Origin of the sequence: Heyndrickxia acidiproducens DSM 23148 (genome assembly GCF_000374345.1) — a bacterium.
GTDB classification, from domain to species: Bacteria; Bacillota; Bacilli; order Bacillales; family Bacillaceae_C; genus Weizmannia; species Weizmannia acidiproducens.
The window spans coordinates 113,280-161,196 of record NZ_KB893977.1 but is presented as its reverse complement, the minus strand read 5'-3'; the positions used below and the strand labels follow the sequence as shown (position 1 = coordinate 161,196).

48 protein-coding genes and 1 pseudogene (1 of these 49 running past the window's edge) are annotated in these 47,917 nt (G+C 46.7%); 42 read left to right on the top strand and 7 right to left on the bottom strand.

Going from position 1 to position 47,917, the window contains the following annotated elements:
* The 3 genes and pseudogenes from C232_RS19175 to C232_RS0101850 all read left to right on the top strand — a co-directional run.
* Nucleotides 1-190: pseudogene (locus C232_RS19175) on the top strand (group II intron reverse transcriptase/maturase); the annotation flags it as partial.
* A 386-nt stretch (nt 191-576) separates the two neighbouring features.
* Nucleotides 577-3,144: a vitamin B12-dependent ribonucleotide reductase gene (locus C232_RS0101855; protein WP_018660663.1), complete on the top strand. Its 2,568-nt coding sequence runs from the start codon at nt 577-579 to the stop codon at nt 3,142-3,144.
* 210 nt (nt 3,145-3,354) lie between these two features.
* Complete coding sequence (locus C232_RS0101850) at nt 3,355-4,239, top strand: patatin-like phospholipase family protein (RefSeq protein ID WP_018660661.1); 885 nt, start codon at nt 3,355-3,357, stop codon at nt 4,237-4,239.
* A gap of 306 nt (nt 4,240-4,545) precedes the next feature.
* Here the strand turns inward: C232_RS0101850 and C232_RS0101845 are convergent, their stop codons facing one another.
* Both C232_RS0101845 and C232_RS0101840 read right to left on the bottom strand, forming a co-directional pair.
* Complete coding sequence (locus C232_RS0101845) at nt 4,546-4,914, bottom strand: SA1362 family protein (RefSeq protein WP_018660659.1); 369 nt, start codon at nt 4,912-4,914, stop codon at nt 4,546-4,548.
* A 158-nt stretch (nt 4,915-5,072) separates the two neighbouring features.
* Nucleotides 5,073-6,032: a DUF1385 domain-containing protein gene (locus C232_RS0101840; RefSeq protein ID WP_018660657.1), complete on the bottom strand. Its 960-nt coding sequence runs from the start codon at nt 6,030-6,032 to the stop codon at nt 5,073-5,075.
* Between the two features lie 263 nt (nt 6,033-6,295).
* Between C232_RS0101840 and C232_RS0101835 the strand changes: the two genes are divergently transcribed.
* The 27 genes from C232_RS0101835 (at nt 6,296) to C232_RS0101700 (ending at nt 29,596) form a co-directional block, all read left to right on the top strand.
* Complete coding sequence (locus C232_RS0101835; RefSeq protein ID WP_018660656.1) at nt 6,296-6,814, top strand: YqhR family membrane protein; 519 nt, start codon at nt 6,296-6,298, stop codon at nt 6,812-6,814.
* Between the two features lie 74 nt (nt 6,815-6,888).
* Entirely contained in the window at nt 6,889-7,335 is a 447-nt protein-coding gene (aroQ, locus tag C232_RS0101830; RefSeq protein ID WP_018660654.1) for a type II 3-dehydroquinate dehydratase, read from the top strand.
* 1 nt (nt 7,336) lies between these two features.
* On the top strand, nt 7,337-8,398 hold the full coding sequence (locus C232_RS0101825; protein WP_018660652.1) for a M24 family metallopeptidase: 1,062 nt from the start codon (nt 7,337-7,339) through the stop codon (nt 8,396-8,398).
* Nucleotides 8,399-8,461: 63 nt separating this feature from the next.
* Nucleotides 8,462-9,019: an elongation factor P gene (gene efp, locus C232_RS0101820; RefSeq protein WP_018660650.1), complete on the top strand. Its 558-nt coding sequence runs from the start codon at nt 8,462-8,464 to the stop codon at nt 9,017-9,019.
* Nucleotides 9,020-9,250: 231 nt separating this feature from the next.
* A complete protein-coding gene (gene spoIIIAA / locus C232_RS0101815) occupies nt 9,251-10,180 on the top strand; it encodes a stage III sporulation protein AA (protein WP_026314434.1) in 930 nt (309 codons plus the stop codon).
* Nucleotides 10,173-10,688 carry a stage III sporulation protein SpoIIIAB gene (gene spoIIIAB, locus C232_RS0101810; protein ID WP_018660647.1) on the top strand — a complete coding sequence of 172 codons (516 nt, stop codon included), beginning with the start codon at nt 10,173-10,175 and terminating at the stop codon, nt 10,686-10,688. The genes spoIIIAA and spoIIIAB overlap by 8 nt, the downstream gene beginning before the upstream one ends.
* A gap of 42 nt (nt 10,689-10,730) precedes the next feature.
* Nucleotides 10,731-10,934, top strand: a complete 204-nt coding sequence (spoIIIAC, locus tag C232_RS0101805; protein WP_018660646.1) for a stage III sporulation protein AC — start codon at nt 10,731-10,733, stop codon at nt 10,932-10,934.
* Between the two features lie 22 nt (nt 10,935-10,956).
* Entirely contained in the window at nt 10,957-11,340 is a 384-nt protein-coding gene (gene spoIIIAD, locus C232_RS18310; protein WP_026314433.1) for a stage III sporulation protein AD, read from the top strand.
* 18 nt (nt 11,341-11,358) lie between these two features.
* Nucleotides 11,359-12,558, top strand: a complete 1,200-nt coding sequence (spoIIIAE, locus tag C232_RS0101795; protein WP_018660641.1) for a stage III sporulation protein AE — start codon at nt 11,359-11,361, stop codon at nt 12,556-12,558.
* Nucleotides 12,559-12,587: 29 nt separating this feature from the next.
* A complete protein-coding gene (gene spoIIIAF, locus C232_RS0101790; RefSeq protein ID WP_018660639.1) occupies nt 12,588-13,214 on the top strand; it encodes a stage III sporulation protein AF in 627 nt (208 codons plus the stop codon).
* 8 nt (nt 13,215-13,222) lie between these two features.
* Entirely contained in the window at nt 13,223-13,891 is a 669-nt protein-coding gene (gene spoIIIAG, locus C232_RS0101785; protein ID WP_018660637.1) for a stage III sporulation protein AG, read from the top strand.
* A gap of 12 nt (nt 13,892-13,903) precedes the next feature.
* On the top strand, nt 13,904-14,449 hold the full coding sequence (locus tag C232_RS0101780; protein ID WP_018660635.1) for a SpoIIIAH-like family protein: 546 nt from the start codon (nt 13,904-13,906) through the stop codon (nt 14,447-14,449).
* A 297-nt stretch (nt 14,450-14,746) separates the two neighbouring features.
* Nucleotides 14,747-15,220: an acetyl-CoA carboxylase biotin carboxyl carrier protein gene (gene accB, locus C232_RS0101770; RefSeq protein WP_018660631.1), complete on the top strand. Its 474-nt coding sequence runs from the start codon at nt 14,747-14,749 to the stop codon at nt 15,218-15,220.
* Between the two features lie 12 nt (nt 15,221-15,232).
* A complete protein-coding gene (gene accC / locus C232_RS0101765; protein ID WP_018660630.1) occupies nt 15,233-16,582 on the top strand; it encodes an acetyl-CoA carboxylase biotin carboxylase subunit in 1,350 nt (449 codons plus the stop codon).
* A 23-nt stretch (nt 16,583-16,605) separates the two neighbouring features.
* Nucleotides 16,606-17,016: an Asp23/Gls24 family envelope stress response protein gene (locus C232_RS0101760; RefSeq protein WP_018660628.1), complete on the top strand. Its 411-nt coding sequence runs from the start codon at nt 16,606-16,608 to the stop codon at nt 17,014-17,016.
* Nucleotides 17,017-17,131: 115 nt separating this feature from the next.
* A complete protein-coding gene (nusB, locus tag C232_RS0101755; protein WP_026314432.1) occupies nt 17,132-17,524 on the top strand; it encodes a transcription antitermination factor NusB in 393 nt (130 codons plus the stop codon).
* A 21-nt stretch (nt 17,525-17,545) separates the two neighbouring features.
* The gene (folD, locus tag C232_RS0101750) at nt 17,546-18,415 is read left to right on the top strand and encodes a bifunctional methylenetetrahydrofolate dehydrogenase/methenyltetrahydrofolate cyclohydrolase FolD (RefSeq protein WP_018660625.1); all 870 of its coding nucleotides are present in this window, start codon (nt 17,546-17,548) and stop codon (nt 18,413-18,415) included.
* An 84-nt stretch (nt 18,416-18,499) separates the two neighbouring features.
* On the top strand, nt 18,500-19,864 hold the full coding sequence (gene xseA, locus C232_RS0101745) for an exodeoxyribonuclease VII large subunit (protein ID WP_018660623.1): 1,365 nt from the start codon (nt 18,500-18,502) through the stop codon (nt 19,862-19,864).
* Nucleotides 19,849-20,076 (top strand): exodeoxyribonuclease VII small subunit, encoded by a 228-nt coding sequence (locus C232_RS0101740; protein WP_018660620.1) that lies wholly within the window; start codon nt 19,849-19,851, stop codon nt 20,074-20,076. Before xseA ends, C232_RS0101740 begins: the two co-directional genes overlap by 16 nt.
* Before the next feature lie 2 nt (nt 20,077-20,078).
* Entirely contained in the window at nt 20,079-20,948 is an 870-nt protein-coding gene (locus C232_RS0101735; RefSeq protein WP_018660618.1) for a polyprenyl synthetase family protein, read from the top strand.
* A 225-nt stretch (nt 20,949-21,173) separates the two neighbouring features.
* Nucleotides 21,174-23,069 carry a 1-deoxy-D-xylulose-5-phosphate synthase gene (dxs, locus tag C232_RS0101730; protein WP_018660616.1) on the top strand — a complete coding sequence of 632 codons (1,896 nt, stop codon included), beginning with the start codon at nt 21,174-21,176 and terminating at the stop codon, nt 23,067-23,069.
* A 6-nt stretch (nt 23,070-23,075) separates the two neighbouring features.
* The gene (locus C232_RS0101725; RefSeq protein ID WP_018660614.1) at nt 23,076-23,909 is read left to right on the top strand and encodes a TlyA family RNA methyltransferase; all 834 of its coding nucleotides are present in this window, start codon (nt 23,076-23,078) and stop codon (nt 23,907-23,909) included.
* A 167-nt stretch (nt 23,910-24,076) separates the two neighbouring features.
* On the top strand, nt 24,077-24,526 hold the full coding sequence (gene ahrC / locus C232_RS0101720) for a transcriptional regulator AhrC/ArgR (RefSeq protein WP_018660612.1): 450 nt from the start codon (nt 24,077-24,079) through the stop codon (nt 24,524-24,526).
* Nucleotides 24,527-24,542: 16 nt separating this feature from the next.
* Nucleotides 24,543-26,246 carry a DNA repair protein RecN gene (recN, locus tag C232_RS0101715; protein ID WP_018660610.1) on the top strand — a complete coding sequence of 568 codons (1,704 nt, stop codon included), beginning with the start codon at nt 24,543-24,545 and terminating at the stop codon, nt 26,244-26,246.
* A gap of 202 nt (nt 26,247-26,448) precedes the next feature.
* A complete protein-coding gene (gene spoIVB / locus C232_RS0101710) occupies nt 26,449-27,729 on the top strand; it encodes a SpoIVB peptidase (RefSeq protein ID WP_018660609.1) in 1,281 nt (426 codons plus the stop codon).
* 137 nt (nt 27,730-27,866) lie between these two features.
* Nucleotides 27,867-28,655 carry a sporulation transcription factor Spo0A gene (gene spo0A, locus C232_RS0101705; protein ID WP_018660607.1) on the top strand — a complete coding sequence of 263 codons (789 nt, stop codon included), beginning with the start codon at nt 27,867-27,869 and terminating at the stop codon, nt 28,653-28,655.
* Between the two features lie 206 nt (nt 28,656-28,861).
* A complete protein-coding gene (locus tag C232_RS0101700) occupies nt 28,862-29,596 on the top strand; it encodes a glycerophosphodiester phosphodiesterase (RefSeq protein WP_026314431.1) in 735 nt (244 codons plus the stop codon).
* A 34-nt stretch (nt 29,597-29,630) separates the two neighbouring features.
* Here C232_RS0101700 and C232_RS0101695 read toward each other — a convergent pair whose 3' ends face one another.
* Nucleotides 29,631-29,864: a DUF2627 domain-containing protein gene (locus tag C232_RS0101695; RefSeq protein ID WP_018660603.1), complete on the bottom strand. Its 234-nt coding sequence runs from the start codon at nt 29,862-29,864 to the stop codon at nt 29,631-29,633.
* A 757-nt stretch (nt 29,865-30,621) separates the two neighbouring features.
* Between C232_RS0101695 and lpdA the strand changes: the two genes are divergently transcribed.
* From lpdA to C232_RS0101640, 6 genes are all read left to right on the top strand, one after another.
* Nucleotides 30,622-32,046 (top strand): dihydrolipoyl dehydrogenase, encoded by a 1,425-nt coding sequence (lpdA, locus tag C232_RS0101680; RefSeq protein ID WP_018660597.1) that lies wholly within the window; start codon nt 30,622-30,624, stop codon nt 32,044-32,046.
* A 24-nt stretch (nt 32,047-32,070) separates the two neighbouring features.
* Nucleotides 32,071-33,066 carry a thiamine pyrophosphate-dependent dehydrogenase E1 component subunit alpha gene (locus C232_RS0101675; RefSeq protein WP_018660595.1) on the top strand — a complete coding sequence of 332 codons (996 nt, stop codon included), beginning with the start codon at nt 32,071-32,073 and terminating at the stop codon, nt 33,064-33,066.
* Nucleotides 33,067-33,079: 13 nt separating this feature from the next.
* A complete protein-coding gene (locus tag C232_RS0101670) occupies nt 33,080-34,063 on the top strand; it encodes an alpha-ketoacid dehydrogenase subunit beta (RefSeq protein WP_018660593.1) in 984 nt (327 codons plus the stop codon).
* Between the two features lie 50 nt (nt 34,064-34,113).
* Nucleotides 34,114-35,394: a dihydrolipoamide acetyltransferase family protein gene (locus C232_RS0101665; RefSeq protein ID WP_018660591.1), complete on the top strand. Its 1,281-nt coding sequence runs from the start codon at nt 34,114-34,116 to the stop codon at nt 35,392-35,394.
* Nucleotides 35,395-35,786: 392 nt separating this feature from the next.
* A complete protein-coding gene (pfkB, locus tag C232_RS0101650; protein WP_018660585.1) occupies nt 35,787-36,698 on the top strand; it encodes a 1-phosphofructokinase in 912 nt (303 codons plus the stop codon).
* Nucleotides 36,699-37,079: 381 nt separating this feature from the next.
* The gene (locus C232_RS0101640; RefSeq protein WP_018660583.1) at nt 37,080-37,592 is read left to right on the top strand and encodes a L,D-transpeptidase; all 513 of its coding nucleotides are present in this window, start codon (nt 37,080-37,082) and stop codon (nt 37,590-37,592) included.
* A 46-nt stretch (nt 37,593-37,638) separates the two neighbouring features.
* Here the strand turns inward: C232_RS0101640 and prli42 are convergent, their stop codons facing one another.
* Nucleotides 37,639-37,731: a stressosome-associated protein Prli42 gene (prli42, locus tag C232_RS19715; protein ID WP_018660582.1), complete on the bottom strand. Its 93-nt coding sequence runs from the start codon at nt 37,729-37,731 to the stop codon at nt 37,639-37,641.
* Nucleotides 37,732-37,919: 188 nt separating this feature from the next.
* On the opposite strand from prli42, the gene C232_RS0101630 reads away from it, so the two are divergent.
* From C232_RS0101630 to C232_RS0101620, 3 genes are all read left to right on the top strand, one after another.
* Entirely contained in the window at nt 37,920-39,044 is a 1,125-nt protein-coding gene (locus C232_RS0101630) for a tripeptidase T (RefSeq protein ID WP_018660580.1), read from the top strand.
* 69 nt (nt 39,045-39,113) lie between these two features.
* Nucleotides 39,114-39,605 (top strand): chemotaxis protein CheW, encoded by a 492-nt coding sequence (locus tag C232_RS0101625; RefSeq protein ID WP_018660578.1) that lies wholly within the window; start codon nt 39,114-39,116, stop codon nt 39,603-39,605.
* A 42-nt stretch (nt 39,606-39,647) separates the two neighbouring features.
* Nucleotides 39,648-40,865, top strand: coding sequence for a DNA polymerase IV (locus tag C232_RS0101620; protein WP_018660576.1), 1,218 nt, complete (start codon nt 39,648-39,650; stop codon nt 40,863-40,865).
* Here C232_RS0101620 and C232_RS0101615 read toward each other — a convergent pair.
* Together C232_RS0101615 and zwf are read right to left on the bottom strand one after the other, a co-directional pair.
* The gene (locus tag C232_RS0101615; protein WP_018660574.1) at nt 40,862-41,299 is read right to left on the bottom strand and encodes a YueI family protein; all 438 of its coding nucleotides are present in this window, start codon (nt 41,297-41,299) and stop codon (nt 40,862-40,864) included. The two genes, C232_RS0101620 and C232_RS0101615, sit on opposite strands and share 4 nt — an antisense overlap.
* A gap of 309 nt (nt 41,300-41,608) precedes the next feature.
* On the bottom strand, nt 41,609-43,108 hold the full coding sequence (gene zwf / locus C232_RS0101610) for a glucose-6-phosphate dehydrogenase (protein ID WP_018660572.1): 1,500 nt from the start codon (nt 43,106-43,108) through the stop codon (nt 41,609-41,611).
* 298 nt (nt 43,109-43,406) lie between these two features.
* Between zwf and rnz the strand changes: the two genes are divergently transcribed.
* Complete coding sequence (gene rnz, locus C232_RS0101605; RefSeq protein ID WP_018660570.1) at nt 43,407-44,324, top strand: ribonuclease Z; 918 nt, start codon at nt 43,407-43,409, stop codon at nt 44,322-44,324.
* Nucleotides 44,325-44,463: 139 nt separating this feature from the next.
* Here the strand turns inward: rnz and proC are convergent, their stop codons facing one another.
* A complete protein-coding gene (gene proC, locus C232_RS0101600; RefSeq protein ID WP_018660568.1) occupies nt 44,464-45,294 on the bottom strand; it encodes a pyrroline-5-carboxylate reductase in 831 nt (276 codons plus the stop codon).
* 508 nt (nt 45,295-45,802) lie between these two features.
* On the opposite strand from proC, the gene C232_RS0101590 reads away from it, so the two are divergent.
* Complete coding sequence (locus C232_RS0101590) at nt 45,803-46,600, top strand: SDR family NAD(P)-dependent oxidoreductase (RefSeq protein ID WP_018660562.1); 798 nt, start codon at nt 45,803-45,805, stop codon at nt 46,598-46,600.
* A 174-nt stretch (nt 46,601-46,774) separates the two neighbouring features.
* Nucleotides 46,775-47,917, top strand: partial view of a DNA polymerase IV gene (locus C232_RS0101585; RefSeq protein WP_018660560.1) — the 5' portion only. The gene runs 93 nt beyond the window's last position; 1,143 of the gene's 1,236 nt are visible here — the first part of the coding sequence; the start codon lies at nt 46,775-46,777; the stop codon falls past the right edge of the window.

Sequence of the window (47,917 nt, the reverse complement as noted above, 5' to 3'; positions counted from 1 at the left end):
ACGCACAAGATTTTATTGGCTCAAGAAATTAGGGATCAATAAAAGTAAAGCTTGGGAATGGGCAAACACAAGAAAAGGCTACTGGAGAATTGCCGGCAGCCATATCTTAACCAGAACCTTAACAAACGAACTCTTCCGAAGAGCAAGGTATATAAGTTTTCTGGATTATTATCTGTCTGTAAGGTCGTAAACTTTAGAACCGCCGTGTACGGAACCGTACGCACGGTGGTGTGAGAGGTCGGCTAATCAAATAATGATTAGCCTCCTACTCGATTAAAAGGCTTTTGCAGACATACGCCGTGATGCAAGCCATAAATTTTTGCATTTTCGGTTGTTTGGGCGCGTTTTTCGCGGAATTTCTCTTTTTTTCGGCGGGATTTATAAAATTTTGCATTTGACAAAAAGAAATAAGTTTGACCTTTACACAATATATGGTATATACAAACTGAAATATCCTACTATATCTAGTGTGTGAGTCTTGCTTTTTGGCCTTTGCCTGTGCTATTTTAAATAGGCAGGAAAACATCAAAAGAAGAGGGAAAAGGAATCATAGTTTTTGAAAAAGGAGTTGTCGTTATGTCTGTTGCATCGACAAAAAAATCAGAATGGGATGTTGAAAAGCTGAATCAGGATATTCGTTTATTTCCTCAGGTCCATCCGATCACCCCGGATATGAAAATCAAGTACAAGGGGGTATCCCGCCTTGTTATGATTGACCGCTACGCTTTTAAGGATACCGAAAAAGTGACACTGGGGAAGGGGGATTTTGTCGTACTGACGATAAAAGAAGATCCGAAGTTTCCGGCCAGAGGGCTCGGCTACATCCTGGATATTGACTGGGAGAAAAATGAAGCGGAAATTTTGATCGAAGAAGACTACCGCTCAGCACTTGAACATCCGAAAGAAAAAGAAACAGGGATCATCACGAGGCCTTTGGACATTATCGAAAAGCCTCTTGAGATCTACTACGAGCAAATCGCAAAACGGAATGCAACCGGCTTAGCGTCAGTGGAAAAAACAGAAGAACAACGAAAAGTTTGGTTTCACAAATTTTACAATGAACTCGTCCATTTAAATTTCATTCCGGCAGGGCGTGTCCTCTACGGCGCAGGCTCGGAAACCGATGTAACCTATTTTAATTGTTACGTGATGCCTTTTGTTCCGGATTCGCGTGAAGGGATTTCGGAGCACCGCAAGCAGGTAATGGAAATTATGAGCCGCGGTGGCGGGGTCGGGACAAACGGATCGACATTAAGGCCGCGCAACACGCTGGCAAGAGGCGTAAACGGCAAATCATCCGGCTCTGTATCGTGGCTCGATGACATCGCCAAACTGACACATCTTGTCGAACAAGGCGGATCGCGGAGGGGTGCTCAGATGATCATGCTGGCAGTATGGCATCCGGATATTGTTGAATTTATTATTTCAAAAATGCAGAATCCGCGGATTTTGCGCTTCTTAATCGAAAATACAAACGACGAATGGATCCGGAAACTGGCGCATGACAAATTAAAATTCACCCCGCTTTCCGATATGGAAAGGGATATGTACCATGGGATCGTAAATTACAAACCTATTCCGGGCCAGGGCGGTTTCACGGAAGCTGTCATGAAAGAAGCAGAAGAACGGCTCGAAACCGGCGGCCATTACAGCGTGCACAATCCGGAATTTTTAACAGGCGCCAATATTTCGGTCTGTTTAACGAAGGATTTTATGGAAGCCGTTGAAAACGATGGGGATTATGAGTTGAAATTCCCGGATGTTGAAAATTACGATGAAGAAGAAATGAAAATTTATAATGAAGAATGGCAAAAGATCGGTGATGTGCGCGAATGGGAAAAACTCGGCCGCAAAGTGCGCGTTTACCGCACAATTAAAGCAAAAGAGCTTTGGAACTTAATCAATATCTGCGCCACCTATTCGGCAGAACCAGGCGTATTCTTTATCGATAACGCCAATGATATGACCAATGCAAAAGCCTATGGGCAAAAAGTTGTTGCAACGAATCCGTGTGGCGAACAGCCGCTTGCACCATACTCTGTCTGCAACCTTGCAGCCATCAACCTTTCCAATATGGTGGATAAAGAAACAAAAGAAGTGCGTTGGGAGCAATTGAAGAAAACTGTCCGCATTGGCGTCCGCCTTCAGGACAATGTCATAGACGCAACCCCGTACTTCTTGAAAGAAAACAAAAAACAGGCCCTCGGTGAACGGCGCGTCGGGCTTGGCGTTATGGGCCTTGCTGATTTGCTCATTTATTCCGAAAAAGAATACGGATCAGAAGAAGGCAACAAGCTCGTCGACAAAGTGTTTGAAACGATCGCAACGGAAGCTTACCGGGCATCAATAGAAATCGGCAAAGAAAAAGGCAGCTTCCCGTTCCTTATCGGGCAAAACGACGCTGAAACCAAACGCCTGCGCAAGGCCTTTATTGAAACCGGCTATATGAAAAAAATGCCGGACGATATCAGGCAGGACATTGTCAAGTACGGGATCCGCAATTCGCACTTGCTGACCGTTGCACCAACCGGTTCAACCGGTACAATGGTCGGATGCTCAACAGGCCTTGAGCCATATTTTTCCTTCACTTATTACCGGAGCGGGCGCCTTGGCAAATTCATTGAAGTGAAAGCCGATATCGTCCAGGAATATTTGGACCGCCATCCTGAAGCAGATCCGGATCATCTGCCGAAATGGTTTGTGACAGCGATGGATCTGGCTCCTGAAGCCCATGCGGACGTTCAATGCATCATCCAGCGCTGGATTGACAGTTCGATATCGAAAACGGTGAATGCCCCGCGCGGCTATTCTGTTGAACAGGTAGAAAAGGTTTATGAACGCCTCTACAAAGGCGGTGCAAAAGGCGGTACCGTTTATGTGGACGGCAGCCGTGACTCGCAAGTCCTTACGTTAAAAGCTGAGGAGACCCATGAAGAAGAACCGCCTGCAAATCAGCCGGCGGCAAAACAAGAAAAACAGCATGTTGTACTCGTGGATACCATCCAGGATATCCGGACAACAAGCGTCACATACGGCTCTGAAATCGGTGACACCTGCCCGGTCTGCCGGAAAGGGAAAGTCAAAGAAATCGGCGGCTGTAATACATGCGACAACTGTGGCGCCCAGTTAAGATGCGGGCTGTAAGCAAAATGAAAAAAGAACAGGCAGATTGCCTGTTCTTTTTTTGCTGCAGACAGTTTTTTGAATTATGGTCTAATTTCCATAATGAAGCATTAAACTGAATACGAATATACTATTTGACTGTAAAACGGCGGGAAATGGCCCACTTTCTTTTTCCTATCTGCACCACATAATCTAAAAAATCCGTCCGTGGTGAAAAAGGCGGGATTTACGATGGAAATTGATGGGGTATTCTCAGGCGGCGGCATAAAAGGGCTGGCGCTGATCGGTGCACTGGATGTGCTGGAAGAAAGAGGTTTTAAATTTAAACGTCTTGCCGGCGCCAGTGTCGGATCGATTTTTGCCGGGTTTCTGGCGGCGGGTTACACAGCGAAAGAAATCGAAAGCCTCCTCTATGAAACAGATCTAAAGGATTTTTTGGATACAAGGAAAACAATGCTGCCGGTACCGATCGCTAAATGGCTGCTGCTTTACTGGCGGCTCGGATTGTACAGAGGAGCACGGTTTGAAGAATGGCTTGAGAAAAAACTTGCGGAAAAAGGCGTCTTTACGTTTAAAGACCTTCCGAAAGGTTCCCTTTATTTTGTGGCTTCTGATCTATCAAACAACCGGCTTGTTGTTTTGCCTGATGATCTGGGAGACTATGGCATCCCATCCGAGACATTTCCTGTGGCACGGGCCATCCGGATGAGCTGCAGTATTCCTTATTTTTTCGAACCGGTGAAATTAAGATCGCTTGATGGCACAAGTGTGATCGTTGATGGCGGGGTATTGAGCAATTTTCCAATGTGGCTGTTTGTGAAGCGGGGGGAGAGGAGAGAACGCCCGGTCCTTGGCATCACCCTCAGCCAAAATAAACTGGAACAGCCAAAAGCTAAGATCAAAAATGCCGTCCAGCTTTTCGATGCTTTGTTTACCACAATGAAAGACGCCCATGATGCCCGCTACATCTCAAGAAAACTGGAAAAAGATATTATCTTCATCCCGGGAGAAGGCATCCTCCCCATTGACTTCCACTTAACCGACGAAAAAAAAGCCGCCCTCATCGAAGCAGGCCGCAAAAAAACAAAAACATTCCTCAAAACATGGACGTATTAACCGAAAAGCGGAGGGCGCTTGCCCATCGGCGACAGGCAACTGGGCCGGCCCCAATGAAGTCCGCCCTATGACTTCAATGGGGCAGGAACAGTTGACCCCGAGCCGATAGCGCCCGCAGCCGGACAAAGAAAAGCGGAGGGCGCTTGCCCATCGGCGACAGGCAACTGGGCCGGCCCCAATGAAGTCCGCCCTATGACTTCAATGGGGCAGGAACAGTTGACCCCGAGCCGATAGCGCCCGCAGCCGGACAAAGAAAAGCGGAGGGCGCTCACCCATCGTCGACAGGCAAAAAAAAAGAAATCGAGCTTAATAAACCACTCGATTTCTTTTTTTGCTTTTTTTCCCTTCAATAACGGTCAACTGCACGTTTGATTTTTTGCGCAGCGGGCGTTTATTGAATTTAACCGCGTGGTGGACCGCATGGACGTTCGTGTTCCGCTTCTTCAATCTCTTCTTAGACTTGCGGGCGGCTTTTAAAAATGCTTTTTGTTCCTGGTTGGAACGCGTTATTCCTCTGTTTAACAAAAAGCGGACGCCAACTGCAATCACTGCAGCCAAAACTGCAATCACAGCAATTGTTTTGAGCAGCCCGAAAGGATTATGGACTAACGATGCACCAAGACCGACTACAGCCAGAAGAAAAATGCCGGCAACGAACCATTGAGCAGCTTTCAAGAAAAGCCACCTCCTTAGATTATCTTTTCTAAAAGCATTTTTTCCATTATTCTATTTGTTTATACGACCGGGGTTACATTCTTTCCGGTTTCACTCGATGTATAAAGGTCTTCTACTTTTCCAAAATAACATTTTTATTAAGAATCCCTTCATTAAAATTATTCCCATGCACCGGAAAGCTCAAACTCTTTGTTGGAAATCGCATTTGTTTCAGAACCCGCTGCCTCTACTTTTAACAACTGATGAAAGGAAGCAATCGCAACTTCAATTTGTTCAGCATCCGGTTCCTTTGTGGTTAACAGCTGGAGCCATAGCCCCGGGTAGCCAAAATACTTCAAAACCGGAATGTTGCGGACTTTATTGGTCAGCTGCAGGACTTCGAACGAGACGCCGAGTACAACCGGAATCAAAAGGATCCGGTCAACCACGCGCAGCCAGAGCGGATCGGTAGGCACCAGCGTATAAATCAGCACACCGACAACAACGGTAAAAAGGATAAAACTACTGCCGCAGCGGTAATGCAGCCTTGACTGCGACTGGACATTTTTGACTGTCAATTCTAGCCCGTTTTCATATGTGTTGATGACTTTATGCTCCGCCCCGTGATATTGGAAGACGCGTTTAATAAGCGGGGTAAAGGATATCGCGTAAATATAAAGCAGGATCAAAAACAGCTTGAAAGCTCCTTCAACAAGAATCTGCGCCATCGTGCCGGGAAAAATCGGCCGGGTTAGTTCTGCTAAAAATACCGGAATCAGGGTGATTGCAAATTTGGCGAATAAAAAGGACAGCACACCGATGACTGCAACCCCTAAAAACATTGCGGCTTTGGAAACCGGTTCTTCCTTCAATTTTTCATCGTCTTTCGGATCAACGTCATAGCGTTCGCTTGCAAAGTTTAAATGTTTGGCTCCGTTCGCACTGGATTCAATAATGGCAATCATGCCGCGCAGAAACGGAATTTTTTTCAATTTCTGCAGGGAAGGGATCGCTTTCCTGGGTAAACAATAGTATTCTATGCTGTGATCTTTCCGGCGGATCGCAGTAACGGAATGGCGTTTGCCGCCAAACATCACACCCTCGATCACCGCCTGGCCCCCGTAAGCAGGTTTTGTCACTTATCTTCCCCTCCATAAAACTCATTTTCATATATCTAACTTCATTTTACTAAAAAATTTAAAAACCGACTAGAGGAAAGACTTCTGGACAATAATAAAAAGAAAAGCGGAGGGCGCTTGATCATCGGCGACAGGCAACTGGGCCGGCCCCAATGAAGTCCGCCCTATGACATCAATGGGGCAGGACCAGTTGACCCCGAGCCGATAGCGTCCGCAGCTGGACAAAGAAAAGCGGAGGGCGCTTGATCAAATGAGGTGAACATATGACAAATGAACGTGAAAAATTAAAAAACCAGGAACATACGTTAACCTTTTTTCAGATGGTGATTGTAACAGGATTTACAGGCGGGATCATCTGGAGTATTACTGCCTATTTATGTTTTTTCTTCCACTTTACCTCGATTGAGCCGAATATAATTTTGGAACCTTTTACTGTTGGCGTTTGGCGGAAGATGTGGATTGGAAAAATCCTGGCCATCCTCTTTTACGGATTGATATCTATTGGGGCGGCCATCGTCTACTATCTCACCCTCAAAAAATTTAAATCAATGTGGGCGGGGGCGGCTTACGGTCTTTTTCTATGCGGATTTGTATTGTTCATTTTGAACCCGATTTTTCCCAGCATGAAGCCGCTGTTCAAACTCGATCTCAACACGATCATCACCTGTGCCTGCATATATGTGGTGTACGGGGTATTCATCGGCTACTCCATTTCCTATGAACACAGCCGCGTTGAGAAGTTTAAAAAAAGGGCAGCAGCAAAAGCGGGCACCCAAATCTGAATGTGAAAAAATAGAAATTTCCTTAACTTTATGATAAAATAGCCACGTTAACTGATCATAAATAAGGGGTTCATATGAAAAAATACCTAGTTTTAAACGGACCAAATCTGAATTTGCTGGGAAAGAGGGAACCGGGTATATACGGGACGGATTCCCTGGCATCGTTAACGGAACGTGTCAAGAAGGCTGCAGACCAGTCCCGTGTTACAGTTGACTTTTTTCAGTCCAACCATGAAGGCGCACTGATTGACCAGCTCCATGCCGCCGAAGAAAATGGTTACAGCGGTATTATATTAAATCCCGGCGCCCTGACACATTACAGTTATGCGCTGCGGGATGCCATCAGCTCGATTACGGTGCCGGTGATCGAAGTACATATTTCTAATATTCATGCGCGTGAAGAATTCCGTCACCACTCTGTTACGGCGGCAGTTTCGCGCGGGCAAATTGCCGGCCTTGGTTTATACGGATATGAACTGGCATTAAAATTTTTTACTGAGGCGCAAAAAGGGAGAGAATGAAATGTCTAAACTGGAAAAATTAAGAGAAAAATTTTCTGAAACAGGAATTGATGGTATTTTAATCACAAGCCCGTATAACCGCCGCTATATGTCCAATTTCACAGGGACAACCGGGATTGTGCTGATCTCGGAAAAAGAGGCCAAATTTATTACGGACTTCCGCTATGTAGAGCAGGCCTCAAAACAATGCGAAGGGTACGAAATTGTACAGCACCGCATCCCTGTAGAGCAGGAAATCGCTAATCAGGTGGAAAACATGGGCATCAGGAAACTGGGCTTTGAACAGGATTACATGAGCTATTCACAGTATAAACAGTATGAAAGCTTGCTCAAAGCCGAACTTGTTCCGGTTTCAAGCCTGATCGAAAATTTACGCTTAATAAAATCGGAAGCGGAAATTAAGATATTAAAGGAAGCTGCCGATATTGCGGATGCTGCGTTTAAACATATTTTAGATTTTTTGAAGCCGGGCGTAACAGAATTGGAAGTCTCGAATGAACTGGAATTCTTTATGAGAAAATGCGGTGCAACTGCATCATCCTTCGATACAATTGTAGCATCCGGTATCCGTTCTGCACTGCCGCACGGGGTGGCGAGCGATAAGGTAATTGAAAAAGGCGATTTCGTTACAATGGACTACGGTGCATTGTATAAAGGCTATTGTTCGGATATTACAAGAACCGTTGCGGTCGGGGAACCTTCTGAAAAACTGAAGGAAGTATACAATGTTGTGCTGGAATCGCAACTGCTTGCCGCTGATAAATTGAAGCCGGGCATGACAGGTGTTGAAGCGGATGCCATCAGTCGTGATTATATCGCATCCAAAGGGTACGGGGATGCGTTCGGCCATTCGCTTGGACATGGAATCGGCCTTGAAATCCACGAAGGCCCGAACCTTTCCATGCGTTCTAAGTATGTATTGGAGCCCGGCATGATTGTGACCATTGAACCGGGAATTTATCTGCCAGGCATCGGCGGTGTCCGCATTGAAGATGATACGCTGATTACTGAAGATTCCAATGAATTGTTGACGCATTCCACGAAAGAGCTCATTATATTATAATAAGAAATACAGTTCCTTCCATACCATCAATGGAGGATTGTAGGATGATTTAGGAGGAAAAATATGATATCAGTAAATGATTTTCGTACCGGTTTAACCATTGAAGTAGACGGGGGCATCTGGCGCGTGCTTGACTTCCAGCACGTAAAACCTGGAAAAGGCGCTGCATTTGTCCGTTCTAAACTTCGCAATTTGCGCACTGGTGCGATTCAGGAAAAAACGTTCCGTGCGGGCGAAAAAGTCGAAAAAGCGCAGATTGATAACCGCAGAATGCAATACTTGTACGCAAGCGGGGATCAGCATGTATTCATGGATACGGAAACCTATGAACAAATTGAGTTAAATGCTTCACAAATTGAGTACGAACTGCAGTATTTGCTTGAAAACATGGAAGTGCAAATCATGATGTACCAGGGCGAAACGCTTGGAATCGAACTCCCGAATACAGTTACATTAACGGTGACACATACTGAACCGGGCGTAAAAGGGGATACGGCAACAGGCGGAACGAAACCTGCAACGCTTGAAACCGGCTTGACCGTTAACGTACCTTTCTTCGTAAATGAAGGCGACAAATTGATAATCAATACATCAGATGGTTCATACGTTTCGCGTGCGTAATGTGGGACCGTTTCCGATTGACTGAACAATGGAGCTTGAGGATGCTATCTGTCCTCAGGCTTTTTTTACACCATCAAGATTACATAATAAAATTATGATAAATTAAGAAATCATCACCCGGCACGGCCAATCTGCGGCATGCTTGTCATAAACCCTATAAGGCTTGAATAGATTGTAATATCAATGAACCAAGCCCTGGGGTGGCTGCTGATGTGGATCGGAGGATTGAAAATGGAAGATGTGCTCAGCTTTTTGCCAGGTGCCATTGCCCGGCAGATTGATAATCTTCAAGCCAATATTAAAGATAAAATAGAAGAAATCCGTATTCGGGTGAACCGTCCGCTTGAGGTAGCCGCAAAAGGCGGGCCTTATTTTCTCAATTATATTCCGGTTGAAAGCGATGCTGAACAGCTGATCAACCGGCTGGCAAATTTTTCATTTTACACCCTTGAAGAAGAATTGAAGAAAGGATATATCACGATCGAAGGCGGGCACAGGGTAGGCATCGCCGGAAAAGTCATTCTTGAAAATGGACAAGTAAAAGCCATCCGTGATTTTTCATCGTTCAATATCCGGATTGCCCGTGAAACGATCGGCGCGGCAAACCACATTGTCCCTTATTTGTACAACGGGCGCTGGCTGTCTGCAATGATGATTGGCGCCCCGCAAACAGGCAAGACGACCTTTCTCCGGGATATTGCAAGGGCGATTTCTACCGGAATCCCCGAGCGGCGAATTCCACCGTTAAAAGTCGGCATTGTGGATGAACGCTCGGAAATAGCAGGCTGTGTCAGGGGCGTCCCGCAGCTGTCTTTCGGGCCCCGTGTCGATGTTCTGGACGCATGCCCAAAAGCGGAAGGGATGATGATGCTGATCCGTTCTATGAGCCCGGACGTGTTAATCGTAGATGAAATCGGGCGCGAGGAAGATGCAAAGGCAATTATGGAGGCTGTTAATGCCGGAATTGCTTTAATGATGACCACCCATGGGCAGACATACCATGATATTCAAAAGCGCCCGATATTGCGGAACATTCTCGGGCTGCAAGTATTTGACCGTTATATTGAACTGAAACGCAGCAGCCGACCGGGGGTTGTCTCCGCTGTCCGTGACGGCCGGGGAACGATTTTATCCAATCATGAGGGTGTTTTTCATGATTAAAATGATTGGTGCGGCAATGATTCTGCTTTCAACCAGCCTAATTGGTTTTGAAACGGCGAAACGTTTAAGCGAACGCCCGCGCCAGCTGCGGATGTTCAAAAGTGCGCTGCAGGCCCTGGAAGCGGAAATTATGTATGGCCATACGCCTTTGCATGAAGCGGCACGGAAATTATCAAAACAATTGCCGCAACCGGTTTCCAGGTTTTTCGAGGCGTTTGCCGAAAAATTAACCACTGTTGAAACCACCGTTAAAGCGGCATGGGAAGAAAGCCTTGAGGAAATTTGGAAAGGCACGGCGCTGAAACAGAGCGAGTATGAAGTGCTGCTCCAGCTCGGGGAAAATCTTGGCAAACATGACCGCTATACCGAACAAAAACAGATCATCCTCACCTTAACACATTTGGAACGCGAAGAAAAAGAGGCGCATGAACGGCAGATCCGTTATGAAAAGATGGCGAAAAGCTTAGGGGTTTTAACAGGATTGCTGCTCATTATTTTGCTCATCTAAGCAAGCAAAAAGCCCCGGGCGGAAAAAATTGGAGGAAAAGCAATGGGCATGGATGTGGATATCATTTTTAAAATTGCAGGAGTCGGCATTGTCGTTGCGTTTTTGCATACCATCCTGGATCAGGTTGGCAAAAAAGAATATGCGCAGTGGGTAACGCTGCTTGGCTTTCTTTATATTTTATTCCTGGTTGCTTCGATCGTCGGGGATCTGTTTTCAAAAATCAAATCGGTGTTTCTTTTTCAATAAGGGGTGATTTCTCATTGAAATTCTGCAGATTACAGGCATTGCCCTCATAACCACTTTCCTGGCGCTGATATTAAAGGAACAGAAACCGAATTTTGCATTTTTGCTGACGCTGTTTGCCGGCTGTTTCATTTTTTTGTTTTTGGTGGACAAGATTTACGAAATAATCCGCCTGCTTGAGAAAATTGCCCAAAAAGGCAATGTGGACACGTTTTATCTCGAAACCATTTTAAAGATTATAGGGATCGCCTACATTGCGGATTTTGCCGCTAACATTACGAAAGACGCAGGCCAGGGGGCGATGGCGGCAAAGGTCGAGCTTGCAGGCAAGATTCTTATCTTAACAATGGCGATACCGATCATTACGGTTCTGATTGAAACGATTATCAATTTGGTTCCGAATGGATAAAGGCTGGGAGTTGAAAAGATGCGGCAAACCATGTGGATAAAGGCGCTTGCTATCCTTTTCGCAAGTTTTTTCAGCGTGCAGACGGTTGGTTACGCCGCTGCGGGCGAGGCGGATCAGGTTGAAGGCGTCCCGGAAAAAGTTGCGGATCAGCAAATGAACCAATTGGATTTAACCGAACTCAAACAGTATTGGAATCAAGTGATTACCGAATATGGCGGATATCTGCCGGAAAGCCAAAAAGGGAGCCTGGTCGATTTTATCAAGGGAGAAAAGCAATTCTCCCTGCAGGCGTGGCTTGAAAGCCTGCTTTCTTTTGTCTTTCAGGAACTGCTGATCAACGGGAAGCTCCTCGGCTCTTTGATTCTCCTTACTGTTCTCAGCATGCTGCTCGAAACGCTCCACCAGGCTTTCCAGCAGGGGACGATCAGTAAAATTGCTTATGCAGTGGTGTTTATGGTGCTCGTCATTATTGCTTTAAACAGCTTTCATGTCGCAATCGATTATGCACTGACTGCGATTCAGACAATGACCGGCTTTGTGATCGCACTGATGCCGCTGCTGCTTGCTCTGCTGTCCACTTCAGGCGGCGTGATGTCAGCGGCATTTTTTCATCCTGTGATGATCTTCCTGTCAGGCACAAGCGGCATGCTGATCCAGTATATCGTACTGCCCTTGCTGCTGCTTTCCACATTGCTTAGCGTAGTCAGCACACTTTCCGACCATTATAAGGCAACACAGCTTGCCAAACTAATGCGCAACCTCGCAATCGGTATATTAGGCGTTTTCATGGCGATTTTCCTCGGTGTGCTTTCGGTACAGGGGACAGCAACAGCTGTGGCAGACGGGCTGGGGATCCGGACTGCGAAATTTGTAACCGGAAATTTTGTCCCGGTTGTCGGGCGGATGCTGACCGATGCAGCCGATACCGTAATCAGCGCTTCTGTGCTATTAAAAAATACTCTCGGGGTTGCCGGGGTTGCGATTGTGCTTTTAATCGCTGCTTTTCCGGCCATTAAGATTTTTGCAATGTCATTTATGTTTAAACTGGCCGCAGCCATTCTGCAGCCGCTTGGTAACAGTCCGGTCATTGCCTGCCTTGATACAATCAGCAAAAATATGCTTTATGTTTTTGCTGCTTTGGCCATTGTCACCCTCATGTTTTTCTTAAGCATCACGGTCATCATTACAGCAGGCAATATTACCATGATGATGCGTTAAAGGCGATGCTTATAAAGGAGGGCAGCAAAATGGATTACCTGACAAAATGGGTGCTCAATATTCTTATTTTTATTCTGCTTGCGATGGTAGTGGACATGCTTCTGCCTGAATCCGACATGCGGAAATATACAAAGCTGGTCATTGGATTATTGCTCATTACCGTGATCCTGACGCCAATTTTCAAGCTGTTTTCTTTGGATCCCGCACAAATTCTCGAAACTTTTTCCACTGATCAAATGAAAGGCCTGAGCGGACAAGAAAATTCACTTGATACGAAGAAAAAAGAAATAAATTCGCTGCAGCAGGAATATACATTACAACAAATGGCTGTCCAAATGAAAGAGGATGCGGAGGGGGAGATCGAAAAGAAATATGGCAAAAAAATCGCAGATATTCAGATTGAACTGAAGGACGGCAAAAATGCCGGAAATATGACAGAATGGAACAGCGCCGGGGATGTAAAAAAGATCACAGTTTATTTGCAGGCGGAGAATCAGCAAGATGAGGTTGCTGCGATTGAACCAATAGAAATCCGCACGGACGAAAAAGCTGATCAAAAAGGCTCCGATGAACAAGAATCCATTCGATCAATGTTGTCAACCCGCTGGAATATGTCCAAGCAGAAAATTGAACTTCATATCGAAGGGGGGTCTTGAACAAGCACATGGACCATAAACAAGGGCCTTTAGATCGGCTGAAGGAAAAATGGCTTTCCAGGGCCGCTGCACCGGATGGGCCAAAAAAAAATAAAAAGCTCGCATATATCATGATGATATTCGTTTGCGGACTCGGTGTCATGCTGATCAGTGATTTGTTCACGCAAACCGGTAAAAAAGATACCGCTCTGCCGGCAGCAGCCACGGAAACCCAGTCTTCCGGCAAAAAAGAAGTGGAGACGTTCGCGAAAAATACATCAAAAAAAAGCAAATCGATCATCGCCTATCAAGACAAGTATGAAAAAGAGCTGAAAAATATTCTTGAGCAGATTACTGGCGTGGGAACCGTGAAAGTGCAAGTAAATGTTGCGACTTCGGAAAGCAAAGTATACGAAAAAAATACAACCATCCAAAATGAAACGACAACAGAAAATGATAAAAACGGCGGGGAACGGAAAATTGAAAGCATTTCAAAAGACGATAAAGTCGTAACGGTACAGGACGGGGAAAAAGAGGTCCCGCTGATCACGGAAACCAAAATGCCCGAAGTGACAGGCGTGCTTGTTGTTTGTGACGGCGGCGGCAGCGTCTCTATCCAAAAAGACGTGAAAGAAGCTGTATCCAATGCATTAAATGTGGCCAGCTACCGTGTATCCGTCATGCCCAAAAAGAAATAGGAGGAATGTGAAATGTTATTAAAAAAGCAAACAGTTTGGCTGTTAACCATGTTAAGCCTTGTTGTCGTTCTGTCGGTATACTATGTGACGGCAGACCCAAGCACAACCAACCAGGTTGTCCAGAATAAAGAAGAAGGAACCGCGTCTAAAGCAAAGGACCAGGCTTCCGACGGGAAACAAACAAAAGTGACAACGAAGACGGCAAGCGATGCTGTTTTTGAAACCATCCGACTTGAACGGCAGGATGAAATGAGCAAAAAACAGGAAGAGCTCACCAATAAATTAGCTTCGACTGATTTAACGCCGGAAGAAAAAAGCCGGGCCATGGACGAAATGAAAAAATTAACGGAAACCGCCAATAAGGAGCAGGTCCTGGAGAGCCTCATCAAGTCAAAAGGCGGCTATGAAGATGCCCTTGTCCAGGCCGACAAGGATGAAGTGATGATAACGGTAAAATCCAATAAACATGACAAAGCATCCGCAAATGAAATTGTAAAGCTTGTGAACCAGGAACTGGGGCATTCTCCAAAACTGGCGGTAGAATTTCAGACAAAGTAAGTAAAGCAGGCAGGAATGAAACCATCCGGCAGAGGGGAAAACTCCCCTCTGTTTTTATGTCAGCCACCACGCGGAAAAGGGGCCGTTTGAAAATTGTGAATGGTACTTTATTTGAATTGGAAAAATTTGCTCCATCCTTATAAAATCATGCAGGAGGCCGGTTGCATAAAAAATTCGCAAAAGCTGTTTATTATACAAATCATTGAATTTTTGCCGGTGGTTATCGTATGATATGGATAGCCATTCATAAAATGTTAACAAATGACGAATGAATATTGAATTTAAGGAGTGTCATAAATGTTAAAAGTACAAGATATTCAAACTTTAATTGAGCTTGTCGACCGGTCAAGCCTTGATGAATTTGAATACGAAAATGAGGGTACTGTGATCAAAATGAAAAAGAATACGGGTGTGCAGGTAGTAGAACGCACAGTAAAAGAAGCACCTGCTGCCCAGGCCCAGGCTGCACCTGCCGCTCAGCCTGCCGCACCTGCCCAGCCTGCTGAAACAGCGCCGGCAGAGGACAAAAATCTACATAAAATTGTTTCACCTATGGTTGGCACTTTCTATCAGGCCGCCTCACCGGATGATCCCCCGTTTGTACAGGTGGGCTCCGTTGTCAGCACCGGTTCAATTGTGTGTATGATCGAAGCCATGAAACTATTTAACGAAATCGAAGCCGAAGTGGACGGGGAAATTGTTGAAATCCTTGTGAAGGACGGCCAGTTGGTTGAATTCGGCCAGCCATTGTTTCTGGTAAAGACAAATTAAGGAGCGGTCATCATGATAAAAAAAGTGTTAATTGCCAATCGCGGTGAAATTGCGGTGCGTATCATCCGTGCCTGCCGTGATTTAGGAATTGAAGCTGTGGCTGTATATTCGGAAGCAGACAAGCACTCGCTTCATGTCCAGCTTGCAGACGAAGCGTACTGCATCGGGCCGAAAGCTTCAAAAGACAGCTATTTGAATTTCACCAATATCATCAGCGTTGCCACACTAACCGGCTGCGATGCGATCCATCCGGGATACGGCTTCCTGGCAGAAAATGCCGATTTTGCGGAGCTGTGCCGCGAATGCAAGATTGAATTTATCGGGCCGAACCCAGAAGCGATTTCAAAAATGGGCGCCAAAGACGTGGCAAGGGAAACAATGAAAGCTGCTGGTGTCCCGATTGTGCCAGGTTCTGACGGGATTGTCAAAGATGTGGAAGAAGCAAAAGAAGTTGCGGATAAAATAGGCTATCCGGTCATTATCAAAGCTACGGCGGGCGGCGGCGGAAAGGGTATCCGTGTGGCAAGAAACGAAGAGGAATTGGAAAAAGGCATCCACATTACCCAGCAGGAAGCCGCTACCGCGTTCGGAAATCCGGGTGTGTATCTCGAAAAATACATCGAAGACTTCCGCCATGTTGAGATTCAGGTAATGGCCGATAAATACGGGCATGTCATCCACTTGGGGGAAAGGGACTGTTCCATTCAAAGAAGATTGCAGAAGCTGCTGGAAGAATCGCCGTCACCGGCCTTGTCCAGTGAAGTCCGGGAACAGATGGGGCAGGCAGCTGTCCAGGCGGCGAAAGCTGTTGACTATACCGGCGCCGGCACGATTGAGTTTATTTTCGATTACCATCATCAGAAATTTTATTTTATGGAAATGAACACCCGTATCCAGGTTGAACATCCGGTTACGGAAATGGTGACAGGCGTTGACCTCGTCAAAGAACAAATTTTAGTGGCTTCAGGCGAACCTTTGTCGTTGAAACAAGAAGAGGTTACATGGAACGGCTGGGCAATTGAATGCCGGATCAATGCGGAAAACCCCGAAAAGAATTTTATGCCGTCCGCGGGGAAAATTAATTTTTACCTGCCGCCGGGCGGAATCGGTGTACGCGTGGAATCCGCGGCCTATCCCGGCTATACGATCCCGCCGTATTATGATTCAATGATTGCAAAAGTCATTGCCTACGGGGCCACGCGCGACGAGGCGATTGCGAGAATGAAACGTGCGCTCAGCGAATATGCAGTGGAAGGCATTCATACGACAATCCCGTTCCATTTGCGCCTCCTGGAACATGAAGTGTTTGTTGAAGCAGATTTCAACACGAAATTCCTTGAAAAATATGATGTAATGAAATAACTTGTTAGTAGGAGGTGGATCAAGTGGCAGAAACGAATCAGATGTTAGCTATGCAACATGACAACGAAGATTTAGGGAAAGTGGAAATTGCACCGGAAGTGATTGAAGTTATCGCCGGCATCGCTGCTTCGGAAGTGGATGGCGTTGCGCAAATGCGCGGTAATTTTGCCAGTGGTGTGGCAGAGCGCCTCGGCAAAAAAAACCATGGCAAAGGCGTCAAAGTGGAGCTCACAGAAGAAAACATTACAGTCGATGTATACTGCACGATGAATTTTGGCGTGTCCATTCCAACAGTTGCCCAGAAAGTTCAGGACAATATTCGGCAAGCGCTATTTAATATGACCGCACTTGAAGCAACGGAAGTGAATATCCATATCGTCGGGATCCAGTTCGAGAACCAAAAGAGCGAAACGGACTTCCAAGTGGAAGGGTAAAGCAAAAAAAGGGACCAAAGGCGGCGGCGTCTTTGGCCCTTTTTTTGCGGCCGCCTTTCTGTTAAAATAAAGTTACGTGTGAATTTGATGACATTAAAGGAGTTATACCATCATGATGAAAAGAAGAACCGCCCGCGAAAAAGCGCTTCAGGCATTATTCCAAATCGATATAAACGAAGCCGTTCCGGGTGAAGCCATTGCCAATGTGCTGAACGGCCAGGAGAACGATGCATATTTGGCCATGCTTGTAGAGGGCACAGTTGAACATATGCAAGAAATTGATGATATGATCAGCCGCCATCTGGAGAAATGGTCTATGGACAGGCTCGCCAAAGTGGATTTGAATATTATGCGGCTGGGGACATTTGAATTGATGTATGAAGAGGATGTACCCGCCAATGTAGCGATCAACGAAGCGCTCGAAATTTCGAAGCGGTTTGCTGATGAACGTTCCGCCAAATTTATTAATGGCGTGTTAAATCATATTAAAAATACGATAAATTCATAAAGAATTCAGGGGGATGGTAGAATGGCAGCAGAACGGATAGACGGAAAACAATTGGCCGCCCGGATGCGGGAAGAGATGAAGGCCGAAGTGGAAAGCTTAAAAAAACAGGGTGTAATGCCGGGTTTGGCCGTTATTTTAGTCGGGGATGACCAGGCTTCACGTACATATGTAAGAAATAAGCAAAAAGCATGCGGCCAGCTTGGCATAAAGTCTGTTCTTATTGAACTCTCTGAAAAAGTAAGCGAACAAACTTTACTGGATCATATTCAAAGCCTGAATGAAGATCCGGATATTCACGGCATTCTTGTCCAACTGCCTTTGCCGGCGCATATCGGAGCGCAGAAGGTGATTGAGGCTATTGATCCTGCCAAAGATGTTGACGGCTTCCACCCGATTAATATTGGCAGAATGATGACCGGGCAGGATGCCTTTTTGCCATGCACGCCCCACGGCATTTTAAAAATGGTGCAGTCAAAAGGCATTGCCATTACGGGCAAGCATGTTGTCGTGATCGGGCGCAGCAATATTGTAGGGAAGCCGGCCGGACAGCTGTTTTTAAATGAAAATGCAACTGTAACGTACTGCCACTCGAAAACAGCAGATTTAAAAAGTTACACATCACAGGCAGATATTTTAATCAGTGCAGTCGGCAAAGCAAAATTTGTGAAGGCCGATTTTGTTAAGCAGGGTGCGGCAGTGATTGATGTCGGAATGAACCGGGATGAGTCCGGCAAGCTTTGTGGGGATGTTGATTTTGAAGAAGTGAAAGAAAAAGCATCTTATATTACGCCTGTCCCCGGCGGTGTCGGACCGATGACCATTACGATGCTGCTTGCAAATACGTTGAAGGCTTGCAAAAAACTAAACGCTGTTAAAGTTAGCCGTCGATAATTTGTTGTACCAGGCCAAAGAAAAAGCTGACTTCCGTAAACAGGAGGCAGCTTTTCTTCATTCGTTTGGAGGTGATGATCAGGTATGGGTACGCCGCAATATTTAACAGTCCAAACCCTAACGAAATATATCAAAAGAAAGTTTGATGCCGACCCTTACTTGCTGGATGTATATGTAAAAGGGGAAATTTCCAATTTTAAGCGCCATTCAAGCGGGCACATGTACTTTACCCTGAAAGATGAGAAAGCAAGATTGCTGGCCGTCATGTTCTCATCTGCCAACCGTTATTTGAAATTCCGCCCGGAAAATGGCATGAAAGTGTTAATCAGGGGTTCGGTTTCCGTGTACGAAGCAAGCGGCAATTACCAGCTTTATGTAAAAGGCATGCAGCCCGATGGCATCGGCGCGCTCTATCTGGCCTTTGAACAGCTGAAGCAAAAATTAGAGAAAGAAGGCCTGTTTGCAAAAGAAAAAAAACGTGCAATCCCGCCTTACCCAAAAACGGTCAGTGTTGTGACCTCTCCTACGGGTGCGGCTGTCCGCGATATTATCACAACCATCAGAAGAAGATATCCGATTGCCAAAATTATCCTGCATCCTGCCCTCGTTCAAGGGGAACAGGCGGCACCGTCAATCGTGAAAGCCATTGATCAGGCAAACCGGCTGCAACAGGCGGATGTACTGATCGTCGGAAGGGGCGGCGGTTCTATCGAGGAACTGTGGGCTTTCAATGAAGAAATGGTCGCGAGGGCAATCGCCGCATCCAGTATTCCGGTCATTTCTGCTGTCGGGCATGAGACCGATTTTACCATTGCCGATTTTGCCGCCGACCTGCGCGCCCCGACCCCGACGGCTGCTGCTGAACTGGCTGTCCCGCAATTGGAAGAAGTGATGGAAAGGCTGCTCGAGCGCAAAGCAAGACTGGTCAGGAGCATACGTGAAAAACTCCGCCACGAAAGAAATCACCTTGATTATTTGGAACGTTCACCTGTCTTAAAGAACCCCTATCGTTTGTTCCAGCAGTACATAGAGCAGGCAGACCGTCTGACGGAAAGGCTGCGGCAGGATGTGGAACGGTTTATCGCATCAACCGGGCAGAAATATCAGGATTTGGACGTCAGGCTTGTACGCAACCGCCCGGTACAGAAATTGGCCCGGGCGCAACAGGATTTTGCCGTGCTCCAAAGGGGGCTGAAGCAGCGGATGGAGGCCGTCTTGCGGGAAAAACAGCATGCATTTGCGAAAAATATTTCCGCTTTGGAGGCGCTCAGCCCGCTTAAAGTCATGAAAAGAGGTTACAGCCTCGCTTATACGAAAGACCAAACATTAATTAAACAGACAAGCCAGGTGAAACCCGGAGACAGCATCCAAGTCCGGCTGACAGATGGCGGGTTAGTATGTACAGTAGATGAGATTAAAGAGGAGGAAAGAAAATGGCTGAATCGTTGACATTTGAAGAAGCAATGGAGCAGCTCGAAGCAATTGTGCAGAAATTGGAAGAAGGAGATGTTCCGCTGGAAGAAGCGATTGACATCTATAAAAAAGGGATGGAACTGTCACAGCTGCTCCACGGTAAACTGAAAAATGTTGAAGAGCAACTGACAAAAGTGATGACAGAAGACGGGGAAGAAAAGGATTTTGAAATTCAAGAGGAGGAATAAGATTGGATGCTGCAGCGTATGATGTGAAAAGAATTGAAAGCTTATTGAACCTGCAGATTAACAGGCTGCAGGCTCCGGATATCCTAAAGGAAGCCATGAATTATTCGCTCCAGGCAGGGGGCAAAAGAATCCGCCCTCTTCTTTTATTATCAACTGTCGCTGCACTTGGAAAACCGGCTGAAAAAGGATTGCAGACAGCTTGCGCGCTTGAGATGCTTCATACTTATTCATTAATCCATGACGACCTGCCCGCAATGGATGATGATGATTTGCGGCGGGGGAAACCGACAAACCACAAAGTATTCGGGGAAGCCATGGCAATCCTTGCCGGAGACGGGCTTTTGACTTACAGTTTTCAACTGATTGCCGAAGACCCCGGCCTTGCGGATGCAACAAAAATCAAATTGATTGCGATGCTGGCAAAAGCGGCGGGACCGGAAGGCATGGTTGCGGGACAGGTTGCCGATATGGAAGGGGAGAATAAACGTTTATCCCTGGAAGAGCTCCAATATATTCACGCCAACAAAACTGGAAAACTTCTGATTTTCAGTGTTCTTGCAGGTGCGGTGATCGGCGGGGCAAAAGAAGCACAGCTTGAATGTTTCCGGAAGTTTGCAAGCCATCTCGGCCTTGCCTTTCAAATTCGGGATGATATATTAGACATCGAAGGCGATCAGGAGAAAATCGGGAAAACGGTCGGCAGCGATGAATCGCATCATAAAAGTACATACCCCTCTTTGCTGACTTTAGAAGGCGCCAAAAGGGAACTGCAGCGCCATATCAGAACTGCCAAAGAACAGCTTTTGGAAACGGGCGCTAACACAAAGCTTTTATTGGAGCTTTCGGATATGGTTGGGATGCGCGACCATTAATCCGCAGCTTTTATCGGTTTGTGTGCCGTTTGGAAAATAGGCGAAACAGCGCTTTCCCCTCCGGTCAGACAGCTCTTAAAAAGATAAAACTGTCCGCCGGTACGGCGCTTGATACCTATTCATGAATATAGGTATTTCTTGTCTATCTACCATAATCGTTTATAATAGATTTTAACGAAAAGAGGAACACATGCCGACACTTTGAATGAAAGCGAGTGATCCATATTGGATCTTGAATCAATTAAGGACCCGTCATTTTTAAAAGAATTGGACATCTCCCAGCTCAAGAAGCTGAGTCGTGAAATCCGCCGCTTTTTGATTGAAACATTATCGAAAACGGGCGGGCATATCGGGCCGAACCTGGGTGTTGTTGAATTGACGATTGCTTTGCACAAGAGCTTCGACAGCCCGAAAGATAAAATTCTTTGGGATGTCGGCCACCAGTCCTATGTCCACAAAATTTTAACCGGAAGAGCGGGACAATTTGATACGCTGCGGCAATACCAGGGCCTCTCGGGATTCCCAAAACGGAATGAAAGCAAGCATGACGTCTGGGAAACAGGGCACAGTTCGACGTCTTTATCTGCTGCAATGGGGATGGCAGTGGCGCGCGATTTAAAAGGCGAAAACTCCTATGTCATTCCGGTAATTGGCGACGGGGCGCTGACGGGCGGCATGGCGTTTGAAGCACTCAACCATATCGGCCATGAAAAACGCGATATTATCGTGGTATTAAACGACAACGAAATGTCAATTGCGCCTAATGTCGGCGCGCTACATCAGGTGCTTGGCAAACTGCGGACAGCAAGCAAGTACCAGCGTGCTAAAGATGAGCTGGAACTGCTGTTGAAAAAAATTCCTGCAGTCGGCGGCAAGCTGGCGGCAACAGCTGAACGGCTGAAAGACACCTTAAAGTATTTGCTGGTTTCCGGTATTTTCTTTGAGGAACTGGGCTTTACTTACCTTGGGCCGGTTGACGGGCATAATTATGAAGCACTGCTTGAAAATATCCAGTATGCGAAAAAAACAAAGGGCCCGATCCTTTTGCATGTCATTACAAAAAAAGGCAAAGGGTACCAACCTGCCGAAAATGATACAAGAGGGGTCTGGCATGGCACAGGACAGTATAAGATTGAAACCGGCGACTTTATTAAACCGGTCAATGCGCCGCCGGCCTGGAGCAAACTGGTGAGTGATACCGTGCTGCGCCTCGCAAAAGAAGACCCGCGGATTGTCACAATTACTCCGGCAATGACTGTCGGATCCAAGCTGGAAAGGTTCCAGGAAGAATTGCCGAACCGCGTTTATGATGTCGGCATCGCGGAACAGCATGCGGCTACATTTGCGGCCGGATTAGCCACACAGGGCATGAAACCTTTTCTGGCCGTTTACTCGACTTTTTTACAGCGGGCATACGACCAGGTCGTCCATGATATCTGCAGGCAAAATCTAAATGTGTTTTTCGGAATTGACAGGGCCGGTCTTGTCGGCGCGGACGGGGAAACACACCAGGGCGTATTTGACATTGCCTTTTTGCGGAGTCTGCCGAATATGGTATTGATGATGCCAAAAGACGAAAATGAAGGCCAGCATATGGTGCATACCGCGCTTCAATACAATGACGGCCCGATTGCGATGCGGTTTCCGCGCGGCAATGGGCTCGGTGTTGCGCTCGATGAAGATTTAAAAGAAATTCCAATCGGTACATGGGAAGTGTTGACGGAAGGATCGGATGCTTGTATTCTTACTTTCGGTACGACAATCCCGATGGCTTTGGAAGCTGCTGCATATTTGAAGCGGCAGGGGATCACTGTAAAAGTGATCAATGCACGCTTTATTAAACCAATGGATGAAGCGGTGCTGCTGTCGATATTCAACACCGGCATGCCGGTTGTGACAGTTGAAGAGGCTGTTTTGCAGGGCGGATTCGGCAGCGCCGTTTTGGAATTTGCCCATGAACACGGATTTCACCAGCAGGTCATCAACCGGATCGGGGTTCCGGACCGTTTTATCGAACATGGCAGCGTAAAAGAACTATGGAAAGAAATTGGATTGACGGCTGAACATATTATTCAGGAAATCCAAAATGTATTGCCAAAAAATCATAAAAAAAGGGCTTAAACATCCATGAAAAAAGAACGGATAGATGTTCTTCTTGTAGAACGCGGACTAATGGAAACAAGAGAAAAAGCAAAACGGGCGGTAATGGCGGGCCTGGTTTATTCGAATGAGAACCGTCTCGATAAACCGGGCGAAAAAATCCCTGCCGATTCGCCGCTTACAGTGAAAGGAAACCCGCTGCCATATGTATCGCGCGGCGGCTTAAAACTGGAAAAAGCATTGAAAGTGTTTGATCTCAATGTGAGAGATAAAATATTGCTGGACATCGGGGCATCGACAGGCGGATTTACAGACTGCGCCCTGCAAAATGGCGCAAAGTTGTCGTATGCTTTGGATGTCGGTTATAACCAGCTTGCATGGAAACTGCGCCAGGATGAGCGCGTCGTTGTCATGGAAAGGACGAACTTCAGGTACGTTAAGCCTGAAGATTTTCACAAAGGCACTCCGGAGTTTGCCTCCATTGATGTTTCTTTTATCTCCTTATCGCTCATTTTGCCGGTTTTAAGGAATCTGCTTGTCCCGGATAGCGATGTTGTGGCATTAATCAAACCGCAGTTTGAAGCGGGCAGGGAACAGGTAGGCAAAAAAGGGATCGTAAGAGATAAAAAGGTGCACCGCGAAGTGATTGACAAGATCATCAGCCTCGCTTTGCGCGAAAATTTCGCGGTGGAGAACCTTTCATTTTCGCCAATTACCGGTGGTGAAGGCAATATTGAATTTCTAATCCACCTGAAATGGCCGGCTTCTGAGGCGGAAAGGGGCCAAAACCATCTTCAGACCAGCGTCAAAACGATCGTCGAGGAAGCCCATGCGGCACTAAAAAAACCGAATAAGGGCTGATCGATAATAATTCTGATGAAAAAGAACCTATTGGACGGCCAGTAGGTTCTTTTCATTGCCAAACGGCTGCTTTCATGTACAATTCCGCAAAAATACGCTAATATACATGTAGATGCATAAATACAATCGCTTTTGAAGCAAAAAACAGCACTCCTTGAGGTGATGATATGAATAAAGGGCAGCGCTTAATTAAAATCCGGGAAATGATTACAAATTTCGATATTGAAACCCAGGACGAGCTCGTGGATCATTTGCGTAATGCCGGTTTCAATGTAACACAGGCGACGATATCCAGGGATATTAAAGAACTTCATCTTGTGAAAGTGCCTTTAAATAACGGCAGATATAAATACAGCCTGCCTGCGGATCAGCGTTTTAATCCGACGCAGAAATTAAAACGGGCTTTAACCGATGCATTTGTCAGTATTGATACAGCAGGCCATTTGATTGTCATGAAAACACTGCCGGGAAATGCCCATGCGGTCGGCGCCCTGATCGACATTTTGGATTGGGAAGAAATTATCGGAACACTTTGCGGGGATGATACTTGTTTAATCATCTGCAAAGAGCTGGAACAATCCGACAGTGTTGCGCAAAGATTTTTGGACATGCTTTAGAAATTGAGGTGATATTTTGCTCCAGGAATTATCGATCAAAAATTTTGCCATTATCGACCAGCTGTCACTTTCTTTTGAAAATGGCTTAACTGTCCTGACCGGGGAGACGGGTGCGGGTAAGTCGATTATTATTGATGCCATCCAGCTTTTGACAGGTGGCAGAGGTTCATCGGAATATGTCCGCCATGGTGAGGCGCGGGCGGAAATTGAAGGATTATTTCTGATTGGCGAGGGCCATCCCTGCATGGAGCGGGCGCGGGAATTCGGTATTGAAGTTGAAGAGGGCATGGTCGTTTTGCGCCGTGATATTTCAAAGACGGGGAAAAGCATCTGCCGCATCAATGGCAAGCTTGTTACGATCTCGATTTTACGCGAAATTGGTGCGACCTTAATTGACATCCACAGCCAGCATGAAACACAGGAATTGTTAAATGAAGCGTTTCACCTGCCGCTTCTTGATCAGTACGGGCAGGAAGAAATTGAAGCAGCGCTGGCTAATTACCGCGACGTTTATAAACAATACGAAACAGCATCCAGCCGCTTAAAAAGAATGAATGAAAATGACCAGCAGCTTGCACACCGACTCGACCTCATTCAATTTCAATCCCATGAAATCCAGCAAGCGGAACTCAAACTTGGTGAAGATGAAGAACTTATTGAAGAAAAAAGGAAATTGACGAATTTTGAACGCTTATTTGAATCTCTGCATACGAGCTACGAAGCGCTGCAGGGCGAACAACACGGGCTCGACTGGATCGGGCTTGTGATGGGCCAGCTCGAAACAGCTGCTGAAGCGGATGCATCGCTCGCTCCTTTGCTTGAATCGGTACAAGGCTGCTATTATACACTGGAAGATGCAGCACATTCCATCCGCGACCAGCTGGATACCCTTGAATTTAATCCGGAACGCTTAAATCAAATTGAGGACCGCCTTGATGAGATTAACCAGCTAAAGCGGAAATACGGAAACACAATCGGGGAGATCCTGGAATACAGCGCAAAAATTGAAGAAGAAATCGAATCGATTACAAACCGTGACCAGCATATGGACAAGCTGCAAAAAGAACTGAAAATGGTGGAACGGGATTTGTATTTGGAAGCGAAACAGCTGAGCGATTTGCGGAAAAAATGGGCAGACCGCCTTACAAAAAACATCCATGCAGAATTAAAACAGCTTTACATGGACAAAACAAAGTTTGAAGTCCGTTTTCACGCCTCAGCGGACAGCTTTTTTGAGCAGGAGGAGATTCCGTTTCGAAACGACGGGCTTGACCATGTTGAGTTTTATATTTCGACGAATCCGGGCGAACCCTTAAAACCACTGGCAAAAACAGCTTCCGGCGGGGAACTGTCACGCGTCATGCTTGCTTTAAAAACGATTTTCTCAAAACACCAGGGCATTACCTCGATTATCTTTGATGAGGTTGATACCGGTGTAAGCGGGCGGGTTGCCCAGGCGATTGCGGAAAAAATTTACCGCATTTCCGTCCATTCCCAGGTACTTTGCATTACCCATTTGCCGCAAGTTGCCGCGATGGCGGACACCCATCTTTTCATCATGAAAGAAATGCAGAAGGGGCGGACACGGACAAAAGTAAAAGTTTTAAACCAGGAGGAGAAGATAAAAGAAATCGGCCGGATGATTTCCGGTGTCGAAATGACGGACTTGACAAGGCAGCACGCAAAAGAACTGCTTGAACTCGCAGAAATGATCAAATAAATAAGGCCCGGGTATATCCTGCGGGCTTTTTTTTTGCGTGAAAATAAAGCAGGTAAAAATAACACAACTATCCATTTTGAACAGGTTTTTTTCCGCCCCGGCTTGTTATATTTATCGCGCTTCAGGGCTAAATTAAAATCATAGCCAAAAAAAATAAAGGCTAAACCAAAAGGGTGGACTGGAAGCGAGGAGAGTGGAATGTTTGAACTTTGATTACGTAAGAAAGCTGATTGGCGGTTTTCTCCTTGTTTCACTTGTGCTAATAGGGTTTTCACAACCTTTTCAACAATATCTTCACTTTCCAAACCAAATTCGATTAATGGAAGGCCAGAAAATCGAATTTCAAAAATCTGCCAATGTATCTGCAGCTGTCGCGACAAAAGGGCATAATGCAGCGATTCAATATGATCAACAAACGGTGTCCATAAAAGGAAAGTCTCCAGGTAAAGATGATATGTATCTTGAACTGGCGGGCGTACCGATTAAGAAAGTGGACGTGCATGTTTTAAAAAATGTCAGGATGATTCCGGGCGGGCAGTCGATCGGTGTAAAACTAAATACGGTCGGCGTTCTCGTTGTCGGCCATCATCTTGTTAATTCGGAAAAAGGCAAGTTATCCCCCGGCGAGCAAGCAGGGATTCAGGTCGGGGATATGATCATCAAAATGGATGGCAAAAAAATTGAAAATATGTCAGATGTGGCACCGGTTGTCCAGCAGGCGGGGGAAAGCGGCAAAGCTTTAAAAGTGATGGTGAAAAGGGAGCAGCAAACCATCCAAACAACATTGCAGCCGCTGAAAGACAAAGCGGAACAAGACTATAAACTTGGTTTGTATATCCGCGATTCGGCCGCTGGAATCGGGACCATGACATTTGTCGACCCGAAAACAGGAAAATATGGAGCACTCGGCCATGTCATTTCCGATATGGATACAAAAAAGCCGATTGTTGTGGAAAACGGGCGGATTGTCAATTCCACAGTTACGTCCATTGAAAAAGGGAAAAACGGCAGCCCGGGTGAAAAATTGGCCCGTTTTTCCGACAACAGCCGAATCGGCAATATTACCAAAAACAGCCCATTTGGGATTTTTGGGAAATTGGACGGGCAAGCGGGAAACAGCAAATTTGGAAAACCGATGCCGATTGCATTATCTGACCAGGTCAAGCCGGGGCCGGCCAAGATTTTAACAGTGGTGGACGGGAAAAAAGTGGAGGCTTATGATATTAAAATTGTCAGTACCATCCCGCAGAAATTTCCGGCCACAAAAGGGATGGTCATTAAAATAACCGATCCCGCGCTTCTGAAAAAAACCGGGGGCATTGTCCAGGGCATGAGCGGAAGCCCGATCATCCAGAATGGCCGTCTCATCGGCGCTGTCACGCATGTATTTGTCAATGATCCCACCTCAGGATACGGTGTCCATATCGAATGGATGCTGGACGAAGCCGGCATCAAAAGCACGCAGACCTCTTTGCCGCAATAAGCAGCAGGGGTCTGCCCCTTTTTTTAGGCACGCCTTTAGGAAAAGAAAATAAAATTCTAAAAAAGGCAGGATATTTGCTGTGATTGTCGAAACCTAAGTATAGAGATACGGCATTTTTTCTGAGGAGGACACAGGCAGTGAAAAAAATTAGAGTTTTTATTGTAGATGATAATCGCGAACTTGTACGTTTACTGGAAGATTATATTTCTTCACAGGAGGATTTGGAGATCGCGGGTATGGCCCATAACGGAACGGAATGCCTTGACAAGCTGAAGGAGGCTGCACCCGATGTATTATTATTAGATATTATTATGCCGCATTTGGACGGTCTCGGCGTATTGGAAAGGCTGAAAGAATCCAACTACTCTCCAATGCCGAACGTGATTATGCTGACTGCTTTCGGCCAGGAAGATGTGACAAAAAAAGCGGTCGAACTGGGTGCATCCTATTTTGTATTAAAACCGTTTGATATGGAGATGCTGGTCTCCAATATCCGCCAGGTCAGCGGCAAAACCGGCTCAGTGATTAAATCTTCATCAAATTTCGTACGCCCGCAGGTTGAATCCAAACCGAAAAATTTAGATGCAAGCATCACCAGTATTATCCACGAAATTGGTGTTCCTGCCCATATTAAAGGCTATATGTACTTAAGAGAAGCAATTTCCATGGTTTACAATGATATTGAATTGCTGGGCTCCATCACAAAAGTACTCTATCCCGAAATTGCCAAGAAGTACAATACTACTGCCAGCCGTGTAGAACGTGCGATCCGGCATGCGATTGAGGTTGCCTGGAGCAGAGGCAACATCGAATCCATTTCAACCTTATTCGGCTACACCGTTTCCATGACAAAAGCAAAACCAACAAATTCAGAGTTCATCGCCATGGTGGCTGATAAACTCCGGCTTGAACATATGGCGTCTTGAAAGGGTTAGGCCCTTTGTTAGACCCGGGATAAACGTGTATATGAATTGAATGATACGGGAGGCATCTTTTTCGCGAATAAAGTAAAAGATGCTTTTTATTTGATGTTGTGCTAAATCGGCTGCCGCCTTTTCCGGTAAAACGGTAGAAAAAACGAGGAACAAACGAGTATAATGGGTACATGAAAAGAAAAAAGGTTGTGACACTCATGACATCTATATTTGCGCACCGCGGTTCAGCGGGAACACACCCTGAAAACACAATGGCAGCTTACCGGGAAGCGGAACGGGCCGGCGCCGACGGGATCGAAATTGATATCCAGCTATCTAAAGACGGGCAGCTGGTTGTCATACATGATGAAACCGTCGACCGGACGACAAACGGCAAAGGTTTTGTTAAGGATTTTACTTTAAACCAATTGAAAAAACTGGAGATCAAAGATCCGGGGCACATTGCCGGGCATCCGCTTCATATACCGGCACTTGAAGAAGTATTTGACTGGCTGAAATCCAACCAGCTTTTATGCAATATTGAATTAAAAACGGCCAAAATTGCTTATCCGTCGATTGAGGAAAAAGTGGTGTCATTAATCAAAGCGTATCATTTGGAAAAGCGTATCATTTTTTCCTCTTTTAATCATTATTCCATTATCCAGTGCTACCGGCTGGCACCCGAAATTGAGATTGCCCCGCTGTATTCTGAGGTGCTGTTCATGCCTTGGGTGTATGCAAAATCGATCCGTGCAAAAGGCATCCACCCGCATCTGCGCACCACCAATGACCAGATTATCCAAATGGCGATTACAAACGGGATTGCCGTCCGCCCCTATACGGTGAATAAAGAAAAAGATATGAGAAGACTGTTTCGGATTAACTGTACTGCATTGATTACTGACTATCCGGGGCTGGCAGCAGAGATTCGGGGCAGCTTTAAATCACTTTAAAAAAGGAAAGCATCAGGCGTGATCCGCCTGGTGCTTACTTTATAAATCGTTTTTGCACTTTGTGATGTTTGCGGTCGCGGTGGAGGATAAAACCCCCGATAAACGCGATCCCCCCTGCACAAAAAGCAATGCCGGCCAAAAACTGCATCCAGAGGAACGGAAATGGCTGCTGCAGAATACCAAAAAGCATATCCCTTAATAATTTAATACCGGCTGCAGCCATCATCACCGGCGCAACCAGGATGGCGAGCGCAATCAGACGTCTCAATCCCGGACCCCCTTCCCATTTGTATTATTATACTATTTGCAAAAAAACCGGGCAATGCTTCCTTTCTGAATGAAAGCCCTTTCATATATCTTTGGCTGCAGGCATAATCTGTATTAGAAAGCTGGAAATTGAAATAAAAGCAATTTTACAAGGGGGAAATGGCAAGCCCATATCTTGTAATAAATGTTCCAAAATTGACAAATCCAGAAGAAGTGACGGCGCGTTTCGGGAAAAAACACTATCATTAAGACACTGGCCGCCAAGATGGCCGGTTGGCATAAACACTTAGAAATTTGTATGATAAACTGGAAAAATGCCGGCATGTAAAACTCAATGCAATTATTTGCATATTTGTGCAAAAAGTAGCAAACTGATAATCGTAAGTATTTGGAAATTCCGGTCCGGTTTTTTTTACGGTGCCAGGCGCACCCTGCCTCATTTTCGGCCGCTTTTCCAGGGGATTGAACGGCCGCTGCATGACAGGGGAGGATACTGGTACAACAGGATATGGACAGCATGAAAAAAGTTAAACGGATTTACCAGAATGTTGTGAAGACCATTTCTAAACGCATCAGAATCCGGCACATAGGCAGCAGACCGGATGGCTGAAGCCAGAATCCGTAAAATTCCCAATCAAGGTTCCGGTTTTTGGCAGACCCGAAACACAAAAAATCGGCAATCACAATCATACTAGGAAACAATGGCGTTTGTTCATGGGTTATGAGAACGTCCAATGGCGATCAGGAGGTTTTTTATTTTGGCAAAAGAATATGATGCTGTTATTCTTGGCGGCGGAACAGGCGGATATGTTGCCGCCATCCGGGCTTCACAGCTCGGATTAAAGACAGCAATTGTGGAAAAAGACAAATTGGGCGGAACTTGCCTGCATAAGGGCTGTATTCCAAGCAAAGCGCTGCTGAGAAGTGCAGAGGTATACAAGACGATACAAAACGGCGCTGAATTCGGCATCCGCGTTTCCGGCGCCGAACTGGATTTTGCACGCATCCAGGCGCGAAAAACGGCGATTGTCGGCCAGCTGTACAGGGGTGTCCGGCAGCTGATGAAAAAAGGTAAAATCGATGTGTATGAAGGCACTGGCAGAATTCTCGGCCCATCGATATTTTCTCCGCTGCCCGGAACGGTTTCGGTTGAAATGAACAAGGGTGAAGAAAACGAAATGTTGATCCCGAAAAACCTGATCATTGCAACAGGCTCGCGGCCGCGTACGTTGCCGGGGCTTGAAGTGGATGGCAAATATGTGCTGGCCTCTGACCAGGCCTTATCACTCACAGAACTTCCCGCTTCGATTCTGATTGTCGGCGGCGGCGCGATTGGGGTTGAGTGGGCATCGATGCTGTCCGATTTCGGAGTGGATGTTGCCATTTGCGAGTTTGCGGACCGGCTTGTGCCGGGGGAAGACCGCGACATGTCAAAAGAGATTGCCCGGCTTTTAAAGAAAAAAGGCGTCGACATCCAAACGGGGGCAAAAATAAAACCTGAAACCCTTCAAAAACAGGCGGGCAGCGTGACGGTTCAAGCCGAAGTAAAAGGCGAAACAAAAGCCTTCATGGCAGAGAAAATTTTAGTATCTGTCGGCCGGATTGCCAACACGGAAAATATCGGCCTTGAAAATACCGATATCCAAATTGAAAACGGCGTAATTCAAGTCAACGCCAACTATCAGACGAAAGAATCACATATTTATGCAATCGGGGATGTGATTGGCGGTTTGCAGCTTGCACATGCGGCATCACGCGAAGGAATCATTGCCGTTGAACATATCGCCGGGAATAAACCCGATCCGCTTGATCCCGGCCTGGTGCCGAAATGTATTTATACAAGCCCGGAAATGGCCAGTGTCGGATTAAGTGAAGACGCGGCGAAAGAAAAAGGGTACAATGTTAAAGTTGGCAGATTTTCTTTCAAAGCAATTGGAAAAGCGCTTGTCCACGGAGAGTCGGACGGCTTCGTCAAAATCGTAGCAGATAAGGAAACAAATGACCTGTTAGGTGTACATATTATCGGTCCGCATGCTACAGATATGATTTCAGAAGCCGGTTTGGCCCGTGTATTGGATGCAACGCCATGGGAAATGGCATTAAACATTCATCCGCATCCGACATTAAGCGAAGCGATCGGGGAAGCCGCGCTTGCGGTTGACGGCCTTGCCATCCATTCTTAATGCAATGATGAAGGAGGAATTTTTATGACTGAAAATCGGCATAAAAGCTTGGGTCTTAGTGACCAGGACGTCTTAAATATGTACGAAACAATGCTTTTGGCGCGAAAAATAGATGAACGGATGTGGCTTTTAAACCGGTCCGGGAAAATTCCGTTTGTGATTTCCTGCCAGGGACAGGAAGCCGCCCAGGTCGGCGCTGCCTTTGCATTAGATAAGGAGAAAGACTATGTATTGCCCTATTACCGGGACCTTGGTATTGTTCTTGCGTTTGGCATGACGGCAAAGGATCTGATGCTTTCAGGATTTGCCAAAGCAGAAGATCCAAGTTCAGGCGGCCGGCAAATGCCGGGGCATTTTGGGCAGAAGAAAAACAGGATTGTAACACAGTCTTCCCCGGTAACGACCCAGGTACCGCATGCAGTCGGGATTGCGCTAGCAGGCAAAATAGAGAAAAAAGATCTCGTTACATTTGTGACGTTTGGGGAAGGCTCATCCAACCAGGGTGATTTTCATGAGGGGGCGAATTTTGCCGCCGTCCAAAAACTCCCGGTCATCTTTATGTGCGAAAATAACCAGTATGCGATCTCTGTACCGGCTGACAGGCAACTGGGCAATCCGCGCGTTTCCGACCGGGCTTGCGGTTATGGCATGCCGGGCGTGACTGTGGACGGGAATGACCTGCTCGCCGTTTATCAAGTGGTAAAAGAAGCTGCAGACCGGGCAAGGCGCGGCGAAGGGCCGTCACTCATTGAAACGGTTGTTTACCGGTTTACGCCGCACTCTTCCGATGACGATGACAGCACATACCGCACCCCGGAAGAAGTAAAACAGGCAAAAACGAAAGACCCGGTTACCATGTTCGCCACTTATTTAAGGGAGACCGGGCTTTTGAATGACGACTTGGAGAAAGAAATGGAAAGCCGCATCATGGAGACGGTAAATGAAGCGACGGACTATGCCGAAAAAGCGCCTTATGCAGCGCCTGAAGATGCTTTGCGCTTTGTATACAGCAGGGAGTAAGGAGGAAACATGTATGGCTGTAATTTCATATATCGAAGCAGTAACAAAAGCGATGCACGAAGAAATGGAAAGGGACAGTAAAGTGTTTGTCATGGGGGAAGATGTCGGGAAAAAAGGCGGGGTATTTAAAGCAACTGCCGGACTGTACGATCAATTTGGTGCAGAAAGGGTGATTGATACGCCGCTTGCCGAGTCTGCTATTGTCGGCGTCGGTGTCGGCGCCGCAATGTATGGGTTGCGCCCGATTGCGGAAATCCAGTTTGCCGATTTTATCCTGCCTGCAGTCAACCAGATTATTTCCGAAGCGGCAAAAATCCGCTATCGTTCAAATAATGACTGGCATTGTCCGATGGTAATCCGCGCACCATACGGCGGCGGGGTTCACGGAGCACTGTACCACTCGCAATCGATCGAAGCAGTGTTTGCGAGCCAGCCGGGTTTGAAGATCGTGATGCCATCCACCCCTTATGATGTGAAAGGATTATTGAAAGCATCCATCCGTGATGAAGATCCTGTCCTCTTTTTTGAACATAAACGGGCCTACCGAATGATTAAAGGGGAAGTACCGGATGACGATTATGTCTTGCCAATCGGAAAGGCTGAAGTAAAAAGAGACGGCAGCGATATTACGGTCATTACATATGGCCTGTGCGTCCATTTTGCCCTCCAGGCAGCCGAAAAACTCGCGCATGACGGCATTGAAGCGCATGTGCTTGACCTGCGCACCGTTTATCCGCTTGACCGCGAAGCCATCGTCGAAGCGGCTTCAAAAACAGGGAAAGTACTTCTCGTGACAGAAGATAATAAAGAAGGCAGCATTATCAGCGAGGCGGCCGCAATTATTGCGGAAAACTGCCTGTTCGATCTGGATGCGCCGATTATGCGCCTGGCGGGGGAAGATATTCCTGCGATGCCGTTTGCCCCGACCATGGAAAAGTTCTTTATGATGAATCCTGAAAAGATTGAAAGAGCGATGCGGGAATTGGCTGAGTTCTAGTTTTAAGATCAGGGCTGCTGAATACGGATTGTTGGTAAGGAGGATTTGAATTGGCTATTAAGAAAATGACGATGCCCCAATTAGGGGAAAGCGTAACGGAAGGCACGATCAGCAAATGGCTTGTTGCGCCGGGCGACTTTGTTCATAAATATGACCCGGTTGCAGAAGTGATGACTGATAAAGTCAATGCGGAAGTGCCCTCTTCCTATACGGGAAAAATTATTGAATTAATCGCATCAGAAGACGACACACTGGAAGTCGGCGAAGTGATCTGTACGATTCAGGTGGAAGGTGCGGAAAGCGAAACACAGGCCCGGCCGGAAAATCCGGATCTTAAAACGCAACCCGGGGGAAACGGGCAGCAGGAGCAGGACAAAAGCAAAAACGGTAAAGTCCGCTATTCACCTGCCGTGCTGAAACTGTCGCAGGAGCATGGCATTGACCTCAGTAAAATCAGCGGGACAGGGAAGGAAGGCCGGATTACGCGCAAAGATATTTTGAAACTTGTGGAAGCAGGCAAAACAGCGCCTGAACCGGCTGCCGGCGAAACAAAACAGGCCGCTCCTGAAACCATTGTGCCGCCGAAACAGGAAGCTGTCCCTGCACCTGTGGAGATTCATCCGGCAGACGGTGACCGAATGATTCCGGTTAGCGGTGTACGTAAAGCAATTGCGAATAATATGCTCCGCAGCAAGCATGAAATCCCGCATGCCTGGATGATGATGGAAGTGGACGTGACAAATCTGGTCCAATACCGTGATGCCCTGAAAGCTGATTTTAAACAACGGGAAGGTTTTAATTTAACCTACTTTGCCTTTTTTGTGAAGGCTATATCGCAGGCACTGAAAGAATTTCCGCAGATTAACTCAACATGGGCGGGCGATCAAATCATTGAGAAACATGAGGTTAACATTTCGATTGCGGTTGCAGCAGAGGATGCGCTGTTTGTCCCGGTTATCAAACGGGCGGATGAAAAATCGATCAAAGGCATTGCGCGTGACATTACAGATTTGGCGCAAAAAGCACGAACAGGCGCACTCAAGCAGGGTGATATGAAGGGTGGAACTTTCACCGTGAACAACACGGGTTCATTTGGTTCTGTCCAGTCGATGGGGATCATCAATTATCCGCAGGCTGCAATTTTGCAGGTCGAGTCAATCGTTAAGCGCCCCGTGGTGATGAACAATGGCATGATTGCCGTCCGTGATATGGTTAATTTGTGTATGTCACTTGACCACCGGATTTTAGACGGGCTGATTTGCGGCCGCTTCTTAAAACGCGTGAAAGAAATTTTAGAAGCCATCAGCCCGGAAACAACGCCCATCTATTAATAAGTAAAAGGTGTTGCTGATCAGCCCCCGCCATGCTCCGGCGGGGGTTTTTAACGGCCGCAGATTTGCCTGGTGCATCTCAGATCATGAAAATTATGGCAAAAACAGCAAAAATGAATCATGATTAATCGAATATGACCGTTTTTGAATGAAAGTCGTTGATTTTTGCTGTTTTTGAATGTAAAATAGCCACAGTAAGGAATGAATGCAGTTTCAAAAGCGGAAAGGGATAAACCGGGATGCAAAAAACGGCTGTTATGTCTGTCTGAAATGATTCAATCTTTCATTCCGGGGAATAATACGATTGTTATGATTATGATCGGAACACCGTCTTCCGGCTATTGGATAAGTTTTGGCATTCTGAAATAAAAGTAGCAAAGGTTGTGTGAAAAATGATCTATACTGTCACGTTAAACCCGTCTGTCGATTACATCGTACAAGTGGATTCATTTGAACTGGGGGGATTAAACCGTTCTAAAATGGATACAAAATTTCCCGGCGGCAAAGGCATCAATGTTTCCCGTGTGTTGAAAAGGCTCGGCGTTGATTCCGCTGCACTCGGTTTTATCGGGGGCTTCACCGGCGGTTATATTGAACAATACCTGAAAGAGGAAGGCATCAAAACAGACTTCATCCAAGTTTCAGAAGATACAAGAATTAATATCAAATTAAAATCCGGTGTGGAAACAGAAATTAACGGAAAAGGCCCGAAGATTTCAGGTCAGGAATTTGATCAGCTCCTTGCACAGATTGACCGTCTTACTGCTGATGACATGATTTTGTTTTCGGGAAGCATTCCAAGTTCACTGCCTTCCACGGTTTATGTTGATCTGATCAAAAGATGCCAGGAGAAAAAGATTAAAGTGATTGCCGACGTTTCCGGTGAATCGCTTAACCATGTCATCAAAGCCGGTCCGTTTTTAATCAAGCCAAACCACCATGAAATTGGCGAGATTTTCGGCGTAAAAGTGGAGACACCTGAAGAAGCGCGCCAATATGGTTCGAGGCTTCTGGACATGGGCGTCCAAAATGTGATCATTTCGATGGCGGAAAAAGGTGCGCTCTTTCTTAACAAAGATGTTTCTTATTATGCAACTGCGCCAAAAGGTACGGTAAAAAATTCAGCGGGTGCCGGTGATTCCGTTGTTGCCGGGTTTATCAGCCAGATTTCGAAGGGTAAATCTTACGAAGCAGCATTCCCAATGGGGGTGGCCTGCGGAAGCGCAACCGCATTCTCAGTGGAATTGTGCACAAAAGAAGAAGTGGAAGCACTGCTGCCGCAAGTAAAAGTAGAAAAATTGTAAGAAGAATGGACGCGGACAAAATGGCAAAAAAATTCCGGGCAAACATCATGCCCGGTTTTTTGCACATAAAAAAGTGGATAGCGCAACATCCGCTATCCAAAGCATCTAGGGAGTTTAGGGGTATGGATCTAGATGTAGGATTAGTATACCCGCTTTATGAAGAAATAAACCGCCCACCATAAAATGATAGATGAAAATACCTTAAAGCTAAACGTATGAATGCAAAAACAAAGCGGAATATTTGCAATAATCTGTGATGAAGTATAGTCCGGGCGTTCACATTTTTTTGAGAGCCTGATTTTCCATTTTAAAAGGGGGTCAGGTTTTTGGTATGAAAACCACATTTTCCAAGCAAACTAAGGAAAATGTGGAAATTGGGTGATGGCCTTGCAACTGTTTTTAGCTTTGCTTTTGGCAGTCGGACTGACGTTTACGCCAGCGGATGCACGGAATACAGCTGGCAACCCGTATATTATCGTAAACAAAGCAACGAACCGGCTGGCCTGGATTCGTTACGGGAAAATCGTAATGGAGACGCCGGTAGCAACCGGCAGGACGGATGATTTGACACCTGAAGGGCTGTTTACGGTTACGGTCAAAGCAAAAAACCCGTATTACCGGAAGAAAAATATCCCCGGCGGCGACCCAAGGAATCCGCTCGGGTCGAGGTGGATCGGGTTTAATGCGCGCGGGACAGACGGGAGAATTTACGGGCTTCACGGCACAAATCAACCGTCATCAATCGGCCGTTATATCTCAAACGGCTGCATCCGGCTTCCAAAACAAGCACTTGAGCGGCTGTATGAGGAAGTGCCGGTCGGAGCAAAAGTTTACATTACCCGCTCGCCAAAATCCATGATTCAGCTTGCAAAAGAAAAAGGCGCGATAAAATAAGGAAGAATGGGCCCGCCATTCCTCCTTTTATTTTGTGGTATGATGTTTAAAACAGCATGGACAGGCCCGACAGAATCGTGGTGGCCAGCATGGCAAAAAGCATTAAATAAACAACAATTTTTTGGGTTCTTTTAGACAAGCCTTTTTCACCCCTCGTTTCTCATCATTACACTTATTCTAGCTTGTTCAAGCTCTGTCGGCAAGCAAAATTGTGGGGAAGCTTCTCCCCCCTTATCCAACAACTTTTCTGCAAGGGAGAAAAATTGTCGCACGCATAAATTAGCGATATACTGATAAAGTCAATACATAATGTTGGAGGTTTTTTCCATGGTTAATGAAGAACGTTTATTAAAAGAGTTTTTTGAATTGGTCCAAACGGATTCCGAAACCGGCCACGAAGAGAAAATCGGCAGGCTGTTAAAACAAAAATTTGAAAGCCTGGGTGCAGAAGTATTCGAGGATGATACAAAAGGGCAGACAGGCCACGGCTCAGGCAACCTGATCTGCACATTAAAAGGGAATGTTCCGGAAGCTGCACCGATTTACTTTACTTCACATATGGATACCGTTGTGCCTGGAAAAGGGATAAAGCCTTCGATTAAAGACGGATGGATCGTCTCTGATGGCACCACGATTTTAGGTTCGGATGACAAAGCCGGCCTATCCGCCCTGTTCGAAATGATCCGTGTCCTGAAAGAAGACAATATTCCGCACGGGGATATCCAGTTTGTGATTACAGTCGGGGAAGAATCCGGCCTGGTTGGCGCAAAAGCACTGGATTCATCTTTATTAAAAGCAAAGTACGGCTTTGCGCTTGACAGTGACGGTGCTGTCGGGACGATTGTGGTTGCTGCGCCGACACAGGCAAAAGTCAAAGCAACGATCCTCGGAAAAACGGCCCATGCCGGTGTCGCGCCGGAAAAAGGCGTCTCTGCCATCACCATTGCCGCCAAAGCCATTTCAAAAATGCCGCTTGGCCGCATTGACAAAGAAACAACGGCAAATATCGGCCGCTTCGAAGGGGGCCAGGCCACAAATATTGTGTGCGACCGCGTCGATATCCTCGCTGAAGCCCGTTCGCTTGTACCGGAAAAAATGCAGGCACAAGTGGCGAAAATGAAGGAAGCATTCGAAACAGCCGCACAGGAAATGGGCGGAAAAGCGGAAGTTGAAGTGAAAGTCATGTATCCGGGCTTTAAATTCCAGGACGGTGACCAGGTTGTAGAAGTGGCCAAAAAAGCAGCTGCAAAAATCGGACGTGAAAGCAAGCTCGAGCAAAGCGGCGGCGGCAGTGATGCCAATGTCATTGCCGGATTCAATATTCCAACTGTAAACCTTGGGACAGGATATGAAGAAATCCATACAACAAACGAACGCATTCCGGTCAAAGAATTGATCAAACTCACTGAAATGGCGATTGCAATTGTGGAAGTTGCCGCTTCCGAAAAATAAGGACTTAAGGCAGAAAACGGAAGGCTAAAACTGCTTTTGGCCTTCCAATAGGGAAAGGAACGTAAATGGATGGAGATACAGGATAAATATATGATCTTCAAAGTGCGGGATGAGGAATACGGCATCAGCATCCGGTCTGTCAGTTCAATTGAAAAGGCAGAAAAAATGAACCCCATTCCAAAATTGCCTGATTTTGTAAGAGGCGTCGTCAAGGTCAGGGATGAGCTGGTGCCGGTCATTGATATAGAAGCCGTCTTTTATCAAACCCAATTAGAATTGGCAGACAGTGCCCGCCTGATTGTGCTGCAAACCCCGGCGCTTTTTGTAGGCCTGCTTGTAAAAGAAGCCAATGATATTTTAGAAATCCGGGACGGGGCAAAGAAACAGGTCGGTTTAATCGGTTATGAACGCACAAAGTATTTTTCAAGTGTTGCGAATTTGGACGGCCGTTTGATCACGCTTGTTGATCCTGATATACTTATAGCTTCATTGGAAGGGATAAAAGACATCATTGCCTATATAAATGGCGAGAGAACGAAGCGTACAGCGCTGGGGTCGTAAAAGGCATACGTAATGAACAAAAACCGGGGTTGGTGAGGAGCCATGAAAGAATATTATCCAAAAAACGGCCGTGTGATTCTTCATGTGGATATGAACAGTTTTTTTGCTTCCGTTGAAATTGCGGAAAATCCCGAACTGAAAGGGAAACCGGTTGCCATTGCCGGGAACCCGAAAGAACGCAAAGGGATTATTGTGACATGCAGTTACGAAGCGAGAAAATACGGGGTAAAAACGACGATGACGGTTTGGGAGGCGAAAAAGCGCTGTCCGGAGCTGTTGATCATCCCACCCCATTTTGACCGCTATAAACGGGCATCAAACGCAATGTTTTCCATTTTGCGCACCTATACGCCGCTGGTCGAACCGGTCTCGATTGATGAAGGATATCTTGATATTACAAGCCGGCATGAACTGGGAAGCCCTTTGGAGATTGCCGGATCAATTCAGCAGCAAATATACGCTGAACTGGGCCTGCCTTCAAGTATCGGCATCGCCCCTGGAAAATTTCTCGCAAAAATGGCCTCAGATATGAAAAAACCGATGGGGATTACCGTGCTCCGGAAACGGGATGTGCCTTCTGTATTATGGCCGATGCAACTGATTGACATGCATGGGGTTGGAAAGAAAACCGCGGAAAAGCTGGCGAAAGCAGGCCTGTATACAATCGGGGATCTGGCGCATGCGGATCGTTTCCTGCTGAAACAGCTGCTTGGGAAACGGGGGCCTGTACTAAAAGAACGTGCCAACGGGGTGGATGCGCGGGCAGTGGACCCTGATGCTGTTCATATTGTAAAAAGTATCGGGCGCTCACTGACACTGCCGCAGGATCTGGATGATGAACATCAGATTGATGCCGTGCTGAAAAAACTTGCCGATGAAACGGCTGCCAGGCTCCACTACAAAGGATATGCGGCGGCCAATATCAGTCTTGTGATCCGCTACCGGGACAGAAAAACGGTTACAAGGAGTAAAAAATGCATGCAGCCCATTTATACCGGGCAGCAGCTGTTTGAATGCGCGCGAGCCTTGTTTATCCGCCACTGGAATGGTAATCCGGTCCGCCTGCTTGGGATAACCGGATCAGATTTGGCGGCACGGCAGGCAGCCGGTGAACAGCTGAGCTTGTTTTCGTACGAAGATGCCGCAAAAAAAGAGCCGCTGTATCAAACGATCGAGCAGCTCCGTGAGAAATTTGGAAGGGATATTATTCAAACGGGGAGAAAAGCGTCCCGTTCCTCTTTCAATAAGCGCCGCCCCTAATCTTTCAAAAATTGAAAGAAAGAAGATAAGCCCTTCTTTTTTGTTTTCTGGGGGGCTGGTTTTTGTTTTGTAATATAGATTTCTTTTTGGTCAATGGCATGGTCGTACGCCAGAACAAGCCCGATATCTGTTGTGATGCCTTTTTTTTCAACAATGGAGAAGGGGAGGTCGTTTTTGTGGGCAGCCTTGATATATTTGGATAGGTAGCTGTATTCCAGTGCCCCGTTTAATAACAGTTTGGCGTCTTTGTGCCGGCTGAAAAGATCGATGACTTCCGGATAGACCTCCGCTTCTTTCACCTGGTCGGTTGTCAGGGCGACGACAATACGTTCCCGCAGCGTTCCTAAAAATTTCCGCCGTTCTGCCGGCAGCGTTTCTTTTTCTCCATATATGCCCTGCTTTAAGTAATCATCCACATTTTTGTCTTTGCTCATCCACGTTCACCTCACATCTGTTTAAAAAAGGAACACGCTGTCCATCACCCTGGTGGCGTGTTCCTTTTTTGTTTGTCAATGGCATATTTAAGTATAACCTTGGCGTCATCATGATAAACCTGCCGCCGATAAACAGCCGCCTCCGCTTTTCTTGATCCAGCTGCAGCTCCTATCGGCTAGCGGATTTCTACGTCTTTTCCCTGCGATAAGTCAACATCGATTCGCCTTACAGGCTCATCGTGTTTCCTATATCTCAGTCAAAGACTGCGAAATCCGTACGCCGATAAACAGTCGCCTCCGCTTTTCTTGTTAGCATGGTTTTACTTCGAGGTCTTCTACCGGCCACCAGAAGAAGCCGTCTTTTGCGAGCAGTTCGTCGGCTGCTTTTGGCCCCATTGTACCGGCCTCGTAATTTGGAAAGGCGATCTGTTTATTTTCCCACACTTTCGAAATTTTATCGACGAAGTTCCAGGAGAGGGCCACTTCATCCCAGTGTGTAAAGTTGGTGGCATCACCCATCAGGCAGTCGTGGATCAGCTTTTCATAGGCTTCCGGTGTGTTGATGCCGCTTTTGCTGCTGCTTGCAAAACTAAGCTGCACCGGAGTCGTTTCCATATGCTGGCCCGGTTTTTTGGCGTTCAAGTGAACCGTAATGCCTTCTTCCGGCTGGATATGGATGACAAGCAGATTCGGGCTTAAATCCTGCCCGGTATTGTAATATAAATTCATCGGGATATCTTTAAACTGCACGACAATCTTTGTTGTTTTCGCGGCCATCCGCTTTCCTGTCCGGATATAAAACGGAACGCCCGCCCATCTGAAATTGTCGATCAACAATTTCCCGGCAACATAGGTTTCTGTATTGGAAGCCGGATCCACATTGGTTTCTTCACGGTAACCGGCAACGCGTGCGCCGTTGATTTCCCCTGCCCCGTACTGCCCGCGCACAAAATAATCCGGCACTTCTTCTCCACCAACGGGCCGCAATGCGCGCAGCACCCTTACCTTTTCACTGCGGATTTCATTCGTGGTCAGGTTGATCGGCGGTTCCATCGCTAGGAGCGCGACCATCTGCAGCATATGGTTCTGGAACATATCGCGGAGCGCACCGCTCGTTTCGTAATAGCGCGCACGTTCTTCCACACCGAGTTTTTCACTTGATGTAATTTGGATATTGGAAATATAGCGGTTGTTCCAAAGCGGCTCAAATAAGGCGTTCGCAAAACGGATTACTTCAATATTCTGCACCATGGTTTTGCCTAAATAATGGTCGATCCGGTAAATCTGGCTTTCTGAAAAAGACTTGCGGATCTGCTTATTCAACGCTTTTGCGGATTCCAGGTTGTGCCCGAACGGTTTCTCGATCACAAGCCGTTTAAAGCCTTTTGTGTCTGTGAGCCCTTCGCTTTTTAGATGGTCGGAAATCGTGCCGAAGTATTCCGGTGCCATTGCTAAATAGAATATGCGGTTGCCTTCTAATTGATATTGGCGGTCAAGCTCATCTGCCAATTCTTTTAATTGTATGTATGATTCGGCATTTGTGACATCATGAGGCTGATAATAAAAATGGGCGGCAAACTCGTCCACATTATCGGCGTGCTTTTTCGTACTCAATACAGCGTCTTTAATATGGTCGCGGAATACCTCATGTGTCCATCCTCTTCTTGCAGTTCCGATCACGGCAAAGTTCCCGGATAACTTGCCTTTGCGGTACAAGTTATATAAGGAAGGAAACAGCTTGCGTTTCGCTAAATCACCTGTTGCGCCAAAAAGCATAATCAAAGATCTGGGTGTTTCGGTTGTTTGCATGTTTTCTACCTCTCTTTATTAATCAATCACATGATACATCAGTCAGGCATCGCGGCTGTGACTGACTATATTATACGGTTATAGTGTGGCATTCTGAACCCATTTCATGAAAAACAGGGAAAAGATGGTTTTCTTCTATAAGTTTGCCACAAAAAGGTCAAAATTAAGATTTAGTTTCACTTTATTCTAGACTGTCACCACCGAATACGCAAATAATATGCAATTGTTTCCTTTCCACTAAATTATGATAAGATAGTTTTATCTGCGGCCGGAAATTACATGCATAGGGGGAGTTGGATTGGATATTTTATTTTTGGGAACAGGTGCAGGGATGCCTGCAAAAGCAAGAAATGTAACATCCGTGGCACTTAAATTATTGGAAGAAAGAAATGCGGTTTGGCTGTTTGACTGCGGCGAGGCGACCCAGCACCAGATTCTTCATACAGCGCTGAAACCCCGGAAAATCGAGAAAATTTTTATCACCCACTTGCACGGCGACCATATTTACGGTATGCCCGGGCTTTTGGGCAGCCGTTCGTTCCAGGGCGGTGTTGATGAGCTGGCAGTATACGGGCCAAAAGGGATAAAGGATTTTATTGAAGTTTCGCTGAAAGTGAGCGCCACCCATTTGCAGTACCCGTTGTCCATTTTCGAAATTGGAGAGGGGGTCGTTTTTGAAGACAGCCGTTTTATTGTCGAAGCCGCCGCTTTAGATCACGGGATTGAAAGTTGGGGCTACCGGATTACTGAAAAAGATAAGCCAGGCGCGCTTGATGCGGACAGATTAAGGAATGAGGGCATCCGCCCCGGTCCTGTTTATGCACTGCTGAAAAAAGGCGGGACCGTTGTACTGGAAGACGGGCGTGTGGTGTCGGGAAAAGACTATCTGGGCCCGGATAAGAAGGGAAAAGTGGTCACGATTCTGGGGGATACACGGCCGTGTGCAGCAGCAGTCCGGCTTGCGCGCGATGCCGACCTGCTTGTGCATGAGGCGACATTCAATCAGGAGAGCGCGAAAATGGCCCATAATTATTTCCATTCGACCACGCTGCAGGCAGCCAAAACGGCCAGGGATGCAGGCGCAAAATTACTGCTGCTCACGCATATCAGTTCCCGGTACGGAAAAGAAGAATGGCCGCTGCTTGAACGGGAAGCAAAAAATGTATTCCGGAACAGTGCAATTGCCCATGATTTGATGGAAGTGCCGGTATCGTGAATGGTTCTGAATTCGATTAACTTGCAAAATAATCAGGACAGATTCTAAAAAAACTGCGAAGGTCCTTCATCACGGCTGTAAAGGACTGTTCGCAGCTAAAATACCGTAAAACCTTCTATTGTGGCCACTTTCTTATAAATCACTCAGCGACTGAAATTTCATCCTGAATCCGGGACAATTCCTTCGACCGTTTTGCCGCTTCTTTCACACAATCAATAAAAGCTTGTTTTACCCCGCTTTTATCTAATATTCGGATGCCTGCTTCCGTTGTGCCATTCGGGCTTGTGACAGCTTTCCGCAAGGCTTCCGGCGTTTCACTCGATTGTTTGAGCATTTCAGCCGCACCGATGATCGTTTGGATCACCAGATTTTTTGCAGCATGCCCCTCAAGCCCGATTTCTTCTGCCGACTGCTGCAGGGCTTCAGCAATATAATAAATATAGGCCGGCCCGCTTCCGGATAAGCCTGTGACCGCATCGAGCTGTTTTTCTTCCACACTGATTGTAAGGCCGATCGCCTGAAAAATGTCAAGCGCCTTTTTTTGATGCACTTTTGTTACGGCCTCGTTGAAAGCCATTCCGGTTGCCGACTGCCCGATTCTGGCCGATGTATTCGGCATGGCCCGGACAATCGGGATCTTTCGGCCTAACCGGTTTTCGATCAATGAAATCGTAATGCCGGCAGCAACCGAGATGAACAGCATATCTTTTGTGATCAATGGCTGAATGGACTCCAGTACTTCTAATACATCTTTTGGTTTCACCGCCAAAATGACAACATCAGGGTTTTTTAAAAGTTCCTCCAATGTTTGCGCACTTTTCACCCCGTATTTTTTTTCAAGGGCAGTGAGCCGTTTTTGGTTGGAACGGTTATGCACTGTCATGTCCCCGCGTTTCACAACACGATGTTCAAGTATGCCGCCGATCATTGCCTCGGCCATCGATCCGGCGCCGATAAAAGAAACCTTCATTTATTTTCCTCCTTTGCCAACATAAAAACGCCCTCTCATCCATTCAAGGACGAAAGGGCGTTTTTCCGCGGTACCACCTTTATTGCAGGATACACAAGCTTCCTGCATCTCATTTTGCCATAACGGGCCATCCCGGTTTGGTTTTGCCAAACGGCTCGCAAGGCAGGTTCAGCCAAGCAGCGGATGGTGAAGTTTTCCAGCCTAAAGAACTTCACTCTCTTGCACCATGCTTCGCCTACTGATCCTGGTCACAGCCGATTTCGATATTATAAATATTACCCTTGATTATGAAGAAAATCAGGAGAAATGTCAAGGCGGCATTGCGGAAATTTTCTGAAGTTGAATGTGTTTTTCAAAAATGACAGTTCAATTCGTATCCGCTACAATTTAGTATGAGAGCAGGAAAAAATACAATGCATCCGGCCGTGCCGCCGGATCGGCATGCCGGCCGGAAAGAATACCATGATATGTCTATTCCTTTAAAAATGATACAAAAGGAGTTACCTTTATGACCAACCAGCGTATTCAACAGAAGACGATTGTGATTACAGGGGCATCAGGCGGGCTCGGGGAAAAAATTGCCTATGCTTGCGCTAAAAACGGCGCCAATCTTGTTTTGCTTGCCCGCAGCATCAGCAAGCTGGAAAAAATCAAAACGGGGATCGAAGCCGCCTGGCCGGTTCACTGCGATGTCCGGGCTTTCGACGTATCCGGGCACGAGAAGATACCGGGTGTATTTGAAGAGATTTACCGTGAACACGGAAATATTGACGTGCTTGTCAACAATGCCGGTTTCGGTGTGTTTGACGAAGTCCGGGATATCCGGATGGAGGATGTCAGGGGCATGTTTGATGTCAATGTCCTCGGCCTGATTGCCTGCACAAAAGCAGTTGTGCCCCATATGCAGAAAATGCGTGCCGGGCATATCATCAACATTGCTTCGCAGGCTGCAAAAATGGCGACGCCGAAATCGAGTGTTTATGCCGCAAGCAAATTTGCCGTGCTCGGATTTACAAACAGCCTGCGTATGGAAATGTCGCGGTTTGGTGTGTATGTCACTGCTGTAAATCCCGGCCCGATTGCCACCAATTTTTTTACCATTGCCGATAAGTCGGGTACATACATGAAAAATATCGAGAAACTGATGCTGAATCCTGAAAAGCTTGCGGAAAAAATTACGGATGTGATGTTCACCAGCCGCCGCGAAATCAATGCGCCGCAATGGATGAATGCCGGCAGTGTCCTGCACACGCTTTTCCCGGGGCTGGTCGAAAGGCTGGGGAGAAACGCATTTTTTAAAAAATGAATAAGAATCCGGAATCCATGGGTGCTGCCTGCCCGTGGATTTTTTAGTGGAAAAAAATAGCGCCTTTGCTAAAAAAATAATTGGATAACGAACGTATATTCGTTTATAATGGGAATAGAATAAGAACGAAGGTTCGTATTGCTTGCTAATTTACTAAGTGAGGAAGGGTTCAAAATGGGTCAACGTGTCATTTTTCTTGTCGATATGCAATCTTTTTATGCGAGTGTTGAAAAAGCCGACCATCCGGAATACAGAGACAAGCCCCTAATTGTATCAGGGGACCCGGAACGCCGGTCGGGGGTAGTGCTGGCGGCCTGCCCGCTTGCGAAAAAGCGCGGTGTGAAAAATGCCATCCGCCTGTGGGAAGCGCAGCAGCTTTGCCCGGACGCTGTGGTTGTAAGGCCGCGCATGCAGCGTTATCTTGAGGTCTCCATGCAGATTACGGCTATCCTTGAACGCTACACGGACAAAGTTGAGCCGTTTTCAATTGATGAACAGTTTATGGATGTGACGGGAAGCATCCGGTTATTCGGAGAACCGGCCAAGATCGCTGCACAAATCAAACAGGATATCATGAATGAAACCGGCGTCTACGCCCGCTGCGGCATTGGCCCTAACAAAGTGCTGGCGAAAATGGCGTGCGACCATTTTGCGAAAAAAAACCGCACCGGCATTTTTGAACTGGGCCACCACAATATCCAAGAACAGCTTTGGCCGCTTCCGGTCGGCGCGATGTTTGGCGTCGGGAGCCGGATGGAGCGGCATTTGCGCCGGCTCGGCATTTATACGATCGGTGCGCTGGCCAAATTTCCATTAGCTGTTTTAAAAAAACGGTGGGGCATAAACGGCCAGGTACTCTGGGAGACGGCAAACGGGATCGATTATTCGCCCGTCTCGAGGGAGTCACACACCGGGCAGAAGGCGATCGGCCATGCGATGACGCTGCCGCGCGACTATGCCAATTTTGAGCGTGAAATTAAAGTGATTCTGCTTGAGCTGAGCGAAGAAGTCTGCTCGCGGGCGCGCACGGCAGGCGTCATGGGGGCATGCGTATCGGTCGGCTGCCAGGGAGCCGATTACACGCACCCGGCAGGATTCCACAGGCAGACAACATTACAGGCGCCGACAAATGGGACGATGGACGTCTACAGGGCGGCGGGCGAAATATTTCTGCAGTTTTGGGATGGGAATCCGGTGCGCCGCATCAGCGTCCAGCTGTCGCGCTTATGCAGCGATAAGGTTGAGCAGCTGACATTATTTGAAAGCAGTTGCGCCCGGCGGCAGCTCGGCTATACAATGGACCGCATCAAGCAAAAG

Bases quoted from the DNA above. Each gene is read 5' to 3' on its own strand.
- C232_RS0101855 (WP_018660663.1), top strand. From the start codon at position 577: ATGTCTGTTGCATCGACAAAAAAATCAGAATGGGATGTTGAAAAGCTG.
- C232_RS0101850 (WP_018660661.1), top strand. From the start codon at position 3,355: ATGGAAATTGATGGGGTATTCTCAGGCGGCGGCATAAAAGGGCTGGCG.
- C232_RS0101835 (WP_018660656.1), top strand. From the start codon at position 6,296: ATGACAAATGAACGTGAAAAATTAAAAAACCAGGAACATACGTTAACC.
- aroQ (WP_018660654.1), top strand. From the start codon at position 6,889: ATGAAAAAATACCTAGTTTTAAACGGACCAAATCTGAATTTGCTGGGA.
- C232_RS0101825 (WP_018660652.1), top strand. From the start codon at position 7,337: ATGTCTAAACTGGAAAAATTAAGAGAAAAATTTTCTGAAACAGGAATT.
- efp (WP_018660650.1), top strand. From the start codon at position 8,462: ATGATATCAGTAAATGATTTTCGTACCGGTTTAACCATTGAAGTAGAC.
- spoIIIAA (WP_026314434.1), top strand. From the start codon at position 9,251: ATGGAAGATGTGCTCAGCTTTTTGCCAGGTGCCATTGCCCGGCAGATT.
- spoIIIAB (WP_018660647.1), top strand. From the start codon at position 10,173: ATGATTAAAATGATTGGTGCGGCAATGATTCTGCTTTCAACCAGCCTA.
- spoIIIAC (WP_018660646.1), top strand. From the start codon at position 10,731: ATGGGCATGGATGTGGATATCATTTTTAAAATTGCAGGAGTCGGCATT.
- spoIIIAE (WP_018660641.1), top strand. From the start codon at position 11,359: ATGCGGCAAACCATGTGGATAAAGGCGCTTGCTATCCTTTTCGCAAGT.
- spoIIIAF (WP_018660639.1), top strand. From the start codon at position 12,588: ATGGATTACCTGACAAAATGGGTGCTCAATATTCTTATTTTTATTCTG.
- spoIIIAG (WP_018660637.1), top strand. From the start codon at position 13,223: ATGGACCATAAACAAGGGCCTTTAGATCGGCTGAAGGAAAAATGGCTT.
- C232_RS0101780 (WP_018660635.1), top strand. From the start codon at position 13,904: ATGTTATTAAAAAAGCAAACAGTTTGGCTGTTAACCATGTTAAGCCTT.
- accB (WP_018660631.1), top strand. From the start codon at position 14,747: ATGTTAAAAGTACAAGATATTCAAACTTTAATTGAGCTTGTCGACCGG.
- accC (WP_018660630.1), top strand. From the start codon at position 15,233: ATGATAAAAAAAGTGTTAATTGCCAATCGCGGTGAAATTGCGGTGCGT.
- nusB (WP_026314432.1), top strand. From the start codon at position 17,132: ATGAAAAGAAGAACCGCCCGCGAAAAAGCGCTTCAGGCATTATTCCAA.
- folD (WP_018660625.1), top strand. From the start codon at position 17,546: ATGGCAGCAGAACGGATAGACGGAAAACAATTGGCCGCCCGGATGCGG.
- xseA (WP_018660623.1), top strand. From the start codon at position 18,500: ATGGGTACGCCGCAATATTTAACAGTCCAAACCCTAACGAAATATATC.
- C232_RS0101740 (WP_018660620.1), top strand. From the start codon at position 19,849: ATGGCTGAATCGTTGACATTTGAAGAAGCAATGGAGCAGCTCGAAGCA.
- C232_RS0101725 (WP_018660614.1), top strand. From the start codon at position 23,076: ATGAAAAAAGAACGGATAGATGTTCTTCTTGTAGAACGCGGACTAATG.
- ahrC (WP_018660612.1), top strand. From the start codon at position 24,077: ATGAATAAAGGGCAGCGCTTAATTAAAATCCGGGAAATGATTACAAAT.
- C232_RS0101700 (WP_026314431.1), top strand. From the start codon at position 28,862: ATGACATCTATATTTGCGCACCGCGGTTCAGCGGGAACACACCCTGAA.
- C232_RS0101675 (WP_018660595.1), top strand. From the start codon at position 32,071: ATGACTGAAAATCGGCATAAAAGCTTGGGTCTTAGTGACCAGGACGTC.
- C232_RS0101670 (WP_018660593.1), top strand. From the start codon at position 33,080: ATGGCTGTAATTTCATATATCGAAGCAGTAACAAAAGCGATGCACGAA.
- pfkB (WP_018660585.1), top strand. From the start codon at position 35,787: ATGATCTATACTGTCACGTTAAACCCGTCTGTCGATTACATCGTACAA.
- C232_RS0101640 (WP_018660583.1), top strand. From the start codon at position 37,080: ATGGCCTTGCAACTGTTTTTAGCTTTGCTTTTGGCAGTCGGACTGACG.
- C232_RS0101630 (WP_018660580.1), top strand. From the start codon at position 37,920: ATGGTTAATGAAGAACGTTTATTAAAAGAGTTTTTTGAATTGGTCCAA.
- C232_RS0101625 (WP_018660578.1), top strand. From the start codon at position 39,114: ATGGAGATACAGGATAAATATATGATCTTCAAAGTGCGGGATGAGGAA.
- C232_RS0101620 (WP_018660576.1), top strand. From the start codon at position 39,648: ATGAAAGAATATTATCCAAAAAACGGCCGTGTGATTCTTCATGTGGAT.
- C232_RS0101615 (WP_018660574.1), bottom strand. From the start codon at position 41,299: ATGAGCAAAGACAAAAATGTGGATGATTACTTAAAGCAGGGCATATAT.
- zwf (WP_018660572.1), bottom strand. From the start codon at position 43,108: ATGCAAACAACCGAAACACCCAGATCTTTGATTATGCTTTTTGGCGCA.
- proC (WP_018660568.1), bottom strand. From the start codon at position 45,294: ATGAAGGTTTCTTTTATCGGCGCCGGATCGATGGCCGAGGCAATGATC.
- C232_RS0101590 (WP_018660562.1), top strand. From the start codon at position 45,803: ATGACCAACCAGCGTATTCAACAGAAGACGATTGTGATTACAGGGGCA.